A 43,143-nucleotide genomic window follows, 5' to 3' on the forward strand; every position below is an offset into this window, starting at 1 on the left:
AGCGCAAAGCTGCCTGCCAGGAGTGGTAGTTCAGTTGGTTAGAATACCGGCCTGTCACGCCGGGGGTCGCGGGTTCGAGTCCCGTCCACTCCGCCAGTCATCCAAAGCCCTTGCCGTTCTGCAGCAAGGGCTTTTTCTTTGTGCGCTGCGCAAGGCTCACAGCGTGAGCCTTGCCGCCGTTCAAAGCCTCAATGCCTGCGCATACCCCGTCATCTCGAGGTAGCCGCGGCCGACGCGGCGGCCGGTGGTGTCGAGCAGGTCGCTCAGGCCCTCCCAGTAGATGGCGCCGGTCGAGGCGCGACTGTCCAGTTCCTGGTCGTCGACCAGGGCACGGACCTCGAAGCGGCCGGCGGGTGTATGGACCTGGCACTGCACCGGGTAGCGGGCCCGCGAGAGCGGGCTGGTCCAGAACCGAAGCGGCTCGAAGCGCACGTCCTTGTCTTCGAAGGCCTGTGCCTCCCCGCCCGCCGGCCGCCACGAGCCGCCCGCCCAGAGCGCGCTGCCGTCCGCCCGGCGCAGGCGGAAGGCCGTGAGCGCGCTTCCGTCGTCCAGGTTCATGCCAATCCAGTCCCAGCCCACCGCTTGCGGATGCAGCAGCGCCTCGCTCCATTCGTGGTCGAGCCAGGCCCGTCCCTCCACCCGCAAGGGTGCTTGCCCCTTGACGGCGATGCGCCCCTCCACCGCCAGTTGCGGCTGGCTGTAGTAGTAGCTGGCTTGCGCCGCCTCGGGGCCCTTGCGCGAAAGGCCGGCCTGCCCCTGCAACAACACGGCCTGGGTGGGTTGCAGGCGCAGGGAGAGACCGAAATCGGCGCCCGGCGCCTCGGCCGCGTAGGCGCCACTGTCGGCATTGCGCACCAGAGACCAGTCGCGCAGCCGCACCCGCGTGTTGTCCTCGGCGGCCTCGGCGATGCCGAAGCCGGCGCGGGCGATGCGCTGGTCATGGTGCAGCTTGCCCGCCTGCAGGTCGGTCAGCGCCGCATGGGCGAACAGCAGTTGCCGTGCCGCGAACGCCGAGCGCAGCGACTGCGTGCCATCCACCCGAGAGCGGAAGAAGGTGAGTTGAAAGCCGTAGCGTGCGCCTTGCGGCGACTCGGCATGGCCCGTGGCGTACCACCATTCCGTGCGCAGTCCAGGATGGCTGCCGTGGTCACGGGGAAAGTGCAGGGCGCGCGCAGGTAGCGCCCAGGACGAAGGCAGTGGCAGCAGCCCTCCAGCCAGCAGGGCCAACACGCGTCGCCTGGTGGCGATCCGGCCGGCGAGCAGTGGACTCAAGGGCGCAAAAGGCATCGGTGGATGATCGCCGACGGCGCATGTCTGTGGCAGAAGCGGGGTAGCAACGTCCTCTCACCGGAGGCCCAGGACGGTGAGTGCACGCGGCACAGGCCTGTCGAGCGCATCGGCGGTGGGCCGCTCGGCGTCCCTCAGCCGTGCAGCGCCGCCTCAATGCCCCGGACCGCCTCGGCGCAGTCGCCGAACCTGCCGTCGACCCAGCGCCCGTCATGGTAGGTCGCAAGGTAGCGCTCGCCCGAGTCGCACAGCAGCGACAGCACTGAGCCGCTGCGGCCCTGCTCGCGCATCTCGTGCGCCAGCGCCAGCATGCCGACGAAGTTGGTGCCCGTCGACGGGCCCACCTTGCGGCCCAGCAGATTGGAGAGCACTCGCATGCCCGCGATGGAGGCAACGTCGGGCATCGGGATCATGCGATCCACGACGCTGGGGATGAAGCTCGGCTCCACACGCGGACGGCCGATGCCCTCGATGCGCGAACCGGCGCCTTCGCAGTCCCAGTCGCCGGTGGCGTGGAACTCGGCGAAGGCGGAGCCTTCGGGGTCGACCACGGCCAGTTGCGTTGCATGTCCGCGGAACCGCACGTACCGGCCAATGGTGGCGCTGGTGCCGCCGGTGCCGGCGCCCACCACGATCCAGGCCGGCACGGGATGTCGCTCCTGTGCCATCTGCTGGAACATGCTGTCCGCGATGTTGTTGTTGCCCCGCCAGTCGGTGGCCCGTTCCGCATAGGTGAACTGGTCCATGTAGTGGCCGCCGCATTCATGGGCCAGGTCTTCCGCCTCGTCGTAGACCTCCCAGGCGTGGTCCACGAAGTGGCAGCGGCCGCCGTAGAAGGCGATCTGCGCCACCTTCTCGGCCGAGGTGCTGCGCGGCATCACGGCCACGAAGGGCAGGCCGAGCAACCGGGCGAAGTAGGCCTCGCTCACGGCCGTCGAGCCGCTCGAGGCCTCGATCACCGTGGTGCCTTCGCGCACCCAGCCGTTGACCAGCGCGTGCAGGAAGAGCGAGCGCGCGAGCCGGTGCTTGAGGCTGCCGGTCGGGTGCGTGGATTCGTCCTTCAGGTAGAGGTCGATGCCGGCTGCCTCGAAGGCGGGCAGCGGCAGGGGAATGAGGTGGGTGTCGGCGCTGCGCTGGTAATCGGCTTCGATGCGGCGCATCGCGTTGTTCAGCCATGCACGCGCGCTGTCTTGCGAGAACTGACTCATTTCGCAGGCGGTTGGCAGAAGGCCTGGAAACCTTCGAGGGTGTTGGGGAAGCCCTTGTCCCGGGCCAGCTCCCAGGGACGCTCGCAGCGCTGGACGGCCTGGCACCACAGGTAGCCGGCCGACATCTTGCAGCTTTGCGGGCCCTCGGTGGCGCCATTGCCGTCCGCGCCGACGATGCGCGGCGGTGGGGGCGCGAGAGTGATGGCGTCGACGGGCCGCGGGCCGTCCGTCGGCGCCGCACAGGCGCCGAGAAGAAGCGCGGCGGTGCCTGCCAGCGCGAGAAGGCGTACGCGCATCGGCTCAGCCCACTTCCGCGATCAGCTCGATCTCGACACAGGCGCCCATCGGGATCTGCGCCACGCCAAAGGCGCTGCGGGCATGGGCGCCGCGCTCGCCGAAGACCGCCGCGAACAGTTCGCTGGCGCCGTTGGTCACCAGGTGCTGCTCGGTGAAGGTGGGGGCCGAGTTGACCAGGCTCATCACCTTGACGATGCGTCGCACGCGCTCCAGGTCCCCCACGGCGGCCTGCAGGGTGCCCAGCAGGTCGATTGCGATGGCGCGGGCGGCCTGCTTGCCTTCGTCGGTGCCCATGTCCACGCCCAACTGGCCCACCCAGGGCTTGCCGTCTTTCTTGGCGATGTGGCCGGACAGGAACACGAGGTTGCCGGTCTGCACGAAGGGCACATAGGCGGCGGCGGGAACGGCGATGGGCGGCAGTTCGATGCCGAGTTGCTTGAGCGTTTCTTGGATGGACATGGAGGACTCCGGTATTCGGGATTGGAGAAAGGAGGATCGCGGCCGGGACGGGCGTTGTCACCGGCAGAGCGCCCGCCGTCGGGCGGCAGGCGCAGGGTCAGCGATTGTCCGACATGGGCGCGGGCCGGCCGCCGCTGCGGTCCTCAGCGTTGGATGTAGCAGGCGCGGCAGGCGCGGTCGAGGAAGCCACAACGGCCGCCGTTGCGGCGGCGTCCTGTGCCAGCGCCGCCGCCAGGCCTTCGCGCCGGGCGGCCGGCAGTTCGTCGAAGGGTTGCACGGTGACGCCCACGTCCAGGACATGGCGGGCACCGCCGTGCAGCACGCCGCGCATGGGTGAGACGTCGGCGAAGTCGCGGCCCACGGCCAGCACCACATAGTCCGGGCCGGGCTGGCGGCCGTTGGTGGGGTCGAAGCCGGCCCAGTCGCCCAGGGCGGAGGCCGGATGCTGCGCATCGGCGCCGGCGCCGGGCAGGTAGACCTCCACCCAGGCGTGCGAAGCATCCGCCCCCACCAACCGCGGCTGGCCCGGCGGCGGCTGGGTCAGCAGGTAGCCGCTCACGTAGCGCGCCGGCAGGCCCAGCGCACGGCAGCAGGCGATCATGATGTGGGCGAAGTCCTGGCAGACGCCGCGGCGCTGGGCCAGGGCCTGAACGGCCGGCGTGTTGATCTCTGTGCTGCCACTGGCGTATTCGAAGTCGCGGTGGATGCGCAGCGTGAGTTCCATCGCTGCCTCGAACAGCGGCCGGCCCGGCGGGAAGCTCGCCCGGGCGTAGGCGACGAAGTCGTCGTGCGGCGGCACGTGGCGCGACGGAAAGACGAAGTCGGAAGCCGCATCGTCATGCTGGCCGGCGCGATAGCGGAAGCGCTCGCGCACTAGGTCCCAGGCCAGGCGCGCGTCGGCCTGCGGCGAAAGCGTCGGCTGCGCCGTCCGCACGAGGCTTTCTGCCGTCACGACCAGCTGGTCGTGTGTGGACTCGAGGGCGAAGAAGGTGCGGCGGTTGCCGTAGATGTCGTCGGATTCGCTGCGGTGCACGGGCGCGGGCGAGATGGCCAGGCGATGGTCCAGCACGACCTGGCAGCCCAGGTCGCGCGGACGCAGGTGAGCCATGTGCTGGGCCGTCTCGACGGCGGGCGCGTAGTCGTAGCGGGTCTCGTGGGTGACGTGCAGCAGCATGGTCACACTCCCACCGAGCGCACGGTCTCGAAGGTGAGGGTGAAGTAGCGCACGCCGATGGCATCCGACACGTGGTAGGCCGCCGTCTCGCAGCGCGCGAGCGTCTGCATCAACGTTCCGTAGCGGCCGTCGGGGCCGGGGTCGCACAGAAGCTCCAGCGACCAGTCGTCCGGATTGGGCAGCTCGTACGACAGCGCCGTGAGCCGGTCGGGCGCGCTGCCGGCCAGCTTGGCCAGGCGCTTGCGCAGCGTGTGCGTGACCCAGGCCAGCGAGCGCGGGTTGTCGCCGTCCTGCACGAGCAGATCGACCAGCGAGGCCACGTCGCGCCGCTGCTGGTAGCGGGCATGGAAGGTGATGGTGCTGTCGAACAGGCCCACCAGCGCCTCGAATCCGCTGGCCTCGTGCACGGTGCCGTGCTCGAAGCCCGCGGCCAGCGCGCTGGCCAGGAAGGCCAGTCGCTCGATGTGACGGCCGATGGACAGCAGCCGCCAGGCGTCGTCGCGCGTCATGCGGTCGGTCTGGGCACCGGTGATGGCGGCGAGTGCGGCGCTTGTGGCCTCCAGGGTGCGCAGCGTGGCGCCCACGGCATAGCGGCCTTCGCCGCTCTCGCCGGCTTGTTCCTGGAAGCGTCGCACGAGGTCGGCCTCGGCGCGCACGATGTGGTTCCAGTGCTCCTGCGACAGGCGCTCGCGCACGGCCTGCGCCGCCTCGCGCAGGCAGCGCAGGTTGAAGCCCACGCTGCGGCCGTTCTGCGCCTGACCGAGTTCGGCGATCAGCGCGCGCTCGAACAGGCGCCGGCTGTGCGCGGCGCGGGCGCCTTCGTGCTGGCGTGCCAGGCCGGGCACCTCGCGCGGCACCAGGGCGTTGCGCAGGGCCATCTCATGCAGCCAGGCCACGAGCGGGCGGGAGAACTGGTCCTCGCCGCTCAGGTTCTCGAGCGTGAGCCGGGCCAGGCGCAGCGTGTTCTCGGCCCGCTCGGTGTAGCGGCCCAGCCAGTACATGTTCTCGGCCGCGCGGCTGGTGACTGGCGCGCGGTGGCGCTGCAGCGAAGCCGGCGTGCTCTGCGGCGCCAGGCGGGTGCTGCGGTCCACCTCGCCCTCGGTCTGCACCCACACGTCGGCGCTGCTGCCGCCGCGTTGCATCGAGGCGATCTGCGCATCCTGCCCGGCCAGTCGGGCCAGACCCCCGGGCAGCACGCGCCAGCTCTGCGGCCCGTCGTTGACGGCAAAGACGCGCAGCATCACCGCCTTGGGCGCGATGCGGCCGGGCCCGAGGTCCTGCGCCCAGGTGGGCATCTGCGACAGCGGCAGGTAGCTCTGCACCGTGTGCGCGTCGCTCTGGCGGATGATGCGGCCGGCCCATTCGTCCAGCGCGCGTCGGTCCAGCTGGGTGCCGAGCACGGCCTCGAAGCTGGGGTGGATGGTCGAGCCCGGATAGGTCGGCTTGACGGCGCACTCGGCCAGGCGGGGCAGGGCGGCTTCCATGGCCGCGCGCTCGCCGCACCACCAGGTGGGCAGCGCCGGCAGGGCCAGTTCCTCGCCCAGCAGGCGCCGCGACAGCGCCGGCAGAAAGCCCAGCAGCGCGGGCGATTCGAGGAAGGCCGAGCCGGGCATGTTGGCGATCAGCAGGTTGCCGGCGCGGATCACTTGCAGCAGTCCGGGCACGCCCAGGGTGGAGTCGGGCCGCAGTTCCAGCGGATCGAGGAAGGGGTCGTCCAGACGCTTGATGAGGCCGTGTACCGGGCGCAGGCCCTGCAGCGTCTTGAGGTACAGGCGTTCGTCGCGCACGGTGAGGTCATTGCCCTCCACCAGCGTCACGCCCAGGTAGCGCGCCAGGTAGGCGTGCTCGAAGTAGGTCTCGTTGTACGGGCCCGGCGTGAGCAGCGCGATGTGCGGCGGCGAGCCGGCCGGGCACATGCGCTGCAGGCCTTCCATCATGGCGGTGTAGGTGGCAGCCAAGCGCTGCACCTGCAGCGATTCGAAGGCCTGCGGAAACTGGCGCGACACGGCCAGCCGGTTCTCCAGCAGGTAGCCCAGGCCCGAGGGCGCCTGGGTGCGCTGGGAGACGACCCACCAGTTGCCGTCCGGCCCGCGGGCCAGGTCGAAGGCGGCGATGCGCAACCAGGTGTCGCCGGGCGGTCGCACGCCATGCATTTGGCGCAGGTAGCCCGGATGGCCGCGCACGAGGGCGGCAGGCAGCAGGCCTTCCTGCAGCAGCGCCTGCGGGCCATAGACATCGGCCATCACCCTGTCGAGGATGCGCACGCGCTGCAGCACCCCGGTCTCGATCTGCGCCCAGCTGCCGGGTGCCACGATCAGCGGAAAGAGGTCCAGCGACCAGGGCCGCTGCGGCCCGTCGGTGTCCGCATAGACGTTGTAGGTGACGCCGTTGTCGCGGATCTGCCGCTCCAGGCTCAGGGCGCGCCGCGGCAGGTCGGCGAAGCCTTCGGGGCCCAGTTCCTCGAAGAACTGCGTCCAGGCCGGGGTCAGCGGGCCCTCGGCTTCGGCGGACGGCGTAGGCGTTGCGGGTGGCTCGTCAGTGACGGGCTCGGCGGTGGCCAGGTTGAGAACGGGGGCGGCCGTGGGCGCCGAGCCGGCCGGCGACACAGCCGGCCGCTGCGGGCTCGTGCGGCCACGCAGTTCGTCGAAGTGGCCCGGCTCCGCCGCGGGCGCCAAGGCGGCCGCGAAGGCGGCTGGCGTTTCCAGCCCCTGGGCGTCAAAGAGAGAGTCGTTCAGCGGGTCCACAGCCGGCGGATTGTCACATCGGATTCACCGAGGACCGGCGAGCGCCCGAGGGCGGCCCGCTGACCGTGATCGATTGCACGACGGCCTGGCGTGGCGCAGGGCCGTGGCGCACGCCAGGGGCGGCCGCACCGGCCGCCCGCGGGCCAGGCCGCGGCCCCGGCGATCACCGCCGCAGGTCCAGCGTGAACGGGAACTCGCGACTGCCCACCACCTCGATGTTCGCCGGCGGCGTGCGCAGCATGCCGGGCGTGTGGCCCATGCGCGAGAAGCGCGCCAGGCGGCGGCTTTCGGCCTCGTAGGCATTGACCGGGAAGGTGGTGTAGTTGCGACCGCCCGGGTGCGCGACGTGATACTGGCAGCCGCCCAGCGAGCGCTTCATCCAGGTGTCGACGATGTCGAAGGTCAGGGGCGCATGCGGGTGGATGGTCGGGTGCAGCGAAGAAGGCGGATTCCACGCCTTGTAGCGCACGCCGGCCACGTACTCGCCGGCCACGCCGGTGGGCTGCAGCGGCAGCACCTTGCCGTTGACGGTGACGGCGTAGCGGCTCTGGTTGAGGCCGGTCACGCGCACCTCGACCCGCTCCAGCGACGAATCGACATAGCGCACCGTACCGCCGATGGCGCCCTGCTCGCCCATGACGTGCCAGGGCTCCAGCGCGTTGCGCAGCGACAGCTCGACGCCCATGGCCTGCACCTCGCCGACCAGCGGGAAGCGGAACTCGAAATGCGGCGCGAACCATTCCGCCTCGAAGGCGAAGCCGGCCTGGCGCATCTCGGCGATCACGTCGTCGAAATCCATCTTCACGAAGGTGGGCAGCAGGAAGCGGTCGTGCAGCTCGGTGCCCCAGCGGGTCGCCGGCGCCTGGTAGGGCGTGTCCCAGAAGCGGGCGATGAGGGCGCGCAGCAGCAGCTGCTGCACGATGCTCATGCGGGCATGGGGCGGCATCTCGAAGGCGCGCAGCTCCAGCAGGCCCAGGCGGCCCGTCGGCCCATCGGGCGAGTAGAGCTTGTCGATGCAGAACTCGCTGCGGTGCGTGTTGCCGGTGACGTCGATCAGGATGTTGCGCAGCGTGCGGTCCACCAGCCAGGGCGGCATGCCCTGGCCGTAGAGCTCGCGGTTGCGCACGATCTCCTTGATGGCGATTTCGAGCTCGTAGAGCTGGTCGTTGCGAGCCTCGTCCACGCGCGGCGCCTGGCTGGTCGGGCCGATGAACATGCCCGAGAACAGGTACGACAGCGAGGGATGGTTGTGCCAGTACAGCACCAGGCTGGCCAGCAGTTCGGGCCGGCGCAGGAAGGGGCTGTCGGCCGGCGTGGCGCCGCCCAGCACGAAGTGGTTGCCGCCGCCGGTGCCGGTGTGGCGGCCGTCGGTCATGAACTTCTCGGCCGTCAGGCGCGTCTGGAAGGCCGCGTCGTAGAGGAACTCGGTGTGCTGGACCAGCTCGCCCCAGTTGTGCGCCGGATGGATGTTGACCTCGATCACGCCGGGGTCGGGCGTGACCTGCAGCAGCTTCAGGCGCGCATCCCGTGGCGGCGGGTAGCCTTCCAGCACGATCTGCATGCCCAGTTCCTCGGCCGTGGCCTCGACGGCCGTGAGCAGGTCGAGGTAGTCCTCCAGAAAGGCCAGTGGCGGCATGAAGACGTAGAGCACGCCCGAGGCCTGGCCCACCTTCTCGGCGGCCGGGCCGTTGGCGCGGCGCGGGTCGCGTGCCTCCACGCACAGGGCCGTGCGCGTGATCCAGTGCGCCGATTCGCCACGGCTCGGGAAGCGGACGTTGGCGCCGTCCGCCACATGCCGCGCGCTGCCGTCGCCCGGGGCCACGTCGCCGCCGGTGGCGCCAGCCGCGCCGGGCGGCTGCAGGCGCACCGTCGCGCTCGCATTGCGGGGCGCACTCTGCACATAAGCCACCTCGTCGGTGCCGGCGCCCATGCCGCCTTGGCCCCAGGCTTCGGTGTAACGGGCGCGCAGCTCGGCGGCCGAAGGCAGTGCGGCCTGCGGCGCGTGCGGGTCACGGTCGATCAGGTAGGGGAAGTCGCCCTTGGCCGCCCAGGGCTGGGAATCGAGCGGCAGGCGGTAGCCCATCGGCGAATCGCCAGGGATCAGGTACATGCGGTCGTCGCGCAGGAACCAGGGGCCGGTCTTCCAGCCGGCGCCGGCCAGGGCCGGGTTGTCGGTGGCGTTGGACGAGGGCTCCAGCGGGAGCACATAGCCGATCACCGCGTCGAGCTTCTGCGTGAACACGCGGCGCAGGCGGGCGCGCTCCAGTTCGTCGTCCAGGTTGGACTCGAAGGGATCGACATTGACCGGCAGCCGGCGCTCTCGCCAGAGGTAGTAATAGACGTCCTCGTAACCCGGCTGGATGAAGCGCTCCGACAGGCCCAGCTTGCCGGCGAGCGTTCGGGTGAAGCGCTCGGCGTCGGCGCTGGTGTAGCTGGCCGGCTTGCGCTCGTCGGCGAAGAGGGCCGGTTTGTGCCAGATGGGCTGGCCGTCGGCACGCCAGAAGATCGACAGCGCCCAGCGCGGCAACTGCTCGCCCGGGTACCACTTGCCCTGGCCGAAATGCAGGAAGCCGCCCTCGCCGTATTCGGCACGCAGGCGGTCCACCAGCTCGGTCGCGTAGCCGCGCTTGGTGGGGCCCAGAGCGTCGGTGTTCCATTCGGCGGCGTCACGGTCGCTGGTGGCCACGTAGGTGGGCTCGCCGCCCATGGTCAGGCGCACGTCGCCAGCGGCCAGGCGGGCATCGACCGCCTCGCCCAGGGCCAGCACCTCGGACCACTGGTCGTCGGTGTAGGGTTTGGTGACGCGCGGCGACTCGTAGATGCGGGTGACCACCATCTCGTGGTCGAACTCGACCTCGGCCTCGTCCACCAGACCCTCGATGGGCGCGGCGCTCGACGGATTGGGCGTGCAGGCCAGCGGGATGTGGCCTTCGCCGGCCAGCAGGCCGGAGGTGGCGTCCAGGCCGATCCATCCGGCGCCGGGCAGGTAGACCTCGCACCAGGCATGCAGGTCGGTGAAGTCGACCTCGGTGCCGCTCGGGCCGTCGAGCGACTTGACGTCGGGCGTGAGCTGGATCAGGTAGCCCGACACGAAGCGCGCCGCCAGGCCCATGTGGCGCAGCAGCTGCACCAGCAGCCAGCCGGAGTCGCGGCAGGAGCCGCTGGCTTTCTCGAGCGTCTCTTCCGGCGTCTGCACGCCGGGCTCCATGCGGATGAGGTACTTGACGTCCTGCTGCACCTGCTGGTTGAGCTGGACCAGGAAGTCGATGGTGCGCTTCTCGCTGCGATCGATCTTCTCGAGGTAGGCCGCCACCAGCGGCGTGGCCGGCTCCGTCACCAGGTAGGGCGCCAGCTCCTCGGCCTGCGCCTTGGAGTACTTGAAGGGCACCGTCTCCGCGTGCGGCTCGAGGAAGAAGTCGAAGGGGTTGTAGACCGCCATCTCGACCACGAGGTCGACCGTGACGGTGAACTCGGTGGTCTTCTTCGGGAAGACCAGCCGTGCCTGGTAGTTGGCGAAGGGATCCTGCTGCCAGTTGATGAAGTGCTCGGCCGGCTCGACGCGCAGCGAGTACGAGATCACGTTGCTGCGGCAGTGCGGCGCGGGGCGCAGCCGCACGACCTGCGGGCCCAGTTGGACGGGCCGGTCGTACTTGTAGCGTGTGACGTGGTGGAGGGCGGCGTGGATCGACATGGGACTCGGTGGTTTGGGCTTATTCTGGTGACGGCGCGCGTGCAGCAATGACGGGCCCGAGGGCGCATGCTAGCCGAGAAGCAAGCAAGGACTGCGCCATCGGCCCCCCCATGCGGCGGGCCGTTCAGGGAGAGAAAAAGGCTTGAACACAGGCAGGGTGGTGGTACGCGCGCGAGGGTGCCTGCGCGCCGTGACGGGGTCGTGGCGGGGCAGGGGATGGCCGGGTTTGATGGCGGCGATGGCTGGCGCCATCGCCGGTACGGCGCTGCAGCTGCGGCAGCCGGTGCTGTGGCCCATCGGTCTCTATGCCTTGGCGGCGCTGGTGGGGCTGGTGGCCTGGCTGGTCTCCGGCCTGCTGCCTGCGCGGCGCCATCGGACCGGCCTGCTGCTGGCGTTAGTGGCCGGCTTGGCGGTGGGATTCGCCCAGACGGGGTGGCGTGCCGGCGAGCGCCTGGCCGGGGCGCTGGCGCCGGCCCTCGAAGGACATGACCTCGTCCTCCAAGGGCGCGTGACGGGAATGCCTCAGCGGCGCGATGGCGGCCTGCGCTTCGAATTCACGACCGAGGGCGAGGCGCTGCTGCCTGGCCGGGTGGTCCTTTTCTGGCCGGACGCCGTCGCGTCGCCCGCGCCGTTGCATGTGGGCGAACGTTGGCAGTTGCCGGTACGGCTGCGTGCCCCGCACGGCACGCTCAATCCGCACGGTTTCGACTACGAGCTCTGGCTGTTCGAGCAGGACATCCAGGCGACCGGCTCGGTACGACCTGCGCCGGTTCCCCTGCGACTGCAGACGCCCTCGTGGTGGGAGTGGCCGCTCGAGCGTGCCCGTGAGGCCGTGCGCGACCGCATCCTCGAACGCACGGGCGGCAGCAGCGCGGGCCGTGTGGTGGCGGCGCTGGTCACCGGCGACCAGTCGGCCATCGCGCCGGCGGACTGGACCGTCTTCCGGCTGACGGGCGTCGCCCACCTGATGAGCATCTCGGGCCTGCACGTGACCATGTTCGCCTGGCTGGCGGCGGCCGTGGTCGGCTGGCTCTGGCGGCTCAGCCCGCGATTGATGCTGCGCTGGCCAGCCCAGCATGCGGGTCTTGCCGGCGGCGTGCTGCTGGCGGCCCTCTACGCGGCCTTCAGCGGCTGGGGGCTGCCTTCGCAGCGCACGGTCTGGATGCTCGCGCTGGCCGTGCTGCTGCGGCTGTCGGCCCGGCGCTGGCCCTGGCCGGTGGCATGGCTGGTGGTCTTCGCGCTGGTGGTGGCCATCGATCCGTGGGGACTGATGCAGGCGGGCTTCTGGCTCAGCTTCGTCGCGGTCGCCGTGCTGTTCGCCACCGATCCCGGGCAGGTTGCGGGCCCCCGGGGCCGGGGCGCGGCGGTGCGGCGGCTGCTGCGCGAGCAGGGCGTGGTCACCTTCGCGCTGGCGCCGCTGGGGTTGATGCTGTTCCAGCAGGTCTCGGTGGTGGGGCTGGCGGCCAACCTCATCGCGATTCCGGCCATCACGCTGGTCGTGACGCCGCTGGCCATGGCGGGCATCGCCATGCCGCCCTGTTGGGATCTGGCGGCACTGGCGGTGGAGGCGCTGCGCAGCGCGCTGGCCTGGGCGGCCACGCTGCCCGGCGCGACCTTCAGCGCGGCCGCACCGCCGCTGTGGGCCGCGGCCGCGGGCGTGCTCGGTGGCATGCTGCTGGTCATGCCCGGCCCCTGGCGCTGGCGGCTGCTCGGCTTGCCGCTGGCGTTGCCGGTGCTGCTGTGGAGGGCCGAGCCCGTCGCGCCTGGCGACTTCGAGGTGCTGGCGGCCGACGTGGGGCAGGGCAGCGCGATCGTCGTGCGCACGGCGGGCCATGTTCTGCTGTTCGACGCCGGTCCGCGCTACGGCCCGCGCAGCGATGCCGGCGAGCGCGTGCTGGTGCCGCTGCTGCGCGCGCTGGGCCTGCGGCTGGACCGGCTCCTGCTGAGTCACCGCGACACCGACCATACCGGTGGCGCCGAGTCCGTGCGCGCCGCCCAGCCGGCGGTGGCCGACTTCGGCGCCCCGTGTGCACGGGGCCTGCGCTGGCGCTGGGAGGGCGTCGATTTCGAGGTGCTGCATCCCGCGCCCGAGGCCGCCCGGCCGCTGGCCCAGCGCAATGCCGATTCCTGCGTGCTGCGTATCGACAACGGCCGCGCCAGCGCGCTGCTGACGGGCGACGTCGAGCAGGCGCAGGAGCTGCAGCTCGTGCAGGAAAGGGGCGAGGGTTTGCGTACCGACCTGCTGATCGTCGCCCACCATGGCAGCCGCAGTTCGTCCAGCCTGCCCTGGCTGCGGGCCGTGCGGCCGCGCGTGGCGGTCGCCCAGAACGGCTGGCGCAACCCCTTCGGCCACCCGGCGCCCGAGGTGCGGGCGCGCTATCTGTCCGAGGGCATCCCTTTCTTCGAGTCCGCGCGTTGCGGTGCGGCCCGCTGGCGCAGCACCGAGCCGGATGCCGTGCGCTGCGAGCGGGTGCAGGCGGCCCGCTACTGGCACCACCGGCCGCCGCTGCCCGAAGGCGAAGAATGAAAACTTTTGCGCACGGCGGAGCCGAGAGATGGCCTTGAACTTGCTAAGCTATGGCTCAAGGAGATTGGTCGTTCCATGCACAAGTTCGATGAAATGTATGAGCGGCTCCCCTATGAAGGGGCCGCGATCCGACAGCACTACCAGCGATACGACCAATGGCTCGCGAAGCAACCCCCCGAGGTAATGCGTTCGCGCCGTGAAGAGGCGGAGATGATCTTCCGCCGGGTCGGCATCACCTTTGCCGTGTACGGCGCCAAGGACGAGGACGGCTCGGGCACCGAGCGCCTCATCCCCTTCGACCTGCTGCCGCGGATCATTCCGGCCGACGAGTGGGCGTCGATGGAGAAGGGGCTGGTCCAGCGCGTGACGGCGCTCAACCGCTTCATCCACGACATCTATCACGACCAGGAGATCGTCAAGGCCGGCATCGTGCCGGCCGAGCAGATCCAGGGCAATGCCCAGTTCCGCCCCGAGATGATGGGCGTGAACGTGCCCAACAACATCTATTCCAACATCTCCGGCATCGACATCGTCCGGGCGCCCGACAGCGCCGGCAAGGGCGAGTACTACGTGCTGGAAGACAACCTGCGCGTGCCCAGTGGCGTGAGCTACATGCTCGAGAACCGCAAGATGATGATGCGGCTCTTTCCCGAGCTTTTCGCGCAGAACCGCGTGGCGCCGGTGGCCCACTATCCCGACCTGCTGCTCGAAACGCTCCGTGCCAGCGCGCCGCCGGCCACGGCCGAGCCTACGGTGGTGGTGCTCACGCCCGGCATGTACAACAGCGCCTATTTCGAGCATGCCTTCCTGGCCCAGCAGATGGGCGTGGAACTGGTCGAGGGCCAGGATCTGTTCGTCAAGGACGACTTCGTCTACATGCGCACCACGCGCGGCCCGCGCCGGGTCGACGTGATCTACCGCCGCGTGGACGACGACTTCCTCGACCCCGAGGTGTTCCGCCCCAATTCGACGCTGGGTTGTGCCGGCCTGATGCGGGCCTACAAGGCGGGCAACGTGGTCATCTGCAACGCGGTGGGCACGGGCATCGCCGACGACAAGTCCATCTACCCCTACGTGCCCAAGATGGTGGAGTTCTACCTCGGCGAGCAGCCGATCCTGAAGAACGTGCCCACCTGGATGTGCCGCAACAAGGACGACCTCGACTACGTGCTCGCGCACATGGAAGATCTGGTCGTCAAGGAAGTGCACGGCGCAGGCGGTTACGGCATGCTGATCGGTCCGGCCTCCACCAAGGCCGAGATCGACGAGTTCCGCGAGGTGGTGCGCTCCAAGCCCGACGGCTACATCGCGCAGCCCACGCTCAGCCTGTCTTCGTCGCCCACCTTCGTCGATGCCGGCATCGCGCCGCGCCACATCGACCTGCGTCCCTTCGTGCTGTCGGCCAAGGAGGTGCAGATGGTGCCCGGTGGCCTCACGCGCGTGGCGCTCAAGGAAGGCTCGCTGGTCGTCAACTCCTCGCAGGGCGGCGGCACCAAGGACACCTGGGTGCTGGAACCCGATCGCCGCTTCTCGGGCAAGAACGGGCAGAGCCAGTCGCAGACCCAGGGCGGCCAGGGGCAGTCGCAGTCCCAGAGCCAGTCGATGACCTCGTCCTCTTCCGCGGCCTGAGGCAGCACCCTTCGATTTCGAGAAAGACAAGACCCATGCTGTCCCGTACCGCCGACCACCTCTACTGGATGTCGCGCTACACCGAGCGGGCCGAGAACACGGCGCGCATGCTCGACGTCAACTACCAGACCTCCCTGCTGCCCCAGTCGGCCGAAGTGGCCCAGTTGGGCTGGCAGGGCGTGCTGTCCATCAGCGAACTGCGGCCCGCCTACTTTCAGAAGCATGACGCCATCACGCCCGAGGGCGTCATGGAATTCATGGTGAAGGACGAGAGCAATCCGTCCTCCATCGTGTCCTGCCTCAAGGCCGCCCGCGAGAACGCACGTGCCGTGCGCGGCGCCCTCACCACCGAGTCGTGGGAAACGCAGAACACCACCTGGCTGGACGTGGTCCGCATGCTGCGCCAAGGCGAGTTCGAGCGTGACCCGGGCCAGTTCTTCGAATGGGTGAAGTTCCGCTCGCACCTGTCGCGCGGCGTCACGCAGGGCACCATGCTGCAGGACGAGGCGTACCACTTCCTGCGCCTGGGCACCTTCCTGGAGCGGGCGGACAACACGGCCCGGCTGGTGGACGTGAAGTTCCACGCCATGAACAGCGAGTTCTTCGGCGGCGGCACCGAAGAGCATCAGGAATACGACTTCTACCACTGGAGCGCGATCCTGCGCAGCGTCTCCGCCTTCGAGGTCTACCGCAAGGTCTACCGCAACGTGATCAAGCCGGAGCGCGTGGCCGAGCTGCTGATCCTGCGCGCCGACATGCCGCGCTCGCTGCATGCCAGCCTGGTCGAGGTGGTCAACAACCTGAGCAAGGTGGCCAACGACCAGAGCGCCGAAACCCTGCGCCGCGCCGGCAAGCTGCTGGCCGAGCTGCAGTACGGCCGGGTCGATGAGATCCTGGCCACCGGGCTGCATGCGTACTTGACGCAGTTCCTGGATCGCATCAATGAGCTGGGGATGCGCGTCAGCCAGGATTTCCTCGTCCCGACGAACTGAGAGATTGCCGGCAGGCATCCGCCGGCTGTGCCGGCTTGTGACGACCGCCTCGCTTGGCGGCTGTGAATTCAACCTTCTGCCCCGGTAATCCGGGGCATATTTTTTGGGTGTCGCCGCGGTAGGGTGCCGAGGCTGATGCGCTCCCTGTTCTGTGGGAGCAACGTCACGCGTCCGGTGAGGCACCGGACCTGTGAACTAATGAAGCAGTTGCCAGCTTTGTTCGTCCGCGTGCCATAAGCTCTCTCCAGCCTCGAATAGAGTCCTCGCTCACAGCGGCCGGAGTGCCGCAGGGGAGGAATAGTGGCATTCGACACGGGCGGAGGCGGAGCGCATGCCGACGCGCAGGGCGGCGACGCGCCAGGCAATTTCTCGGGAGGGCGGCGTTCTCCCGAAACTGCACTGTCGCAACTCAGCGCGCTTTGCATGATCGCGCGGATGCATCGAATTTCGGCAGAGCCTGCCGCGTTGATGCACCGCCTCGGTCTCACGTCCGCGGACGTCGTGGACCCCAACACCTTGGTCCGCGCTGCGCGCTTGATCGGGCTCAAAGCGAAATTCGCGCGGACCCGCATTGATCGACTCCGCCTCACCCCATTGCCCGCACTGGCCTACATGCGCCCTGCGGGAGAGACTTCTGCCCGGATCGTCCTGATTGCTCAATGCGATGGCGAGCGCATACTGAGCCAAGGGTTTTCAGGAAGCCAGCGTCCGACGGTCGAAACGCTGGCGGTCTTTTCCGAGACTTGGACTGGCGAAATTATTCTCTTCTCCAGCCGAGCCAGCCTGCTCGACGGCTTGGGGAAGTTCGATTTCACCTGGTTCATCCCCAGTCTCGTCAAATATCGCCGTCTTCTCGGCGAAGTCCTGATCGTCAGCCTGTTTCTCCAGCTCTTCGCGCTCATCAGCCCGCTCTTTTTCCAGGTGGTCATGGACAAAGTGCTGGTCCATCGAGGCGTGACCACGCTGGACGTGATCGTCATTGGCTTGCTCGTGGTCGTCGTCTTCGAGAGCATTCTGACGGGTCTGCGCAGCTACATCTTCAGCCACACCACCAGCAGAATCGATGTCGAACTGGGAGCCAAGTTGTTTCGACATCTCGTGCAGCTTCCACTCGCCTACTTCCAAGCCAGACGCGTGGGCGATTCGGTGGCGCGCGTGCGAGAGATGGAGAACATTCGTAGTTTCCTGACGGGGAATGCGCTCACTGTCGTTTTGGATCTTCTCTTCTCCGTCGTCTTCGTCGCAGTGATGCTTTTTTATAGCGTCACTTTGACCCTGATTGTTCTCGCGAGTCTTCCCTTGTATTTTGGATTGAGCTTGCTGGTGGTTCCTCTGCTGCGTCAGCGCCTGGACGTCAAATTTGCCCGTGGCGCTGAAAACCAGGCCATGCTGGTCGAGACCATCACCGGCATCCAGACAGTAAAAGCGGGTGCGCTGGAGCCTTCCTTCTCTCGGCGCTGGGAAGATCAGCTGGCCGCCTATGTCAGCGCAAGCTTCAAGACGCAGAACCTGGCCAGTTGGGCACACGAGGGAGTCAATCTGATCGGAAAAATCGTTAATGCCGCCACGCTTTGGTTCGGCGCGCATTTGGTGATGGAGAGCACGCTCACGGTGGGGCAGTTTGTGGCCTTCAACATGTTTGCGCAGCGTGTGGCGCAACCCATCATGCGCATGGCTCAGCTGTGGACCGACTTTCAGCAGACGGGAATTTCAATGGCGCGTCTGGGCGACATATTGAATTCGCGCCCGGAGGTGCTTCCCACTGCTGCCGCGCAGTTGCCAATTCTTGCTGGCAGGGTCCAGCTTGAGAATGTCGTCTTTCGCTATCGCCCGGAGTCCGCCCCGGTCCTGAACGGCGTGAGCCTGCATGCCGCACCCGGTGAAGTGATCGGCATTGTCGGCCGTTCAGGCTCGGGCAAAAGCACGCTCACCAAGTTGGTTCAACGGCTGTACGTGCCAGAGCAGGGGCGGGTATTGGTCGACGGCATCGACATCGGGTTGATCGATGCGACCCAGTTGCGTCGGCAAGTCGGCGTCGTGTTGCAGGAGAACTTGCTCTTCAACCGCAGTATTCGCGAAAACATTGCCATTGCCGATCCCGCCGCGCCGCTGGACATGGTGATGCAGGCGGCCAAGATGGCTGGCGCACACGACTTCATCAGTGAGTTGACGGAGGGCTACGACACCGTCGTGGGCGAGCAGGGTGCCAGCCTTTCCGGCGGGCAGCGCCAGCGCATTGCCATCGCTCGGGCGCTGTTCACCCGGCCCCGCATCCTGATCTTCGATGAAGCCACCAGTGCCCTGGACTATGAAAGCGAGGCCATCGTCCAGCGCAATATGGCGGCCATCTGCAAAGGGCGGACGGTCTTCATCATCGCGCACCGACTTTCGGCCGTGCGGCAGGCGGATCGCATCGTGGTCATGGAGAGGGGGCGTGTCGTCGAGACGGGCAACCACGATGCGCTCATGGCACACCCTCATGGCATCTATGCGCGCCTGTGGGCAATGCAAGGTGCCACGCAGATGGAAGCAGACGCCTTCACAGGAGCATCGGTCTCATGAGCGCTTCGCAGGTCGGCACGGCTTCCGAATCCGTGAAGCCCGCCCATCCGGCGTGGGAGTTGCTGGGCCGCTATCGCGCGGTGTTCGGCGCAGCCTGGGAGCGGCGTCATGAGTTGGCTGGGCCGGCTCGCCTGACCGATGAGGCGGCATTTCTGCCGGCGGCGTTGAGTCTCCAGGAGACGCCTGTCCATCCTGCACCCCGCCGGCTGGCCTGGAGCATCGTCGTGCTGTTCTCGGTCGCGCTCGTGTGGTCGACGGTGGGGCAGGTCGACATCGTGGCTGTGGCGCAGGGCAAGATCATCGTGAGTGATCGAACCAAGGTCGTACAGCCCTTGGAGCGCAGCGTCGTTCGGCGGGTACTTGTTCGCGACGGCGACCATGTATATGCGGGCCAGCCCTTGGTCGAACTGGATCCGACCCAGGCCAGCGCGGACAACGCGTCCGTCCAACAGACCCTCAAGGCGGCCGAATCCGAGGTGCTGCGCAGCCGCGCGGCCCTTGCATCGCTCGTCCAGGAACCCGCGCATCACCCTGCCGCATCCGTCCAGACGCCTCATCTGAACGCCAAGGACGTCCCGCCCCAATGGTTGGCGGAAGATATCAATGCAGCCCAAACCCAGCTGGCGGCAGAGTGGAGCGAGATCGCCGCCCGAATCACCAAGGCCCGCGCCGAAATCCAGCGCCGGCTGGCCGAGGCAGGCACGGTGCGCGAACTGATCGCCAAATTGGAATCGACCCTGCCAATGGCACGCCAGCGCGAAATCGACTTCCAGGCCCTGGCGGCCCAGGGCGATGTCTCACAACATGCCACGCAAGACCGGGTGCGCGAGCGCATCGAAATGGAGCGCGACCTTGGCACCCAGCGTGCCCGCCTTCAGGAAGCCAACGCCGCATTGCGCGAAAGCGAGCATGCCCTTTCGGCTTACCTCGCCGAAACGGCACGAACCCTGCGCCAAAAAGAAGCTGAAGCGGACCTCAAGCGCAGCCAGGCGAGCCAGGAGCAGACCAAGGCCGCTTACCGCGAAAAACTGACCACGCTCACGTCGCCCGTCGCGGGCACCGTGCAACAGCTTGCCGTGCACACCGAGGGCGGCGTCGTCACCGAAGCCCAGGCTTTGCTGGTCGTCGTGCCCGACGACGTCACGGTCACAGCCGAAGTGATGCTGGAAAACAAAGACATTGGTTTCGTGCAAGTGGGTCAGGAGGCCGAGATCAAGCTCGAAACCTTTCTCTTTACCCGCTACGGCACGATTCCAGCCACGGTGAAAACCGTGACTGCCGACGCAGTCACCGACGAGAAAAAAGGGGCCATCTTCCCGGTCACGCTCGCTGTGTCCAGCAACACGATCGATGTCGACGGAAAGGCCATCAGGCTGAGTCCGGGCATGAACTTGACCGCTGAAATAAAGACGGGCCGGCGGCGGCTGATTGAATATCTACTCAGTCCTGTTCAACGTGCCATGAATGAGAGTCTGAAAGAACGGTAGCACTGAAATGATGAAATCATTAAAAAAATACGAGCTTTCAATTTTGGCACTATTTTTCTATTTCTATCTATTTGTTGGATATGTTGAAAATATTTTTAATAGTCCGCCTGCTTTAGAGGAGTTGGTCTATGAGGAGGTCGAAATCTCCTACGCAAGCTCAGTAATACCAAATTTCAAGTTTTATAAGAATAACGAAATCTATTCAGCAAGTTTTCCTTATGATTTGGGAAATCGTCGTGCCCGACAGTATGTTTTGTCTGAAGAAGAAATTAATGAGCTTCGTGGAGCAAGAATCACTATCGGTTATTCGCCAATTAAATCATTTCTAAGGCGAAGAGAATTGTTTATTTGGTCAATTTCAAAAGACGGAAAGCAAATAACTTTTCCTAAAGACATTTACTCATATTATGAAAGGGGATCTTTTAGAGAAGCATTTTGTTTAAAACTATTTCTTGCTATTGGGGCGATTCTGTTTTGTCTTTATATCGATAAGAAGGAAAATCGATGACTAGCACTGTTTCTTTTATCACGAGTGTCGTCGGAGGTCACGTATCTGCTTGCGATGCAGCATCGGGCGTTTTTATGCCGGATGGAACCTTGATCATCAACGGCAATACCGTGGTGCTGAGTAGAAGCTCCGCCCAAAGCGGCGATGGCGGTGGAAGAGGACGCATGGCTAATCCTGTTTGCATCTAATCTGCTGCGAAGAAATTTTAATTCATTTAACTCAGGTCATGAATTTTTGCTTTCATCAATATTTATCATTTTATGATCGACAAGAAATTTAAAAAAAACGGCTACCTTGGAATGGCTGTTATTTCTATGATTGCAGCTTCTGCTGAATTTTTTAAACCTACAGCGGTTCGCCCAGAGGGGGGCAAGTGGGGTTGGTTCTTTTCTATTTTATGGGATATAAATAATAATAATTTAGGCATTCAAATTTATTGGTTAATTTTTGCAGCATTTTTTTTAATTGCTTATTTTCGCGTCAAGGAGGATTAAATGAGTTATATTGTTCATATCACGAAGAATGGAATTTTCTTGGTTGATGCCGCTAAATTTGGATCTACTTTAACGGATGCTGCTCAAAGTGGCGCTTTGGTAAAGCTAGTGCGCGACGAGGCCAATAACACAGTTCCGATTCTTGGGGGCGTTACTGACGTTCAACTCTTTGGTGAGCTTACGTCAGCTGCGGTCAAGGAAGATACTAATTCGCTAACAAGAGATAGCTTCGCTGCAGTGCTCGGTACTCTTGCAGGAATCGCCGTGCTTCCTCTTGGGCCTGCAGCTTCCTTTCTTATGGATCAAGTTACTGCGGAGGCATTCAAAATAGCTTACGATTCAGCTAATCGTTGGTCAAAAAATCATGATTGGAGTCCGATTTTTGATCTGATCGATGATTTATTTGCTAGCCCCAGGGTCCCAGTTGATGCACCAGTGATAAGTTCGGGGGTCAACGGTTGCTATAGGACAGCAAAAAGCTTCCGCCCGCCTGTCGATCCTCTAATGCTCGACCTGGACGGCGACGGCCTGGAGCTGAAATCCGCCAGTGGCTCGGTCCTGTTCGACCACGACGCCGACGGTGTGCGCACTGGCACGGGCTGGATCGGCGCAGACGACGGCATTCTTGTGCGCGACGTCGACGGCGACGGCCGCATCACCTCGGGCCGCGAATTGTTCGGTGACGAAACCCTCAAACTCAACGGCCAGAAGGCGGCCAACGGCTTCGATGCTCTGGCCGATCTCGACGCCAATCACGACGGCAACTTCACCAGCGCCGACGCCGCATGGGGCCAGGTCAAAGTCTGGCGCGACCTGGATCAGGATGGCGTCTCGGACGCCGGCGAACTGTTCACGCTCGATCAATTGGGCATCAGCCGCATTGGCGTCACAGGCAGCGCCAGCAACGCCACTGGCGGCAGTCAAGCCGGCACAACCATCAACGGCAATGTCGTCGCACAAAGTGCCAGCTTCACCCAGAGCAGCAACGGTGTCGCCAAAGAGCGCACGGTCGGCTCTGTCGACCTTCAGGCCAATGCCTTCTACCGCGAATTCACGCAGGCCGTCTCCGTCTCCGCCACGGCGCAGGCCTTGCCGGACATGCAGGGCTCCGGCCGGGCCCTTGATCTGCGGCAGGCGGCAACGCTCAGCGCGACGCTGTCTTCGAGCGTGACGGCATTCGCTCAAGCCGGCACGCGCGATGCGCAGATGGCTCTCATCGACAACCTGATCACCCAGTGGGCCAAGAGCAGCGACTACTGGAGCACGATCGAGAGCAACCTGGGTGCTGCCGGCAGTGTCAACGTCAGCATCACCGCACCCGCCGGGATGACCGCTGAGCAGTTCCGTAACCTCGTCGGGGTGCTGGAAGTGTTCAACGGCGAGCGTTTCTACACGCTGCCGCCACAGACCAGCTCAGGCACGACTGCCAACACGAATGTCGTAGCAGGCGTCACGTGGACGGCGGCCACCAGCAGCAGTGGCGCTGCCTACGCGATCAACCCACCTGCGGCTCAGGTCGCGCTGCTGCAGCAAAGCTACGAGGCACTCAAGCAAAGCGTCTATGGGGCATTGGTCGTTCAGACGCGCCTCAAACCCTACCTCGACAGCATCGCCTTGCGTATCGATGACAGCGGCATCAGCTTCGACACGTCGGCACTCGTGGCGCGCCTGGAGTCGTCCAAGGCCAGTAACGCCAAGGAGGCGTTTGCAGACCTGGTGGACCTCAGCCGATATGCGTCCTCCAGCCTGACGGCTGCTGGATTCGACGCAATGGGCACCCTGCGCCGCTGGGTCGAGGGTGCGCCCACGGATACGGCCACGCGCGCCATGCTCAGCGCCATGGATGTGTTGACGGCGGGGGCCGTCTCGGGCACCAGCCGAGGCGACATCTATTTCGGCGACGCCGCGGCCAACAGCTTCGATGGTGGGACGGGCGACGACATCTTCGACGGCGGGGCAGGCAAAGACTCGCTGACTGGGGGCGCGGGCAATGACACGCTGATGGGTGGAGCGGGCAATGACGTGCTTACTGGTGGGGTGGGCAACGACACCTACGTCTTCAATCTGGGCGACGGCGTAGACACCATTTCGGACTACGACACCACGGCCGGCAACACGGACGTGGTGCAGTTCAACGATGTCGCCTCGACAGCGGTGACCTCGGTGGAGCGCAGGAACAGCGACCTGGTTCTGCGCTACGGCAGCGCCGACCAGTTGACGGTGTCGGGTTACTTCACGTCTGCGGCCTACCGCGTCGAGCAGATGCGCTTTGCTGATGGGGTGACGTGGGACCAGGCGGCCCTCAGCAGCAAGGTGGTGACCAACGGCACATCGGGTGCATATACCCTGTTGGGCGCTGCCGACCTGACCAATCGCCTGTTTGGCCTGGAGGGCAACGACTCGCTCTACGGCGGTGCCAAGAATGACACTTTGGATGGCGGTGTGGGCGACGACCGCCTGAGTGGATCCGGAGGCGACGACACCTTGATCGGCGGCAGGGGCAATGACACGCTCAGTGGGGGAGACGGCAGCGACACCTATGTGTTCAGCGTGGGCGACGGCATGGACACCATCTCGGAGTCGGAAACCGCGCCCGGCAGCGTGGATGTCGTGACGTTCAGCGATGTCGCGTCGACGGCCTTGACCGCGATCGAACGCAAGAACTATGACCTCGTGCTGCGCTACGGAAGCGCGGACCAGGTGACCATCTCGAATCATTTTCTGTCCTCGGCGTTTGGGATCGAACAGGTGCGCTTTGCCGACGGTGTGACGTGGGATCGGGCGGCATTCGCCAGCCGGGTGGCGCTCAAGGGAACGGAAGGTACGGACTTCCTGATGGGCACCGCCGATGACGTCAACCGTATGTATGGCCTGGGCGGTGCTGACACCCTCATGGGAGGCGCCAAGGACGATTTCCTGGATGGCGGTGCAGGCGTCGATATGCTGATGGGCGGCGCGGGGAACGACACGCTGATCGGCGGAACAGGCATGGACATGCTCTACGGTGATGTGGGCAACGACACCTACATGTTCAACCTGGGCGACGGCGCCGACACGATCATGGATGTCGACGCCACGGCCGGCAACCAGGATCTTCTTCAGTTCGGCACCGGCATCCGCTCAGACCAGCTCTGGTTCAGCCGTGTTGGCAACAACCTCCAGATCAACGTGATCGGCACGTCGGACCAGGTCATGGTTTCGGGCTGGTTCAACGGTGCAGCCTCGCAGATCGAGCGCATTGGTGCGGGTGACGGGCATTCGTTGAGCAACGCGGACGTGGCCCAACTGGTTCAGGCCATGGCGTCGTTTGCGCCGCCGGCTGCGGGGCAGTCCACCTTGCCCGTGGATTACCAGAACGCCTTGGCGCCGACGCTCGCGGCCGCATGGCGCTGAGCGGGCTGCGCAATACGGCGGGCCCGCTGCAAGCAAAGGTGGGACCGGCCAACGCCCAACTCATGCGGCGCGGGCGACGCCCTGTCGTGGCCGTTTTCCAGGCTGCGCTGCAGATGACCATGGTCATGCTGCTGGCAGCAGGGGCTGTGCGGCCGGCCGCGGCGGGCGTCGGTGATGACGTCCGAGCCTTCGTCGCCGATCCGCTTGGAGCGGCGGCAATGGCTCAGGCCAGCGCGGAGACGGAAGACGCGTGTCCGCGCATTGGACTGGCAGAGGGCGTGCTGACACTGCATGACGCGGTTGCGCGCATGTTGTGCCTGAACCCGAGGGTCCGCTTGGCCCGGGCCGGCGTCATGGCTGAGGTCGCGGCCCTGGGGCAGGCCCGGTCTGCCTACCTGCCTCGATTGAGCGCGACCTTCAGGCGTCTGGATGATGTCACGGCCATCGATGCAGCGGACCGATCGACCAGCAATCGGACGCGCGGTGAGAGTTCGGCCTTGTCGTTGACATGGCGCCTGTTGGACCCCGGTGGACGAGACGCCAACATCGACGCCGCCGCCGACCTCCTGGCCGCCGCTCTGTCTTCACGCGATGCGACCGTGCTGCAGGTCACGGGCGCAGGCATTCAGGCCTACTTCGACGTGCAGGCCGCCCATGCTGCGCTGGAGGCACATCGTGCGAACCGGGAGGTGGCCCACGCCACGCTGGCCAGCGTCGAGCGCAAGCAGGGTGCCGGCGCCGCAGCCGAAGCCGACAGACTGCAGGCGATCACAGCCCAGGCGCGCGCAGAGCTGGAGGTGAGCCGGGCACAAGGGGCTTTGGCCCAGGCCAGGGCGGTGCTTGCGACATGGACGAGCCTGCCGCCGCAGTTGCCGTTCATGCTCCCAGCCCTGGCCGCACCCGAATCGCCCCAGGTGCCGGCGCTCGACCCTGTGCTGTCGCACGCGCGGCTGCTTCATCCCGCCGTTGCAGCGGCGCGTCTGAAGGAAAGCGCCGCGCGCGCGCAGGTGGATGCCGCACGCGCCGAGGGCCGGCCGACGCTCGATCTGGTTGCGGCCGAATACCGCAATGGCCGGCCAGACCAAAGCTTGAGCACGGCACCAAGCCGGGAGCGCCAGATGGCGGTGGTGTTGACCGTGCCCCTGTTCGAAGGCTTCGAGCGGAGCTATCGCATTCGAGCCGCTCAGGCCGTCGTGGAGCAGCGCGAGGCGCAGGCGCAGGAAGAAAGCCAGAAGATGCTTGCAGAGATCGTGCAGGCCCACGCAGCGCTCGCTGCGGCCGGCGACACGCTGCGCGCGTCGGGTGTCCTCTTCGAGAGTGCCGGTGCATCACATGCAAGCGCGCTCAGGCGCTTCCGGGCGGGGGCTGCGGATCTGAGAGAAGTGCTGAATACGCAGCAGACCCTGGACGATGCCCGCTTGCAGCGTGTGCGCAGCGTGACGGAGTGGCACGCCGCGTCGCTGCGGCTGGCTGCGGCGGCAGGCAATCTGGGGCCGGAGCTGCTTCGTAACTGACAGGCCAGATCGGACTGGGGGTGGCGTCCGTCCTCGTGTTCGAGGCGCGTCTGCACTTTGCGCAAAAATGTCTGCGCTGGGGCGCTCGGACGGGTGGAGGCGCGCTGCCCAGAGCTTCTGACTTCAGGCCACTGTCGCCTGCCGCACGGCGTGCTCCCAACGCGCCATCGCCGCCTCTGCCTGCGTGCGGCTGAGCGTAGGCAGGAAGCGGCGCTCGGCCTTCCATAGAGCCGACAGCTCGTCCGTGCCGGCGTAGACGCCGCTCGACAGGCCCGCCAGGAAGGCCGCGCCCAGGGCCGTGGTCTCGACGACAGCAGGGCGGACCACCGGGATGCCCAGCAGGTCGGCCTGGAACTGCATCAGCAGGTCGTTGACGCAGGCGCCGCCATCCACGCGCAGCTCGGCGACGGACGCGCCGCCGGCAGCCTCCACGTCGCGGCTCATGGCCGAGAGCAGTGCGGCGCTCTGGTAGGCGATGCTCTCCAGCGCGGCGCGGGCGATGTGGGCCACGGTCGTGCCGCGCGTGAGGCCGGTGATGGTGCCGCGGGCGTCGGCGTTCCAATAGGGCGCGCCCAGGCCGGTGAAGGCGGGCACCATCATCACGCCGCCGGCATCGGGCACGCTCTCTGCCAGGGCCTGCACCTCGGCGCTGCCCTTGATGGCCTGCAGGCCGTCGCGCAGCCACTGCACCACGGCACCGCCGACGAACACGCTGCCTTCCATGGCGTACTGCGGCGCGGCGCCGGTCAGGCCGTTCTGGACCTGGATGCCGCGACGCGCGTTGCCTGGGCCTGTGAAGGGTGGGGCCAGTTGCGCCGCGCTGGTCACCACCAGTCCGTTGCTCGAAGGCTGGAAGCGCTCGCCCGTGTGCATCAGCAGGAAGCAGCCCGTGCCATAGGTGTTCTTGGCCATGCCGGCGTCGAAGCAGGCCTGGCCGAAGAGGGCGGCCTGCTGGTCGCCGGCCACGCCGCCGATGGGCAGGGCGGCGCCGAGCAGCGCTGGGTCTGTTTCGCCGAACAGGCTGCTGGAGGGCTGCACGTGCGGCAGCAGTGCGGCGGGGATGTCCAGCGCGGCCAGCAGTTCGTCGTCCCAGGCATTGCGGTGCACGTCGAACAGCATCGTGCGCGAGGCATTGGTTACGTCCGTCGCATGCACACGGCCGCCGGTGAGTTGCCAGATGAGCCAGCTGTCCACGGTGCCGAAGGCCAGCTCGCCGGCTTCGGCCTGGGCGCGCAGGCCGGGCACTTCGTCCAGCAGCCAGCGCAGCTTGGTGGCGGAGAAGTAGGCGTCGATCACCAGGCCGGTCTTGCGCTGGATCTCGGCCTGCATGCCCTGGGCGCGCAGCTCTGCGCACAGCGGCTCGGCGCGGCGGTCCTGCCAGACGATGGCATGGTGCACGGGCTGGCCGGTGCGGCGGTTCCAGAGCACGGTCGTCTCGCGCTGATTGGTGATGCCGATGGCACGGACGTCGCTGGCCTTCAGGCCGGCCTTGGCGAGCGCGTCGCGGGCGGTGGCCAACTGGCCGCGCCAGATCTCCATCGGGTCGTGCTCCACCCAGCCGGGCTGCGGGTAGATCTGCGGCAACTCGCGCTGGGCCATGGCCACGATGCGGCCGCTGCGGTCGAACACGATGCTGCGGGAGCTGGAGGTGCCCTGGTCCAGGGCGAGCAGGTAGTCGGTGGGGGATGCCATGGGTGTCGTCTCCGTGGGATTGGGGTGGCGCTGGCCTGCCGTTCAGGCGATCTCGCAGCGCACCTGCGCCTGGGCCAGCAGCGCCGGGAAGGGGGCCGGCGGCTCGGCGTCGGTGAACAGCCGGTCGATGGCCGCAAGCGGCGCCACCTGCACCATCGCCGGCCGGTTGAACTTGCTGGCGTCGGCGGCCAGCCAGACTTCCCGGCCCTGGCCAATGATGGCCTGGGCCACCTTCACCTCGCGCAGGTCGTAGTCGCGCACCGTGCCATCCTGCTCGATGCCCGAGCAGCCGACAAGGGCGATGTCCACCTTGAACTGGCGGATGAAGTCCATCGTCGCCTCGCCCACGACGGCGCGGTCGCGGGCGCGCACCGTGCCGCCGGCCACGATGACCTCGCAGGCCTCGTTGCCGGCCAGGATGTGGGCCACATGCAGGTTGTTGGTGATGACGCGCAGCCCGCGGTGCTGCAGCAGCGCGCGGGCGATGGCCTCGGCCGTGGTGCCCACGTTGAGGATCAGCGAGCAGTCGTGCGGCACCTGCGCCGCCACGGCCCGCGCGATGCGCGCCTTGGCTTCGGCATGGAGCATCTGCCGCTGCGGATGGGCGATGTTCTCGATGGTGGAAACCGGCACCCGTACGCCGCCATGGAAGCGCGCCAGGAGGCCGGCGTCGGCCAAGCGCTGCACGTCGCGGCGCACCGTCTGCAGCGTCACGCCCAGCTCTTCCGCCAATTGCTCGACGGTGGCGCTCCCGCGGGTGCGGACGGTGTCCAGCAGCTGGACTTGGCGAGGGTTGGAGTGGTTCACGCGCGTCGATCCGAAAACAAACGAAATGATAAGGGCAAAGATATCGGGCAGAATCGCGCCAAAAGGAATCGAAATGAACGGATCCGAAAATATTCGCGCCGCCAGCTTCGAGCTCGACCCCATCCAGTGCGACGTTCTGGTGGTGGGGGGCGGCATCAATGGCTGCGGCATCGCGCGCGACTTGGCCGGTCGCGGCTTCAAGGTGGTGCTGTGCGAGCAGGACGACCTGGCCGCGCACACCTCCTCGGCCTCCACCAAGCTGATCCATGGCGGCCTGCGCTACCTGGAGTACTACGAGTTCTCGCTGGTGCGCAAGGCGCTGGCGGAGCGCGAGGTGCTGCTCAAGAGCGCGCCGCACATCATGTGGCCGCTGCGCTTCGTGATGCCGCACGATCCGGCCATGCGGCCGGCGTGGATGATCCGTGCCGGCCTGTTTCTCTACGACCATCTGGCCAAGCGGGAAGTGCTTCCGGGTTCGCGCAGCGTCGACCTGCGCCGCCATCCGGCCGGGGCGCCGCTCAAGTCGCGCTACAAGCGCGGCTTCGTCTACTCCGACGGCTGGGTGGACGACGCCCGACTGGTGGTGCTCAACGCCCTCGACGCGCGGGCGCGCGGCGCGCAGATCCTGACCGGCACGCGCTGCGTGGCCGCTCGCCGTGGCACCGAGGGCTGGCTCTGCACGCTGGAGACCGCCGACCATGCCGCCCGCGCCGTGCAGGCCAAGGCACTCGTCAACGCCGCCGGCCCCTGGGCTGAGGCCTTTTTGCGCGGCGCGGCAACGCCCGCGGGCGGCGAGTCGCTGGCCAAGCGCAGCCTGCGCCTGGTGCAGGGCAGCCACATCGTCGTTCCGCGGATGTTCCAGCACGACCATGCCTACATCTTCCAGAACCCCGACCAGCGGATCATCTTTGCGATTCCCTACCAGCAGGACTTCACGCTGATCGGCACCACCGACCTGGAACTGGAAGGCCATGACCCGCGGGCCGGCCGCATCACCCCGGGCGAAATCGACTACCTGTGCGAACAGGCCAGCCGCTACTTCGAGCGTGCCGTGACGCCGGCCGACGTGGTGTGGACCTATTCCGGCGTGCGGCCGCTGCTGGACGATGCCTCGGGCGACCCGTCCGCCGTCACGCGCGACTACCTCCTGGAGCGCCACATCGAGGCCGCGCCGCTGCTGTCGGTCTGGGGCGGCAAGATCACGACCTTCCGCAAGCTCGCCGAGGATGCGGCCGATGCCGTCGGCGAGATGCTGAACGACCGGCGTCCCGCCTGGACCGAGACCGCTCCGCTGGCCGGCGGCGACTTGGCGAGCTGGCTGCCCGTGGAGAGCCGGCGGCTGCCGCCCGATGCGCAGTTCGAGCGCTTCGTGCAGGAAGTCCAGCGGCGCCATCCTTGGCTCGATGCGGCGCTTGCGCGGCGCTGGTCGCGCGCCTACGGCACCCGCATTGCCCAGGTGCTCGGCGATGCAGCGGCCATGGCGGACCTGGGGGCAGCCGTGGCGCCGGGCGTATTCGAGCGCGAGCTGCGCTACCTGGCCGACGAGGAATGGGCACGCACTGGCGACGACGTGCTCTGGCGCCGCTCCAAGCTCGGTCTGCATCTGGACCCGTCGCAGCGGGAGGCGGTGGCCGCCTGGATGCGCCGGTTCGCCGTCACACCCAGCCTGAGCGCAGCCCGCTGAAACCGCGCTCCCGGGGAGGCGGCCGTCAGCCGACGGTCGAGGATTGCGCCGGCGTGCCCCAGGAGGCGCCGGAGGCCGAGGCCGGCCGGCTGTCGGGCCAGCGGATCAGCACCTCGGTGCCGCGGTCAACCTCGCTGCGCACCCGCAGCTCGCCACCCCCTTCGAGGGCGAACTGCCGGGCGATGGCCAGGCCCAGCCCCGTGCTGTGCGCGCGGCCCTTGCCGTTGCTGTAGCCGCGCTCGGTGCAGCGGTCGACCTCTTCGGGCGTCATGCCCACGCCCTCGTCGCGCACCGCCATCCAGACCCAGCCGGGCTGCGCGTCGCGACCGCTGGCCAGGGTGACCGTGCCGCCGGGCCGGCTGAACTTCATGGCGTTGTTGAGCAGGTTGCCCGCCACGCGCAGCAGTTCGCCGCGGCCCACGGCCACCCGGCCGCCGCTGTCCAGATGGGTCTGCAGGCGCAACCCGTCGCGGGCCGCGATGGGCTGGACCATGCGGGCGACGTCCACCAGCACGGCGTCGAGCGCCAGCGGGCCGGTGGCCGGCTCGTCGGCCGTCGGCGCCGTGGCTTGCAGCTCGCGCGAGGTGAGGCCCGCCTTGATGGGCAGTGCGGGCTCGGCGGGCATCGGCGGCGTGTCGCCGACGCCGCCACGCGCCAGCCGCCGGCCGTTGAGGGCACCCACCAGCTCGCGCAGCATGTCGGTGGCATGGCCCAGACCGGCCAGCGCGTCGGCCTCGCCAGGATGGCGCTTTCGCAGCATGGCCAGGCTCAGCTGCAGCGACAGCATGGGCGTGGCCAGGTCGTGCAGCACGTTGGCCACCAGCGTCTCGCGTTCGAGCACCAGCTCGGCCTGGCGCCGCATGTCGTCGCGGGCCACGCGCAGCGTGGCGCGCAGGGCCAGTTCACGCTCGATGGACTGGGCCATGGCTTCGAGCAGGTCGATCTCCTGCTCGCCCCAGCGACGCGGCACCTGGTCGATGACGCACAGGCTGCCGACCACCTGCCCCTGGTGCCGCACCGGCACGCCCAGGTAGGCGGCCACGCCCAGCGTGCGGACCGTCGGAACCTCGCGCCACGGCGACTCGGCCCGGGTGTCCTCGATGGCCAACGTCCGGCCGAGCGCGTGGGTGTAGTGGCAGAAGGTGCGTCCCGCCATGGTGCGGGTGTCGGACAGCGGAGGCCCTGCGCCTTCGATTGCCTTGTAGTGGTCGACCTCGGGCCCGATGGCGCCAAAGAACGAGACCGGCGAATGCGTGAGCCTGCGGACCAGGGACACCGCATGGCCGACGGCTTCGTCCACGTCGTGGTCGAGCAGGCCCAGTGCTGCGGTCAGGGCGACGCGGGCGGGTTCTCGGACAGTGAGGTCGATCTCGGATTCCGGGGGACAGAGCGCCGCGGCCGAGGCGCCGGTGATGCGCTGGGGTCCCGCGTCGGGCGTCGGGAAGGAAAGGGCGTCAGCGCTCATGGGTGGAAAGTGGGTCCGAGGGGGCGGAGGCGGCCAGTGTCGCGCCTTTGTAGGACATTGGCGGGGGTGCCCGGTTCCGGACGGACGATGAACACCAAAGTTCGAGTGGGACAACAGGCCGACCTGGCCGACCTGGCCGGCCGCCCGCAGCCCGCAGCCCGTCGCCTGCCGCCTGCCGCTTGCCGCTTGCCGCTTGCCGCTTGCCGCGTCGGCGCGCGCTGGCGATCAGCCCGCCACGGCGGCAGCGAGATTGCGCCGCGCCTGTGGCTCCCGTTCGGCACGGATTCCGGCCGTCAGGTAGAGCGGCTGGCGGGCGAGGAAGCCCGCCATCAACTGCCGGCGCCGCGGCTCGAACACCTCGGGCGGCACATGGGCGTATTCGGCGCGGATCTGGCGCTCGTACTCGGCGTAGCGGGCGGGCGGTGCGCCGAGGATGGCCAGGTCCACATCCAGCAGCAGCCGGGTGTCCGGGTCCTGGGGCGCCTGCGCGCCGGGCTGGCCGTGGCGCGTCGCCATCACCAGGGCATGCACGCGTCCGGCCGTTCCGGCTGGCGCGCCCGCCGTGATCAGGGCATCCCGTGCCCAATCGGCGCTGCGGGCCTCGTTGTCGCCGGCATGCACGTCGTACACGGCGTCGTGGAACCACAGGGCCAGCGCGACCTCGGCGGGCCGCTCGGCCAGACCGCGGTGCGCGGCCAGCAGGTGCAGGCACTCGTCCAGGTGCTGCAGCGTGTGGTAGCCCCGCTGGGGCTCCGCATAGCGGGTGCAGAGCTGGTCGAGCAGCCCGACCGGTGCCTGCGCGCCGATGTCGGTCCAGGCCTGTAGCCAGCCGGCGCCGTGGCGGGCAAGGAAGGCGTCGCGGTCCATGGCGGCGGCTTCTTCGCTCACTGCGCCATCGCGGCGCGGACTGCGGCGCCCAGCTCCAGCACCGCCATGGCGTAGTAGCTGCTCCAGTTGTAGCGCGTGATGACGTAGAAGTTCTGCGTGCCGGCGACGTAGCTGGCCGGCGCACTCGGGCCGTTCTGCAGCTCGATCAGGGCCAGCAGGCCGCGGTGGCGCAGGCCGTCGGCGTCGAGCTGTGCGCCGCCGGCGACGAAGGCATCTGCGCTGAAGCTGGGCACGATGTCGGTCGCCAGCAGCACGGGCAGTTGGGCACGCGCCGCGTCGACGCGCACGCCATAGGTGGCCGGCAGGCCCGGCTGCCAGCCGAAAGCCTTGAAGTAGTTGGCCACGGAGCCGATCACGTCCTCGGGGTCGTTCACCAGGTCGATGCGGCCGTCGCCGTCGTAGTCCACCGCGTACTTGGCGATGCTGCTGGGCATGAACTGCGGCATGCCCATGGCGCCGGCGTAGCTGCCGACCGGCGCCGTGGGGTCGGCGTGGGTGCGGCCCTCCTGCGTCAGGAAGTTCTCCAGCTCGCCGCGGAAGAAGGCCTGGCGCTGCGCGGCGCGCGGATGGGCCTGCGGAAAGTCGAAGGCCAGGGTGGCCAGCGCATCCAGCACGCGGAAGCTGCCCATCTGTCGGCCGTAGATGGTCTCGACGCCCACGATGCCCACGATGATCTCGGCCGGCACCCCGTAGTCCCGCTCGGCCCGCGCCAGCGTTGCGGCGTTGTCGCGCCAGAAGCGAACGCCAGCGCCGATGCGCACCGGCTCGACGAAGCGGCTGCGATAGGCGGCCCAGTTCTTCGCGCCGCTGCCCGCCGGCGCGGGCAGCATCAGCCGTGGCACGTTGGGCAGCAGGCGGGCCTGGGCGAGGGTGGCGCGGACCCACGCGGCGTCCAGGTTCTGGCGGGCAGCGATCTCGTCGGCGAAGGCCATGGCGTCGGCGCGGCCGGCGTAGGCCTCGCCGACGGCGCCGCTGCGCTTGGCGGCCTGCTTCGTCGATGGCTTGGCGGATCGGCGGGCGTCGTCGCGCTTCGGGGCGGCGTCGGCGTCATGGGCAGGCAGGGCCAGCGATGCGCACAGCGCGAGCGGCAGGAACGGGGTGGAGCGCATCGGCGCGATTGTGCCGAAGAGTGAAGGCCAGGTTCACACTGGCCAGCGCAGCCGGCGGAAGTCCCGTCGCAGCGCGGCCAGGCCATCGGTCGGATCGCGTGCGTAGCGCTGGGCTTCCAGCCGCAGCAGCCACTCGCGCGCCGGCGTGGCTTCCTCGCCATGCCGCGTGGTCAGCAGCTCAGCCAGGCGCCTGGGCGGGCTGCCGGTCGGCGCGGCCACGCCGGCACGGGCCGCGCGCGCACGCGCCCGCGCCAGCAGCCGAAGCCAGGGGTCGGTGCGACGACGCTCGCGCCAGGCCCAGGCCGCGCCGCCCAGGCTGGCGGCCACCAGTGCCATCAGCAGCACCCGGGCCAGGTCGGCCGGGCTGGGGCTGTCCATGCCGAGGGCCTTGAGCAGGTCCAGCTGCCGGGTCTGCGTGTAGTTCAGCACCCGCTGGTTCCAGGCGTTGTTGACCGCCTCCCACAGCGCGCGGGCGTGCTGCATCAACGTGGGGCTCATGGCGCCGATGGCCCCGGCGAGGAAGCCGGGCGGGGGCACCAGGCGCTGGAACTGGCCCACCCGGCCCGGCGACACGGCCGCCGTCGGGTCCACGCGCCACCAGCCCTTGCCTTCCTCCCACACCTCGGCCCACGCATGGGCGTCGCTGTTGCGCAGCGTCCAGTAGCCGTCCACCGGGTTGATCTCGCCGCCCTGGAAGCCGGTGACGATGCGCGCCGGTACGCCCGCGGCCCGCATCAGGATCACGAAGGACGAGGCGATGTGCTCGCAGAACCCGGCCTTGCGGTCGAACCAGAACTCGTCGGCCGTCTGCGCGCCGTAGACGCCGGGCTCCAGCGTGTAGACGTAGCCGCCGGTGCGCAGCCGCTGCAGCACGGCGTCGACCAGCGCCGTCGTGCTGCCGCCGGCCTGTGCCTGCAACTGGCGGGCGAGCGCGGCCGTGCGCGGATTGCTGCCGGGCGGCAGCGCCAGGTTGAAGCCCGGCAGGCCGGCCCGGTGCACCGGGCCGCTCGTGAAGTCCAGCTGGCTTTGGCCGCGGTAGCGCAGCAGGTCGCCGATGGGGCGGTTGGTGCTCCATTGCAGGTCGTCGCCCTGGAGCGCGCGCAGGCCGTCGGGCAGGGCGGGCGCCGTGCGCATGGCGTCCAGGGCCAGCAGCCAGGGGCGATTGCTGGGCTCCAGCGTGATCTCGTAGCCCACCGGCTTGCCGCGGCTGCGCAGCTGGGGCAGGCCGCGCTCCCACGGCTCGGGCGATGTCCATTCGACGCCATCGAAGCGCGACAGCACCGGCCCGCGGAAGTACAGCGCGGTGCGAGGGGGCGGGGCGTCGCCGTCGAAGCGCACGCGCGCGGCGATGCCGTCGTCCACCGCCAGCTGGGCGATGGTGCCCACGCGCATGGTGGCCGACAGGCCGCTGCGGCCGGTCATGCCCTCGTTGGGCGTGCCCCACAGCGGCGCCAGCCGCGGGAAGAAGAGGAACAAGGCCAGCATGACGGGCGCGCCGGCCAGGGTCATGAAGGCCGCGATGCGCGCGGACTGCGCGAGCGGCGGCCGGCCGACCGGCATCTGGGCATTGACCAGCGCGGTGAGCAGCCCCATCAGCGCCAACAGCATCAGCGCCGCCGTCAGCAGCGACTGCGACTGGAAGAAGCTGGTGAGCATCACGAAGAAGCTCAGGAAGAACACCACGAAGGCGTCGCGTCGTGCGCGCAGCTCCAGCGTCTTGAGCGCCAGCAGTACCACCACCAGCGTGACGCCGGCCTCGCGGCCGAGCAGCGTGCGGTAGCTCAGCCAGGTGGCCGCCAGCGCGAGCAGCAACATGCCCACGCGCCAGCGCCGCCCCGGCAGCGGCGCAGAGCGCCAGGCCAGCAGCCCGCGCCCCACCAATACGGCGCCGGTCAGGACGCTGGTCCACAAGGGCAGCGTCGGCACCTGCGGCAGCAGCACCACCGCGATGACGGCCAGCAGGAAGAGCGTGTCGCGCGCGTCGCGCGGTAGGCCGGCGGCGCGGGTGCGAAGGCGAAGGGGCAGGGCGGTCACGGCAGCGTCAAGGGGCAAGGGCCAGGGCTTCGAGGCAGGCACGTCGGTGGGCTTCGCCACGCGACGGCCCCAGGCTGCGCCCGCCGATGCGCAGGCCGTAGTCGAGCTCCAGCCGGTCGGCCTGCAGCACCCAGGCCGTCAGGCGGGACAGCCGCGCCTCGGCATCGGGCAGGCCGGTGGCGGCGGCATCCAGCCAGAGCGAATGGCGCGAGGACTGCTGGCTGTCGCGGCTGACCAGTTCCTCGGAACCGGCCGCCTGCGCGCGGGCCACGCGCTTCCACACCAGCTGGCGCAGCGGGTCGCCACGCTGGTAGACGCGCACCCCTTCGAAGCCGCTGCCGCCGGCCTGGCGCCGGGCCGAGCTGGTGTTGTCCGCATCGGCGGGGCCGGTGGGCAGCGGCGGCGCACCCACCTCGGCGGCGGGCCAGACCAGCAATTGCGCCGCCGGGCGCCAGACGGTCCAGACGCGGAAGGCACCCATGGGAAAGCGCGTCTCGGCTGTGAGCGTGGGCACGGCATGCAGGCCGCGGCGCGGCGGCAGGAAGGCGATGCCCACCGTGGTCCCGCCCTGCGCGGGCACATCCGTCCACGACCAGTGGCCGCTGCCGCGCACGGCCAGACCGATGCCGAAGCGCGTGCGCCGGCCCGTGTTGTGCAGCACCACCCGCAGCACGGCTGCCGCGCCCGCATGGCCGGGCACGGGCGGCAGCAGGTGCATCTGCAGGCCGCGCAGCGTGCCGTGGCCCACATGCATGCCGGCCACAGCGCAGCCAGCGATGAGGAAGGTCAGCAGGTAGCCCAGGTTGAGCTGGTAGTTGATCGAGGCCACCAGCAGCACCATCAGCGTGGCGGCCAGCAGCAGCCCGGCGCGGGTCGGCAGGATGTAGACCTGCCTTTGCGTGAGCGTGACCTGGTCGCTGGGCGCGCGGCGCGCGAGCAGCCAGGTCTCCATGCGCTGGCGCAGGGGGAGGGCCATGGACGGTCGGCGCCCGGGTCAGGGCAGGGGCACGGCCGCCATCATGGCGCGCACCTGCTCGATGGCGCCGCGCCCGGCATCGCCGACCGGGTTGAGCCGGTGGGCGATGGTCTGCGGCAGCACGGCCTGGATGTCGTCGGGCGCCACATAGTCGCGCCCGGCCAGCAGCGCCTGCGCCTTGGCGGCCCGCAGCACCGCGATGCCGGCACGCGGCGACAGCCCCTGCAAAAACCAGCGGCCGGAGCGCGTGGCCTCGATCAGGTCCTGCAGATAGGCCAGCAGTGCGGGCGCGGCATGCACCTGCAGCACGCGCTGCTGGATCGCCCGCAGCTCGCCCGCGGTCAGCAATGCGGGCAGCGTGCCCAGCATCTCGCGGCGGTCGGCGCCGGAGAGCAGCTCCAGCTCGGCCGCGCGGTCCGGATAGCCCAGCGAGATACGCATCAGGAAGCGGTCGAGCTGCGATTCCGGCAACGCGAAGGTGCCCAGCTGGTCCAGCGGGTTCTGCGTGGCGATGACGAAGAAGGGTTCGGGCAGCGGCCGCGTCTGGCCTTCGATGGTGACCTGCTTCTCCTCCATGGCTTCGAGCAGCGCGCTCTGGGTCTTGGGACTGGCGCGGTTGATCTCGTCGGCCAGCAGCACCTGCGCGAACACCGGCCCGGGATGGAACACGAAGCCCTGCTGCCCCCGGTCGTAGATGGAAACGCCCGACAGGTCGCCGGGCATCAGGTCGGCGGTGAACTGCACGCGCGAGAACTGCAGCCCGAAGGTGTGGGCCAGCGCGTGCGCCAGCGTGGTCTTGCCCACACCCGGCACGTCCTCGATCAGCAGGTGCCCGCCCGCCAGCAGGCAGGCCACGCCGTCGCGCACCTGGGGGGCCTTGCCGACGATCACCGTGTTAAGCTGATTCAGTAAGGCGGCGAGCTTGGCGGCCACGTCCATTTTGGTATCCATCCGCAGAAGATAGCGCATGCGCCCCGGCTGGCCGCCGCCTGGGGCCATGCACGAGAAGACGAGACATGGGCAACACCGGCTACTACACGCACCGCGATTTCTGGAAGCATGAAATGGGGCGCGGCCATCCCGAATGCCCCGAGCGCCTGGACGCGATCGAGGACCGCCTGCTCGTCACCGGCGTGGCCGATGCGCTGGAGCGCCACGACGACGACATCCCCCTGGCCACCCTGGCCCAGATCACCCGGGCCCACAGCGCCGAGCACATGGAGCGGCTCGAAGCCCTGGCCCAGCGCCTGGTGGCCGACGCGCCGGCCGGTGGCCCCGACCATGCGCCCGTCGATCCCGACACCTCCCTCTGCCGCGGCACGCTGCTGGCGGCACGCCGCGCGGCCGGTGCCGCCATCGCGGCCACCGACGCGGTGATGGGCGGCCAGTTGCAGAACGCCTTCTGCGCCGTGCGCCCGCCGGGCCACCATGCCTGCCGCGAGCAGGCCATGGGCTTCTGCTTCCTGAACAACGTGGCCATCGCGGCGCGGCATGCGCTGGACGAGCACGGCATCTCCCGCGTGGCGGTGGTGGACTTCGACGTGCACCACGGCAACGGCACCGAAGATATCCTGGCCGGCGACCCGCGGGTGCTGATGGTGGGCATCTTCCAGCATCCCTTCTACCCGTTCAGCGGCACCGACCAACCGGCCGACAACATGGTCAACGTGCCCATCCCCGCCTACACCCGCGGCATGGACGTGCGCGAGATGATCGAGGCGGTGTGGATGCCCCGGCTGGAGGCCTTCCGGCCCGAGCTGGTGATCGTGAGCGCCGGCTTCGACGCCCACCGCGAGGACGAGCTGGGCCAGCTCGGCCTCAACGAGAACGACTACATCTGGATCACCAGCCGCATCCGCGAGGTGGCCGACCGGTATGCCAAGGGCCGCATCGTCTCGCTGCTGGAAGGCGGCTACAACCTCGACGCGCTGGCCCGTAGCGTCGAGGCGCATGTGCGGGTGCTGGCCGACCTCTGAGCGCCGGCGCGCTCAGGCCTGCCAGACGCCGTAGCCTGCCTCGCGCAGGCCGATCGCCAGTTCCACTTCCATCTCCACGGCGGCGCGGTAGGGCATGGGGTTGTAGGCTTCGTACAACTCGGGCATGAGTCGCTCGCCGTACTTCAGGACGAAGCGATTGGCCTGCACCCCAGCCATGTGGCGGTCGAAGCGCAGGTCGGGGTCCAGGCCCGTCATGCCGACGTAGACGCAGGGCTTGAGGATGTCGTGGTCCGGGTTGGCGCGGCGGAAGGCCGGCTCGTTCCACACGCGCTCGGACAGCAGCACGACGTAGACGTGGTGGTGGTCTCGTGAGCGGCGGCGCGGCATGGGCGGACGATTGTCCGTCGGCACCCTGCATGCCGACGGTTGCCGGCTGACATCGACGTCTGCTCGCCGAGCCGACGCCGCTTGGTACCCTCGCCCCTCCCGCAACTCCCGTGATCTTCCCTGCAGGGGAAGCCGCCAGCGCATGCTCGACTGGAATGGATTCGTACAGCGCCTCTCCGAGGTGCACGCCCGCACACTGTGGATCGAGATCGCCGCGCTGGTGCTGTGCCTGCTGCTCGCCTGGGGCGTGACCCGGTGGTTCGGCCGCGACCAGCCGGGCGATTCGCTGTGGTTCGGCGAGAAGAGCTTCGACGGCTTGCTCTTTCCCCTGCTGGCGCTGGCCTTCACGGATCTGGCGCGGCGGCTGCTGCTGACGGTGCAGCCCACGCTGCTGCTGCGGGTGGCGGTGTCGATCTTCCTGGCGCTGCTGGCCATCCGGCTGTTCGCGCGGGTGTTGCGGCGCGTCTTCCCGGCCTCGGCACTGGTGCGGCTGGTGGAGCGCACCATCTCGTGGGTGGCGTGGGGGGCCGCCATCCTCTGGATCGTGGGGCTGCTGCCGCCCGTGCTGGCCGAACTGGAGGCGATCAACCTCGGTTTCGGCAAGACGCGGGTCAGCCTGCGCACGCTGTTCGAAGGCGTGCTGTCGTGCGGCGTGGTGCTGATGATCACGCTGTGGATCTCGTCCACCATCGAGAAGCGGCTGCTCACGCCGGCGGTGAGCGACCTGTCGATGCGCAAGGTGGCCTCGAACGCGGTGCGTGCCGGGCTGCTGCTGGTCGGGCTGCTGTTCGCACTGTCCGCCGTGGGCGTGGACCTGACCGCGCTCTCCGTGCTGGGCGGCGCGCTGGGCGTGGGCCTGGGCTTCGGTCTGCAGAAGCTCGCGGCCAACTATGTGAGTGGCTTCGTGATCCTGCTGGAGCGCTCCATCCGCATCGGCGACAGCGTCAAGGTCGACACTTTCGAAGGCCGCATCACGGACATCAAAACCCGCTACACGCTGATCCGCGCCGGCAACGGCCGGCAGGCCATCGTGCCCAACGAGTCGATCATCACGGGCCGGGTCGAGAACCTGACGCTCGCGGACCTCAAGACCAATCTCAACACCGTCATCGCCGTGGGCTACGACAGCGATCCGACGCAGGTGCAGACGATCCTGTGCGAGGCCGCCGCCGCGCAGGACCGGGTGCTGGCCGACCCGAAGCCGGTGGCCTTCCTCACCAACTTTGGTGCCGACGGGCTGGAATTCACGCTCAACTACTGGATCAGCGATCCGGACAAGGGCAAAGACAACGTGCGCTCGGCGGTCAACATCGCGGTGCTGGACGGACTGCGGCGGGCCGGCATCGACATTCCTTTTCCGCAGCGGGTCGTGCGGGTGGCGTCGCTGCCGCCCGGCATGGGCCAGCAGACGCCCCCGGGCGGCGAAGGCCTGCCCCTGCAGGGCGGCGGGGACGCCACCGGAGGCGCCTGAACGGGGCCGTTGCGGGCTGCGAAGGGTGGTGGGCCGGTGATCAACGGCCGCTCCAGCGCCGGCCTTGTCCCTCGGTCCGTGTCGCCAATGCTGCAGCGCACGAGGAATCCGTCACTATAATCTTCAAAAAAGCACGATCGTTCTTTTTATTGCGGTGGCGCTGGCCGCCCGCGTCGTCCCAGCGGGCAAAGCACGCCCGCCGGAGGGGTCGCCCTAGAATGTTTTGCTGAGTTGCGCAGCAACACGCCTTTTGCAATCAACGGAGTCAAGCCAATGAAGATTCTGGTCCCCGTCAAGCGGGTCGTCGACTACAACGTGAAGGTGCGCGTCAAGAGCGACGGCAGCGGGGTGGACATCGCCAACGTCAAGATGAGCATGAACCCCTTCGACGAGATCGCCGTCGAAGAGGCCGTGCGGCTGAAGGAAAAGGGCGTGGCCACCGAGGTCATCGCCGTCAGCTGCGGCGAAGCCAAGTGCCAGGAAACGCTGCGCACCGCCATGGCCATCGGCGCCGACCGCGGCATCCTGGTCGAGACCACCGAGGAGCTGCAGCCCCTGGCCGTGGCCAAGCTGCTCAAGGCCCTGGTCGACAAGGAACAGCCCGCGCTCATCATCCTGGGCAAGCAGGCCATTGACGACGACGCCAACCAGACCGGCCAGATGCTCGCTGCCCTGGCCGACCTGCCGCAAGCCACCTTCGCCAGCAAGGTCGAGGTCGAAGGCGACAGGGCCAAGGTCACGCGCGAAGTCGACGGCGGCCTGGAAACCATCAGCCTGAGCCTGCCGGCCGTGGTCACCACCGACCTGCGCCTCAATGAGCCGCGCTACGTCACGCTGCCCAACATCATGAAGGCCAAGAAGAAGCCGCTGGACACCGTCAAGCCCGAGGACCTGGGTGTGGACGTCAAGCCGCGCCTGAAGACCTTGAAGGTCAGCGAGCCGGCCAAGCGCGGCGCCGGCGTGAAGGTGCCCGACGTCGCCACGCTGGTCGACAAGCTCAAGAACGAAGCCAAGGTCATCTGATCGGCACGGACACGACGAAGGAAAGACAAGACATGACCGCACTCGTCATTGCAGAACACGACAACCAGTCGATCAAGCCCGCCACGCTGAACACCGTCACGGCCGCTGCCGCCTGCGGCGGTGAGGTCCATGTGCTGGTGGCCGGCCAGAACGCCGGCGCCGCCGCCCAGGCCGCCGCGCAGATTGCCGGCGTGGCCAAGGTGATCCATGCCGACGGCGCGAGCCTGGCCGAGGGCCTGGCCGAGAACGTCGCGGCCCAGGTGCTGGCCCTGGCCGGCGACTACAGCCACATCCTGTTCCCGGCCACCGCCGCGGGCAAGAACGTCGCTCCGCGCGTGGCCGCCAAGCTGGACGTGGCGCAGATCAGCGACATCACCAAGGTCGACAGCCCCGACACGTTCGAGCGCCCGATCTACGCCGGCAACGCCATCGCCACCGTGCAATCGGCCGACGCCAAGAAGGTGATCACCGTGCGCACCACGGGCTTCGACGCCGCCGCTGCCACCGGCGGCAGCGCGCAGGTCGAGACCAAGGACGCCGCCGCTGACAGCGGCAAGAGCGCCTTCGTGGGCCGCGAGGTGAGCAAGAACGACCGTCCCGAGCTGACGGCGGCCAAGATCATCGTGTCGGGCGGCCGTGCGCTGGGCAGCAGCGAGAAGTTCCAGGAAGTGATGACGCCGCTGGCCGACAAGTTGGGCGCCGCCATCGGTGCCAGCCGCGCGGCGGTGGACGCGGGCTATGCGCCCAACGACCTGCAGGTGGGCCAGACGGGCAAGATCGTGGCGCCGCAGCTGTACGTGGCCGCCGGCATCTCGGGCGCCATCCAGCACTTGGCCGGCATGAAGGACTCCAAGGTGATCGTGGCGATCAACAAGGACCCGGAAGCGCCGATCTTCAGCGTGGCCGACTACGGCCTCGAAGCCGACCTGTTCACGGCCGTGCCGGAGCTGGTCAAGGCGCTCTGAGGCTTTAGGCCCGCGGCAGCACGCACCCAAGGGCATCGTTCGCGATGCCCTTTTTTCTTCGCCGGGCGCGCCTTCGCGCAGCCCGCGCGGCCGCATGCCGGACGCGGCGGTGCGGCGCACCGTTCCATTCGCCATCGTCATTCGAGGAGACACCCATGAGCTATACCGCGCCCATCAAGGACATGCTGTTCGACATCGAGCATCTGGCGCGCATCGACGAGATCGCCCAGATGCCGGGTTTTGGCGACGCCGGCCTGGACACCGCCGCCGCCGTGCTGGAGGAATGCGCCAAGCTGACGCAGGACGTGATCGCGCCGCTGAACGTGGCGGGTGACCGCGACCCCTCGTCCTTCAAGGACGGCGCGGTGCGCACCACGCCCGGCTTCAAGGACGCCTTCCGCCAGTACGCGGAGGGCGGCTGGCAGGGTCTGCAGCATCCGGTGGACTTCGGCGGCCAGGGCCTGCCCAAGACCATCGGCGCGGCCTGCGGCGAGATGGTCAACAGCGCCAACCTCAGCTTCGCGCTGTGCCCGCTGCTGACCGACGGCGCCATCGAAGCATTGCTGACGGCCGGCTCGGATCAACTGAAGGCGACGTACCTTGAGAAGCTGGTGAGCGGCGAATGGACCGGCACCATGAACCTGACCGAGCCGCAGGCCGGCAGCGATCTCGCCCTGGTGCGCACCCGCGCCGAGCCGCAGCCCGACGGCAGCTACAAGGTCTTCGGCACCAAGATCTA

At 68.2% G+C, this 43,143-nt stretch carries 31 protein-coding genes and 1 tRNA gene; 16 read left to right on the forward strand and 16 right to left on the reverse strand.

What is annotated here, in order from left to right:
- The first annotated feature begins 19 nt into the window (after nucleotides 1-19).
- Nucleotides 20-96 (forward strand) — tRNA-Asp (locus DFR41_RS09360).
- 84 nt (nucleotides 97-180) lie between these two features.
- Here DFR41_RS09360 and DFR41_RS09365 read toward each other — a convergent pair.
- The 7 genes from DFR41_RS09365 to DFR41_RS09395 all read right to left on the reverse strand — a co-directional run bounded on the left by DFR41_RS09365 (nucleotide 181) and on the right by DFR41_RS09395 (nucleotide 10,860).
- Nucleotides 181-1,287: a lipocalin-like domain-containing protein gene (locus tag DFR41_RS09365; protein ID WP_052383508.1), complete on the reverse strand. Its 1,107-nt coding sequence runs from the start codon at nucleotides 1,285-1,287 to the stop codon at nucleotides 181-183.
- Between the two features lie 134 nt (nucleotides 1,288-1,421).
- On the reverse strand, nucleotides 1,422-2,495 hold the full coding sequence (locus tag DFR41_RS09370) for a PLP-dependent cysteine synthase family protein (protein WP_017760216.1): 1,074 nt from the start codon (nucleotides 2,493-2,495) through the stop codon (nucleotides 1,422-1,424).
- The gene (locus tag DFR41_RS09375; RefSeq protein ID WP_017760215.1) at nucleotides 2,492-2,791 is read right to left on the reverse strand and encodes a hypothetical protein; all 300 of its coding nucleotides are present in this window, start codon (nucleotides 2,789-2,791) and stop codon (nucleotides 2,492-2,494) included. Before DFR41_RS09375 ends, DFR41_RS09370 begins: the two co-directional genes overlap by 4 nt.
- Before the next feature lie 4 nt (nucleotides 2,792-2,795).
- Complete coding sequence (locus DFR41_RS09380) at nucleotides 2,796-3,251, reverse strand: RidA family protein (RefSeq protein WP_114802498.1); 456 nt, start codon at nucleotides 3,249-3,251, stop codon at nucleotides 2,796-2,798.
- 97 nt (nucleotides 3,252-3,348) lie between these two features.
- Nucleotides 3,349-4,425 carry a transglutaminase family protein gene (locus DFR41_RS09385; protein ID WP_114802499.1) on the reverse strand — a complete coding sequence of 359 codons (1,077 nt, stop codon included), beginning with the start codon at nucleotides 4,423-4,425 and terminating at the stop codon, nucleotides 3,349-3,351.
- Nucleotides 4,426-4,427: 2 nt separating this feature from the next.
- Entirely contained in the window at nucleotides 4,428-7,169 is a 2,742-nt protein-coding gene (locus DFR41_RS09390) for a circularly permuted type 2 ATP-grasp protein (protein WP_114802500.1), read from the reverse strand.
- A gap of 163 nt (nucleotides 7,170-7,332) precedes the next feature.
- Nucleotides 7,333-10,860, reverse strand: a complete 3,528-nt coding sequence (locus tag DFR41_RS09395) for a transglutaminase family protein (protein ID WP_114802501.1) — start codon at nucleotides 10,858-10,860, stop codon at nucleotides 7,333-7,335.
- Nucleotides 10,861-11,098: 238 nt separating this feature from the next.
- Here DFR41_RS09395 and DFR41_RS09400 point away from each other — a divergent pair, with 238 nt between their 5' ends.
- From DFR41_RS09400 to DFR41_RS09430, 9 genes are all read left to right on the forward strand, one after another.
- Entirely contained in the window at nucleotides 11,099-13,387 is a 2,289-nt protein-coding gene (locus DFR41_RS09400; RefSeq protein WP_114802549.1) for a DNA internalization-related competence protein ComEC/Rec2, read from the forward strand.
- A 75-nt stretch (nucleotides 13,388-13,462) separates the two neighbouring features.
- Nucleotides 13,463-15,016 carry a circularly permuted type 2 ATP-grasp protein gene (locus tag DFR41_RS09405; protein ID WP_114802502.1) on the forward strand — a complete coding sequence of 518 codons (1,554 nt, stop codon included), beginning with the start codon at nucleotides 13,463-13,465 and terminating at the stop codon, nucleotides 15,014-15,016.
- Nucleotides 15,017-15,051: 35 nt separating this feature from the next.
- Entirely contained in the window at nucleotides 15,052-16,008 is a 957-nt protein-coding gene (locus DFR41_RS09410) for an alpha-E domain-containing protein (RefSeq protein ID WP_017761237.1), read from the forward strand.
- A gap of 399 nt (nucleotides 16,009-16,407) precedes the next feature.
- Nucleotides 16,408-18,570 (forward strand): type I secretion system permease/ATPase, encoded by a 2,163-nt coding sequence (locus tag DFR41_RS09415; RefSeq protein ID WP_280525155.1) that lies wholly within the window; start codon nucleotides 16,408-16,410, stop codon nucleotides 18,568-18,570.
- Entirely contained in the window at nucleotides 18,567-20,057 is a 1,491-nt protein-coding gene (locus tag DFR41_RS09420) for an HlyD family type I secretion periplasmic adaptor subunit (protein WP_114802504.1), read from the forward strand. The genes DFR41_RS09415 and DFR41_RS09420 overlap by 4 nt, the downstream gene beginning before the upstream one ends.
- Before the next feature lie 7 nt (nucleotides 20,058-20,064).
- On the forward strand, nucleotides 20,065-20,565 hold the full coding sequence (locus DFR41_RS27335) for a hypothetical protein (RefSeq protein WP_147284328.1): 501 nt from the start codon (nucleotides 20,065-20,067) through the stop codon (nucleotides 20,563-20,565).
- Between the two features lie 260 nt (nucleotides 20,566-20,825).
- On the forward strand, nucleotides 20,826-21,059 hold the full coding sequence (locus DFR41_RS27340; RefSeq protein ID WP_147284329.1) for a hypothetical protein: 234 nt from the start codon (nucleotides 20,826-20,828) through the stop codon (nucleotides 21,057-21,059).
- Between the two features lie 504 nt (nucleotides 21,060-21,563).
- Nucleotides 21,564-24,452 (forward strand): calcium-binding protein, encoded by a 2,889-nt coding sequence (locus tag DFR41_RS09425; RefSeq protein WP_170159332.1) that lies wholly within the window; start codon nucleotides 21,564-21,566, stop codon nucleotides 24,450-24,452.
- Nucleotides 24,443-25,966: a TolC family protein gene (locus tag DFR41_RS09430; protein ID WP_114802506.1), complete on the forward strand. Its 1,524-nt coding sequence runs from the start codon at nucleotides 24,443-24,445 to the stop codon at nucleotides 25,964-25,966. The genes DFR41_RS09425 and DFR41_RS09430 overlap by 10 nt, the downstream gene beginning before the upstream one ends.
- A gap of 123 nt (nucleotides 25,967-26,089) precedes the next feature.
- Here DFR41_RS09430 and glpK read toward each other — a convergent pair whose 3' ends face one another.
- Together glpK and DFR41_RS09440 are read right to left on the reverse strand one after the other, a co-directional pair.
- Nucleotides 26,090-27,658: a glycerol kinase GlpK gene (glpK, locus tag DFR41_RS09435; protein ID WP_114802507.1), complete on the reverse strand. Its 1,569-nt coding sequence runs from the start codon at nucleotides 27,656-27,658 to the stop codon at nucleotides 26,090-26,092.
- Nucleotides 27,659-27,700: 42 nt separating this feature from the next.
- Complete coding sequence (locus DFR41_RS09440) at nucleotides 27,701-28,465, reverse strand: DeoR/GlpR family DNA-binding transcription regulator (protein ID WP_244917697.1); 765 nt, start codon at nucleotides 28,463-28,465, stop codon at nucleotides 27,701-27,703.
- A gap of 73 nt (nucleotides 28,466-28,538) precedes the next feature.
- Between DFR41_RS09440 and glpD the strand changes: the two genes are divergently transcribed.
- Nucleotides 28,539-30,149 carry a glycerol-3-phosphate dehydrogenase gene (gene glpD, locus DFR41_RS09445; protein WP_211322566.1) on the forward strand — a complete coding sequence of 537 codons (1,611 nt, stop codon included), beginning with the start codon at nucleotides 28,539-28,541 and terminating at the stop codon, nucleotides 30,147-30,149.
- Between the two features lie 25 nt (nucleotides 30,150-30,174).
- Here the strand turns inward: glpD and DFR41_RS09450 are convergent, their stop codons facing one another.
- The 6 genes from DFR41_RS09450 to DFR41_RS09480 form a co-directional block, all read right to left on the reverse strand.
- Nucleotides 30,175-31,614: a sensor histidine kinase gene (locus DFR41_RS09450; protein ID WP_114802510.1), complete on the reverse strand. Its 1,440-nt coding sequence runs from the start codon at nucleotides 31,612-31,614 to the stop codon at nucleotides 30,175-30,177.
- Between the two features lie 225 nt (nucleotides 31,615-31,839).
- On the reverse strand, nucleotides 31,840-32,481 hold the full coding sequence (locus DFR41_RS09460; RefSeq protein ID WP_114802550.1) for an HD domain-containing protein: 642 nt from the start codon (nucleotides 32,479-32,481) through the stop codon (nucleotides 31,840-31,842).
- Nucleotides 32,482-32,498: 17 nt separating this feature from the next.
- Nucleotides 32,499-33,611, reverse strand: coding sequence for a lytic murein transglycosylase B (gene mltB / locus DFR41_RS09465; RefSeq protein WP_114802512.1), 1,113 nt, complete (start codon nucleotides 33,609-33,611; stop codon nucleotides 32,499-32,501).
- Between the two features lie 33 nt (nucleotides 33,612-33,644).
- Complete coding sequence (locus DFR41_RS09470) at nucleotides 33,645-35,645, reverse strand: transglutaminase TgpA family protein (protein ID WP_244917698.1); 2,001 nt, start codon at nucleotides 35,643-35,645, stop codon at nucleotides 33,645-33,647.
- Nucleotides 35,646-35,652: 7 nt separating this feature from the next.
- Nucleotides 35,653-36,621 carry a DUF58 domain-containing protein gene (locus DFR41_RS09475; RefSeq protein WP_114802513.1) on the reverse strand — a complete coding sequence of 323 codons (969 nt, stop codon included), beginning with the start codon at nucleotides 36,619-36,621 and terminating at the stop codon, nucleotides 35,653-35,655.
- A gap of 18 nt (nucleotides 36,622-36,639) precedes the next feature.
- On the reverse strand, nucleotides 36,640-37,560 hold the full coding sequence (locus tag DFR41_RS09480) for an AAA family ATPase (RefSeq protein ID WP_017761809.1): 921 nt from the start codon (nucleotides 37,558-37,560) through the stop codon (nucleotides 36,640-36,642).
- 77 nt (nucleotides 37,561-37,637) lie between these two features.
- Here DFR41_RS09480 and DFR41_RS09485 point away from each other — a divergent pair, with 77 nt between their 5' ends.
- On the forward strand, nucleotides 37,638-38,597 hold the full coding sequence (locus DFR41_RS09485) for a histone deacetylase family protein (RefSeq protein WP_017761808.1): 960 nt from the start codon (nucleotides 37,638-37,640) through the stop codon (nucleotides 38,595-38,597).
- 12 nt (nucleotides 38,598-38,609) lie between these two features.
- On the opposite strand, the gene DFR41_RS09490 is transcribed toward DFR41_RS09485, so the two are convergent.
- The gene (locus tag DFR41_RS09490) at nucleotides 38,610-38,945 is read right to left on the reverse strand and encodes a hypothetical protein (RefSeq protein WP_017761807.1); all 336 of its coding nucleotides are present in this window, start codon (nucleotides 38,943-38,945) and stop codon (nucleotides 38,610-38,612) included.
- Nucleotides 38,946-39,087: 142 nt separating this feature from the next.
- On the opposite strand from DFR41_RS09490, the gene DFR41_RS09495 reads away from it, so the two are divergent.
- The 4 genes from DFR41_RS09495 to DFR41_RS09510 all read left to right on the forward strand — a co-directional run.
- On the forward strand, nucleotides 39,088-40,416 hold the full coding sequence (locus DFR41_RS09495) for a mechanosensitive ion channel family protein (RefSeq protein ID WP_017761806.1): 1,329 nt from the start codon (nucleotides 39,088-39,090) through the stop codon (nucleotides 40,414-40,416).
- A 273-nt stretch (nucleotides 40,417-40,689) separates the two neighbouring features.
- Nucleotides 40,690-41,439, forward strand: coding sequence for an electron transfer flavoprotein subunit beta/FixA family protein (locus tag DFR41_RS09500; RefSeq protein WP_114802514.1), 750 nt, complete (start codon nucleotides 40,690-40,692; stop codon nucleotides 41,437-41,439).
- Nucleotides 41,440-41,471: 32 nt separating this feature from the next.
- Nucleotides 41,472-42,404, forward strand: a complete 933-nt coding sequence (locus DFR41_RS09505; protein ID WP_017761026.1) for an electron transfer flavoprotein subunit alpha/FixB family protein — start codon at nucleotides 41,472-41,474, stop codon at nucleotides 42,402-42,404.
- Between the two features lie 155 nt (nucleotides 42,405-42,559).
- Nucleotides 42,560-43,143, forward strand: a 584-nt coding sequence (locus tag DFR41_RS09510) for an acyl-CoA dehydrogenase family protein (protein WP_211322567.1), incomplete at its 3' end; no start/stop codon positions are given.

The sequence above is a fragment of the Pseudacidovorax intermedius genome, assembly GCF_003350475.1.
Classification (GTDB): domain Bacteria; phylum Pseudomonadota; class Gammaproteobacteria; order Burkholderiales; family Burkholderiaceae_C; genus Xenophilus; species Xenophilus intermedius.

Excerpts from the sequence above, each read along its gene's own strand:
- DFR41_RS09380 (WP_114802498.1), bottom strand. The coding sequence starts at position 3,251 with ATGTCCATCCAAGAAACGCTCAAGCAACTCGGCATCGAACTGCCGCCC.
- DFR41_RS09365 (WP_052383508.1), bottom strand. The coding sequence starts at position 1,287 with ATGCCTTTTGCGCCCTTGAGTCCACTGCTCGCCGGCCGGATCGCCACC.
- DFR41_RS09430 (WP_114802506.1), top strand. The coding sequence starts at position 24,443 with ATGGCGCTGAGCGGGCTGCGCAATACGGCGGGCCCGCTGCAAGCAAAG.
- DFR41_RS09460 (WP_114802550.1), bottom strand. The coding sequence starts at position 32,481 with ATGGACCGCGACGCCTTCCTTGCCCGCCACGGCGCCGGCTGGCTACAG.
- DFR41_RS09375 (WP_017760215.1), bottom strand. The coding sequence starts at position 2,791 with ATGCGCGTACGCCTTCTCGCGCTGGCAGGCACCGCCGCGCTTCTTCTC.
- DFR41_RS09410 (WP_017761237.1), top strand. The coding sequence starts at position 15,052 with ATGCTGTCCCGTACCGCCGACCACCTCTACTGGATGTCGCGCTACACC.
- glpK (WP_114802507.1), bottom strand. The coding sequence starts at position 27,658 with ATGGCATCCCCCACCGACTACCTGCTCGCCCTGGACCAGGGCACCTCC.
- DFR41_RS09505 (WP_017761026.1), top strand. The coding sequence starts at position 41,472 with ATGACCGCACTCGTCATTGCAGAACACGACAACCAGTCGATCAAGCCC.
- DFR41_RS09500 (WP_114802514.1), top strand. The coding sequence starts at position 40,690 with ATGAAGATTCTGGTCCCCGTCAAGCGGGTCGTCGACTACAACGTGAAG.
- mltB (WP_114802512.1), bottom strand. The coding sequence starts at position 33,611 with ATGCGCTCCACCCCGTTCCTGCCGCTCGCGCTGTGCGCATCGCTGGCC.
- DFR41_RS27335 (WP_147284328.1), top strand. The coding sequence starts at position 20,065 with ATGATGAAATCATTAAAAAAATACGAGCTTTCAATTTTGGCACTATTT.
- DFR41_RS09490 (WP_017761807.1), bottom strand. The coding sequence starts at position 38,945 with ATGCCGCGCCGCCGCTCACGAGACCACCACCACGTCTACGTCGTGCTG.
- DFR41_RS09370 (WP_017760216.1), bottom strand. The coding sequence starts at position 2,495 with ATGAGTCAGTTCTCGCAAGACAGCGCGCGTGCATGGCTGAACAACGCG.
- DFR41_RS09425 (WP_170159332.1), top strand. The coding sequence starts at position 21,564 with ATGCTCGACCTGGACGGCGACGGCCTGGAGCTGAAATCCGCCAGTGGC.
- DFR41_RS27340 (WP_147284329.1), top strand. The coding sequence starts at position 20,826 with ATGATCGACAAGAAATTTAAAAAAAACGGCTACCTTGGAATGGCTGTT.
- DFR41_RS09475 (WP_114802513.1), bottom strand. The coding sequence starts at position 36,621 with ATGGCCCTCCCCCTGCGCCAGCGCATGGAGACCTGGCTGCTCGCGCGC.
- DFR41_RS09400 (WP_114802549.1), top strand. The coding sequence starts at position 11,099 with ATGGCTGGCGCCATCGCCGGTACGGCGCTGCAGCTGCGGCAGCCGGTG.
- glpD (WP_211322566.1), top strand. The coding sequence starts at position 28,539 with ATGAACGGATCCGAAAATATTCGCGCCGCCAGCTTCGAGCTCGACCCC.
- DFR41_RS09395 (WP_114802501.1), bottom strand. The coding sequence starts at position 10,860 with ATGTCGATCCACGCCGCCCTCCACCACGTCACACGCTACAAGTACGAC.
- DFR41_RS09485 (WP_017761808.1), top strand. The coding sequence starts at position 37,638 with ATGGGCAACACCGGCTACTACACGCACCGCGATTTCTGGAAGCATGAA.
- DFR41_RS09495 (WP_017761806.1), top strand. The coding sequence starts at position 39,088 with ATGCTCGACTGGAATGGATTCGTACAGCGCCTCTCCGAGGTGCACGCC.
- DFR41_RS09405 (WP_114802502.1), top strand. The coding sequence starts at position 13,463 with ATGCACAAGTTCGATGAAATGTATGAGCGGCTCCCCTATGAAGGGGCC.
- DFR41_RS09420 (WP_114802504.1), top strand. The coding sequence starts at position 18,567 with ATGAGCGCTTCGCAGGTCGGCACGGCTTCCGAATCCGTGAAGCCCGCC.
- DFR41_RS09450 (WP_114802510.1), bottom strand. The coding sequence starts at position 31,614 with ATGAGCGCTGACGCCCTTTCCTTCCCGACGCCCGACGCGGGACCCCAG.
- DFR41_RS09480 (WP_017761809.1), bottom strand. The coding sequence starts at position 37,560 with ATGGACGTGGCCGCCAAGCTCGCCGCCTTACTGAATCAGCTTAACACG.
- DFR41_RS09385 (WP_114802499.1), bottom strand. The coding sequence starts at position 4,425 with ATGCTGCTGCACGTCACCCACGAGACCCGCTACGACTACGCGCCCGCC.